This window comes from Methylomonas koyamae (assembly GCF_019669905.1).
GTDB lineage: Bacteria > Pseudomonadota > Gammaproteobacteria > Methylococcales > Methylomonadaceae > Methylomonas > Methylomonas koyamae.
On record NZ_AP019777.1, the window covers coordinates 511,199 to 565,793 of the forward strand.

The window sequence follows — 54,595 nt, forward strand, 5'->3', positions numbered from 1 at the left end:
GATCAATTTCTTCTTCCTGCGGCTGTTCGGTGAAGTCCAGCGGGAAACGCCGCACCAGTTGCTCGCTGGTGCATCGGGCTTCGCCGGTTTTCAGGTTGCGTTCGCCGTAAACTTCGTAAGCCACGGCCTTGCTTATCCAGGGCAATTCTTCCAGTAAATGCAAAAAGCGATAGGTCAGGCCTTGGTAGTCGGGTTGTTCGCTTAATGAGATCGCCCAATTCGAGATGTGCCGGTAGTCGGGATGCGCGTTCAATGCAGTGGGCCGTTGGTCAGCAGGGTTAAAGGTACAGCTATATTCTGCTTTAATCGCCAACAGTTTCGAAACATTTTTTTTCGGCGCCGGTGGCTAATGGCCGCTAGGCCGGGACTGGGGGAGGCGACGACCTGGAAGGTTAGTCGGAGCCGGCGTAAAACTATAGGCAGCGGATCGCCATGCAGGAGATGTCGTCGTGGGCGTCGCCGGTTGCCAGATGCCGCTCCAGCGCCGCTTTGACGGCATCGATGCGCCGGCCGGTCGGGTTGGCGGACAGCGCCGCGATCACGCCGTGTGGGCCGAAACGGGCGTGCTCGGCATTTTGGGCGTCGGTCAGGCCGTCGGAGTAAACAAACAGCTCGCAAGCCGCTTGCCATTGCCAGAGTTCGCAGCGGTCGTCGAATTCCGCGTCGGGCAGAATGCCGGCGAAGGTGTGGCGGGATTGGAAGGCGTGCATCACCTCGCCGGCGGCATTCAGCGCCATGGCGGCCGGCAAGCCGCCATTCCAGATCTCTATCGATTTGCGCGCGCTGTCTATCATGCCGATGGCTAGCGCCACGAAGCGGTCCGGCGGCATTTGCGTATACAGCAAGCGGTTTATTTCCCTAACGATGATGGCAATTGCCAGGCCTTTTCGGGTCATGGCCTGAAACGCCTGGTTGACGATGACGGTCGGAATCGCCGCCGCCAGCCCGTGGCCGGTCGAATCGGCCAGCATGAAATAAATTTGCTGTTGGCTGATGCGCCGGGCGCTAATCAGATCGCCGCTGAAGCGGTGGGCCGGTTTCAACCAGAATTGCAGATGGTCGTCTTTCAGGTCGTTTTGCCGGATCAAACGGGCGAAAATGTTTTGCAGGAACAATTGCTCGGTTTCGTTCCGGTCGCGGTAAATTTTCAATTGCGCGGTGTCGGCGGCGATGACCTGCTGCATGTCCAAAAAACGCTGCACCGAATTCAGCTTGGCCTGCAAAATGGCCTGGTTAAACGGCTTCGGTAAATAATCGTCGGCCCCGGCTTCCAGGCCGGCGACGATGTCTTCGGTTTCGCTCAAGGCGCTGACGACAAAGATTGGCGTCCATTTGTCGCGGCCTATCGCGCGGATGGCTTTGATCGCCTGTAGGCCGTCCATGGCCGGCATCATGATGTCCATCAACACCAGATCGGGATCGGTGGCGGCGAACAGGGCGACGGCTTCGCCGCCGTTGGCGGCCAGAACGACTTGATGTCGCATCCGGGTCAATAATTTATCGAGCAGCGCTCTGTTTTCCGGCAAATCGTCGGCGACCAATATTTTCATTAGGAATCGTACCGTTATTGGCTGTGCCGGCAGTCTACCTTAACTAAACAGCGAATCCCACATCGCATCGACTTTTTCGATCACATCCCGCCGCATCACGATCGGCCTGCCCCATTCCCGCATTGTCTCGCCCGGCCACTTGTTGGTGGCGTCGAAGCCCACTTTGGAGCCCAAACCCGACACCGGCGAGGCGAAGTCCAGGTAATCGATAGGCGTGTTCTCCAGTATCGTCAGGTCGCGGGCCGGGTCCATGCGGGTGGTGATGGCCCAAATCACGTCCTGCCAGTTGCGCACATCGACATCATCGTCGACCACGATGACGAACTTGGTGTACATGAACTGGCGCAAATACGACCAGGTGCCAAGCATCACTCGTTTGGCGTGGCCGGCGTATTGCTTCTTCATGCTGATAACCGCCATCCGGTAAGAGCAGCCTTCCGGCGGCAAGTAGAAATCGACGATTTCCGGAAACTGCTTTTGCAGAATAGGCACGAACACTTCGTTCAACGCCACGCCCAGAATCGCCGGCTCGTCCGGCGGCCGGCCGGTATATGTACTGTGGTAAATCGGTACTTGGCGCTGGGTGATGCGCTCGATGGTGAACACCGGGAATTCGTCGACTTCGTTGTAATAACCGGTGTGGTCGCCATAGGGGCCTTCCGGCGCGGTTTCGCCGGGATAGATAAAGCCTTCCAGCACGATCTCGGCGCTGGCCGGCACTTGCAAATCGTTGCTCAGGCATTTGGCGACTTCGGTCTTGCTGCCGCGCAGCAGGCCGGCGAAGGCGTACTCCGACAACGGGTCGGGCACTGGCGTCACCGCCGCCAGAATCGTGGCCGGATCGGCGCCCAAGGCTACCGCGACCGGAAACGGCTGGCCCGGCCGTTGCTGCTGCCATTCCCGAAAATCCAACGCGCCGCCGCGATGCGCCAGCCAACGCATGATGACTTTGTTTTTGCCTATCACCTGTTGCCGGTAAATACCCAGATTTTGCCGCTCTTTGTTGGGGCCGCGGGTAATCACCAGCGGCCAGGTAATCAGTGGCGCCGCATCTTCCGGCCAGCAGGTCTGAATCGGGTAATCGGCCAAGTCGACCTCGTCGCCTATCCTGATCACTTCCTGGCAGGGCGGGTTGTTGACCAGTTTCGGCGCCATGTTCAGCACTTGCTTGAACACCGGCAGTTTATCCAGCGCATCTTTCATGCCCTTGGGCGGTTCCGGCTCTTTCAGGTAAGCCAGCAACTCGCCGATACCGCGCAGTTCGGAAATGTCTTTGGCGCCCATGCCCATCGCCACCCGTTTGGTGGTGCCGAACAAATTGCCTAGCACGGCGATATTCGAGCCTTTCGGGTTCTCGAACAGCAGTGCCGGACCGCCTTGTTTCAACACCCGGTCGCAAATCACCGTCATTTCCAGAACCGGATCGATTTCCCGGCGGATACGTTTCAATTCGCCTTGCTTTTCCAGTTGCTGGATGAAGTCGCGCAGATCTCTATATTTCATGCTAAATCGGAATGGTTGGTTACGGATAGGGGCAGCATTAAAACGCAGGCCTTTGTCGCGCTCGCGGCCGGTTACGGCGGCCTTAAGGGCCGGTGCGGTTTTCCCGACTTTGGATTCGAGTGCCGAATAGGTAATCGAACCAGGGCCAGGTCACGCACCAGTTGCCGTTGCCGGCTCGCAAATGGTGTTGGTAATGCCAGGGTAGATGCCGCTTGGCCCATTCCGGATCGAGATGGGCGCGGCGGTGTTTGTAATAGTACAAGGCCAGCGCCGCATACAGGGCCATTACGAAGAATGGCAGATAAAACAGCAACGGCAGATGTAGCGTGACGATGCCGGCCAACACCGCCAGTTCTTTGCTTTGCGCGTTCCAGGCCCATTTCAAACTGCGGTAGCCCGGATCGAGCATGCCGTGTTCCGCGCAAACCCGATGGTGTTCGTACCAGTGGTAGGCCCAGATACTGCCGGGATTTTTGCCGAGGCCGTGCAGCAGGTATTTGTGCATCAGCCATTCGCCGAGATTGGCGTAGAGCAGGGCGCAGGCGATTTGCAAAGCGGCGGCGGCCATCGGCGCGAGGCGGTCAAATCACCGGCACGATCAGCACGAACAGAAACGCGACGACGGTCCACAGCACGATTTTGGTCCGCAACGGCGTCTTGCGCCAAACTGCGGCCAATTCCCGTTTCAGCGCTTGTTTCCGGTCCGTCGCCGCGCGGATGCGTTTCACCGCGCCCGTCAGCGTATCGCGCTCCAGGCGTTGTTGTTCCTCGAACAACAATTCGTCCAACTGCGAATAAAACACGTCGCAGTGCGGGCATTTGAATTCCTCGCCGATACGGACCTGGCCGCACTGGGGGCAATTTTTCATGGCTACTCCTGGTCTTGGCAAATCAGGCGGTCCGGCAACGCCGCCGAACAGCCGTTACGCCGCTAGGCGGCGATGCCGTTATGGCGCAATAACGCGTCGATGTTCGGTTCGCGGCCGCGGAAGTTTTTGAACAAGGTCATCGCATCGGCGCTGCCGCCCTGCTCCAGAATGTTGTGCAGGAAGGACTCGCCGGTGGCCCGGTCGAAGATGCCGTTTTCCTCGAACAGCGAGAAGGCATCGGCCGATAATACTTCTGCCCATTTATAGCTGTAATACCCCGCGGCGTAACCACCGGCGAAGATATGGGAAAAGCTGTGGGCGAAGCGGTTGAATTCGGGCGGCTTGACCACCGCGACCTGGTCGCGCACCTGTTGCAGGGTCGAATAAATCCGGCCGCCTTTGCTCGGGTCGTAATGCTGGTGGATTTTGAAATCGAACAGGCTGAATTCCAGTTGCCGTACCATCATCATGCCGGCCTGGAAGTTTTTCGCGGCCAGCATTTTGGCATACAACGTGTCCGGTAGCGGCGCGTCGGTCTGATAGTGGCCGGAGATCAAGCTCAGCGCTTCCCGGTCCCAACACCAGTTTTCCAGAAACTGGCTGGGCAGTTCGACCGCGTCCCATTCGACGCCGTTAATGCCCGACACGCCGAGGTGGTCGATTTGGGTCAGCATGTGGTGCAGGCCGTGGCCGAATTCGTGGAACAGGGTTTCCACTTCGTCGTGGGTTAGCAATGCCGGGTCGTTGCCGGCAGGCGGCGTGAAATTGCAGGTCAGGTAGGCCACCGGGGTTTGCAGGCCTTCCGCGGTTTTCTTGCGGCAGACGCAATCGTCCATCCAGGCGCCGCCGCGTTTCTTGGCGCGGGCATACAGGTCCAGATAAAAGCGGCCGCGCAATTGGCCGTCCCGGTCCAGAATTTGGTAAAAGCGGACGTCCGGGTGCCAAGTGTCGAAGTCTTTGATTTCCGAGATTTGCAGGCCGAACAGCTTTTCGACGATGGCAAACAGGCCGGGTACCACTTTGCTGTCCGGGAAATAGGCTTTAACCTCCTCTTGCGACAACTGGTAGTAATGCTGGCGCATTTTTTCCGAGTAATAGCCGATGTCCCAGGCTTGCAAATCTTGCAGGCCGTGTTCCTTCGCGGCGTATTCTTTCAGTTCGGTCAGGTCGCGGCGGGCCTGACGCCAGGATTTGTCGGCCAGATCTTCCAGGAATTGGACGACGTCGTCGGTGGACTTGGCCATTTTGGTCGCCAGCGAATATTCGGCGTAATTGCCGAAGCCTAGCAATTGGGCTTTTTCGTGGCGTAGGGCCAGGATTTGTTCCATGATTTCCGAATTGTCCCAACGTCCGGCGTGCGGCCCCCGGTCGGAGGCGCGGGTACAAAAGGCTTCGTAATGTTCGCGGCGCAAGTCGCGGTTATCGGCGTAGGTCATGATCGCCAGATAGGACGGGAATTGCAGATTGATCAGCCAGCCGTCCTTGCCCTCGGCTTCGGCCGCCTGCTTGGCTTGCGCTAAGGCCGATTCCGGCAGGCCGGCCAGATCGTCGGCGTGGGTGATTTGTTTGTGCCAGGCGTTGGTGGCGTCGAGCAGGTTTTCCTCGAACTGGCTGGCGAGTTTGGACAATTGCTGGCTGATTTCCTTGAAACGGGCTTGCTTATCCGTCGGCAGGTCGACGCCGGATAAATGAAAATCTCGCAGCGCGTTGTCGACGATTTTTTGCTGGGCCCGGTCCAGCTCGGCGAATTCGGCACTGTCGCGGATGGCTTTGTAGGCTTGTTGCAGAGCTTTATTTTGGCCGACTTCGGTCGAATATTCGCTGAGCTTGCCTAGGCAAGCGTTATAGGCGTCGCGCATCGCTTCGCTATTGACCACTGAATTCATGTGGCTGACCGGCGACCAGGCTTTGTTCAGGCGGTCTTCGGCCGCTTCGATCGGTTCGATCAGGTTTTGCCAGGAGTAAGGCCCGCCGCCGGCGAGTTGGGTTTCGATCGTGGCTCGCGCCTCGGCCAGCAAGCGGTCGATGGCCGGTTCCACGTGTTCCGGCAGGATTTTGGAAAATTGCGGCAATTCGGTCTGTTCGAGTAAAGGATTGGTCATGTCGGTGCCAGTCGGGTAAAAAATGGATAACGGTGTCAGGACAGCAGGTGCATCGCCGCATTGACGCGGGCTTGGGCCTTGTGCAGCACCATCAACGAAAAATCCGGGTTCAGCTTGCCGTGGCTCAGCTTGCTGTAGGCCGGTATCGAGTTGATGTAGGGCAGGCCGCGGGCCTTGCCCGAGCCGAAATAGCTATGCAACTTGGCTAGAATGACGATATCGGTGACCGTCAGTTCCGTGCCGCTGTCGTACAACCAGTTTTCCGCATGATGCGGAATATTGCCAATATGTTCCGGAAATCCGAGCGTATGCAGAACCAAGCCGCCCACCGGCCCGCGCAAATGCGGCAGCAGATCTTGCAATTCGCTGAAACTGGGGCCGCCGTCGGGGAATTGTTCGGCGAAATGCAGCAGCGGGATCGCGCCGATATCGGCAATCAAGCCGCCCAGCAAGGCGTCGTCCGGCGAAATCCGGCTGCACTCCTGGGCCAGTACGAAACTCAAGCTGGAAATGTATAGGCTGTTTTTCCAAAGGCTGTGCATGCCTTTCATCAGTTCCGGGTCGGTGCAACTGAACAATTGCTTCAAGCCGACGCTGAGCACCAGGTTGCGGGTGGCGTTCAGGCCGATGCGGGCTACCGCGTCGTGGCAATTGTTAATCGGCGTGCCGGTCGAATACAGCGCACTGTTGGCGACCTGGATCAATTTGGCGACCATCGGCGGATCGAGTTGAATGATTTCGGCGGCCTGATGCACGCCGATTTCCTGCTGCATCGCTTCTTTCAGTTTCAGCGCCACGTCCGGCAACGACGGCAGTTTCAGCTTGTTTTCCCGGTAAGCCCGGGCGAAGCTGGTGAAGAAGCGGCTGTTGTTGAGCGGCCCCGGCAATTGGATGTCGACCAGTTCGACGCAACTCGCGCTTTCCCGGCTTTTGTCGGTCCACAACCGGTTCAGCGCGATCGGGATTTCCAGAATCATTACATCGCTCAGCGCCAATGCCGTGGCGCCGCAGCGGTTGCCGCTGTTCAGCGGTAGATTGGCCAGCGCGGAGCCGGCCTCGATACGGTAGCTGCTGTCGCTGTCCGGTTGCATGGAAATTTCGCCGGACAGCAGGTAGAAGACGCTGTCGCTGCGTTGTCCCAGGCCGAACACGGTAGCGCCTTTGCCGTAGCCGAGGGTTTGTTGCGGCAACGCCGTCAGGCTGGCATCGTCCAGATCGCGCAAAGGCGCGAACTTTTTCAGTTGGGCCGGACTAAGCGCCTGGCGTTGCAAGAGTACGGCTTGCGTGGCCGCATCCGCGCTATCGCTGCCGCGTTCGGCAGAACCGGGCTGGGGTAGGGCGCCGGCGCTCTTCTCGAACAGTTTAGTGAACCAGTTCATATCAGGTCCGGAAGAAATTCAACGCCTCGGCGATTTGCTGTTTGGCGTCCTGCAGCGCTTTCAAGGACATATCGGGCGTCAGCGTGCTGTCGCCCAGCTTGTGGAATGCCGGCAAGGTGTTCAGCGGCGGCAATTTGTGGCTCAGCGCGCCGCCGAGCCGACTGTGGAACTTCGCCAGCAGGACGATATCGTGGACTTGCAGCGGCTTGGCGTCGTCGAAATACCAGTTGTTGGTATTCAGCGGAATTTGTTGCAGGCTGTCCGGGAAATGCCATTTTTTTAAGATAAACGCGCCGACCATGCCCTGCAAATACTCGATGGCGGCGTGGAGTTCGGATTCGGTGTATTCGGCAACATCCAGCGTTTCGGCCAACGTGACGACCGGTAGCGCGCCGATGTTGTGGGTCAAGCCGGCCAATAAGGCTTCGTCGGCATTGATTTTGCCGCTGAGCCCGGCCAGGGTGTAACTGAGGCTGGCGACCTGTATGCTTTGTTTCCATAACGACTGAACCAGTTGGTTCAACTGTTTATTCCGGCTCTTGAATAACTGGTGCAGGCTGATGCTGGTGACCAGGTTTTGCGTGGTCTTGAAGCCGAGACGGTTGACGGCGTCGTGGCTGCTGGTGATCGGCCGGTTGCTGCGGTAAATCGGACTGTTGGCGACCTGGATCAGTTTCGAGGAAATGACCGGGTCCAGATTCAGGATTTTTACTGCGTCGCCGATGCTGATGTCTTTTTGCAGCGCGCTACGCAGCCGCAGCGCCACGTCGGGCAGGCTGGGGACGTGCAGATTGTCGGCCTTGAAGGCCTGGCAAAAACGCTCGAAAAAAACGGTGTTGCGCAAGGCTGGCGGGACTTGTTCCAGGTTCAGGCCGGTTTGGTCGGCCAGTTTGCTGCTGCGTTGCAACGCCGACAGCGGCAGGTAGACGGCTTGGGCCGCGGACTTGGCGATGGCGTTGAAATTCTGTTCGCCGTAGGTTGCCAGCGGGTAGCAAGCTTTAAAGGTTCCGGCTTCGACCAGGTATCCGGCGCCGTTGCCGGCTTCCATGAATACTTCGCCGCTGTAGAGGTAGGCGATCTCTTCCGCTTGCTCGCCGCGGTTGAACAACAAATCTCCAGGATTGAAATTGCGCAATCTGATCGGCAGGGTTTTCAGTTCCGCTACCGGCAAGTCGCCGATCGGAATCAGTTGTTGTAAAAACTGCAGTGGCAGTTGCGCCGTCGCCGCTTCGCGCGTTTTCTCCGCAGGCTTGTCCGCTTCCGTGGTTTTTTTCAGCCGTTTCCAGAACATGCGCTCAGTTCGAGAAAATACTCAGGGCTTCGTGAATTTTGGCTTTGGCGTCGTGCAGGATCGCCAGCGTGTTTTCCGGAGACAACGAGAAATTTTTCAATTTGCTGGCGGCCGGAATCGCGGTGATCGCCGGTAGTTCGGCCGAAGCGGTTTTACCGATTTGCGCGTGCAGGCGCGACAACACCACAATGTCGGTCAGCGTCAGCTTTTCGGCGCTGTTTTGGTACCAATCGCTGCTGGACAGCGCGACGTCGAGGAATTCTTCCGCGAAATCCCATTCTTTCAATACTACGGCGCCGACCGGGCCTTTGATGACCGGCATGGCTTGTTCGATTTCGCTTTCATTGTGGTATTCGCTGGGCAGGTTGGCGGCGAAGTTGAGGAACGGAATCACGCCGATATCGCAAACCAGGCCGGCCAACAAAGCGTTCTCCGGGTTTTGTTCCCGGGTATGGCTGGCCAGCACATGGCACAGGCCCGACAAATACAGGCTTTGTTTCCATAAGCTTTCCAGATGGCTTTTGATCTGCGGGGATTTACTCTTGAAAATCTGCTTCATGCTCAACGCCGTAACCAAATTGCGGGTGGCGTTCAAGCCGATGCGGACCACGGCCTCTTTGCAGTTTTTGGCACGCACCGTGGTCAGATAGAGCGGGCAATTGGCGACTTCGATCAGTTTGGCGGAGATGGCCGGGTCAAGCTGGATGATCTTGACCGCCTCGTCGATGTTGACGTCTCGCTGAATGGCCTTGCGCAGGTTGATGGCGACTTCCGGCAGGGACGGTATTTCGATTTCGTGGTCGGAGTTTTGGAAGTGTTCGGCAAACAAGGCCAGCAGCCGGTTGTCATGCAGTTCGGCGGGTATCTCCAGTTTGCCGTGGTCCAGCCGGCTGGGCGTCAGCATGATTTTCAGCGAGACCCGCAGGATGTCGACGTCGGTTTTGGCGGTTGCGGTGGCGGTGTGTTTGGTGCCGCTGCAAATCGGAAATTTGGCTTGCGCACTGCCGGCGACAATTTCGTAACTTTTGCCGTTGTGGTCGGCCAACGTAACGGTGCCCTTCAGCAGGTAAATCGCGCAGGTCGCCTGTTCGTTGACGTGATACAGGATGCTACCCGTGGGCAGGCTTTCCACATGGTTGTCGGTGGCAAAGGTTTGCAGGATCTCGTCGCTGAGGTTACGGATCGGAAATAGCTGTTTCAGGATCTCCGGCGTGATAGGTTGTCCGGGGTGTTGCTTGTGCAGCTTGGCCTGGGCTTTTTCGAAAAAAGATCTGATTCCACTCATGCTGTTCCAGTAACCGTATAAAAGTCGTTATGTCGGGTAATTGCCGGCGTTGGCCGGCACATTGCTTATGCGTCCGGATTTCGATCGGCCGATTGGCGTTCTGCGTCGAGCAGGCCGATCACCGGAGCGGTAGCGGGACGCCGTCCCCGCCAAATATAGAACGCCTCGGCGGCTTGTTCCACCAACATGCCCAAACCGTCGACGCTTTTTGCCGCGCCGTTGGCAAGGCCCCATCTGACGAAAGCGGTTGGCCGGTTGGCGTAAGCCAAATCGTAGCAAGTACCGTTTTCGGCGAGCAGGCCGGCGGGAAGCGGCGGAAGTTCGTCGCTGAGGCTGGCCGCGGTGGCGTTAATGATAAGGTTGAAACTTTGGCCGGGCAGTGCGCCGTATCCGCACGCTTCCACAGGGAACAGGGGCTTGAAATCGTCGGCGATGGCCTGGGCTCTGGCCGGGGTCCGGTTGGCGATGACCAGGCTGGCCGGTTTTTGTTTCAGTAACGGGGCGAGAATGCCGCGGCAAGCGCCGCCGGCGCCGAGGATCAGGATTGCGGCACCCGGCAGTTCGATCCGCAGGTTGGCGATCAAATCGTTCAACAGGCCGATACCGTCGGTGTTGTCGCCCAGAATGCTGCCGTCGGCAGCCAACGCCAGCGTGTTTACCGCTTTGGCCGCTGCGGCGGCTTCGCTGAGACTGTCGGCATAATTCCAAGCCAATTCCTTCAACGGTACGGTGCAGTTCAGGCCTTTGCCGCCGGCGGCAAAGAAAGCGTCGGCCGCGGCTTTAAAGGTATCCGCGGGTACCTCCTGGGCCGTATAAACTAGATTTTGCCCGGTTTGTTCGGCGAACAATTTGTGTATTCGCGGCGACTTACTGTGGCCGATCGGGTGGCCGAATACGGCGTATCGGTCAGCTTGACTCGAGGTTGCGGTGTCGACGAGGGTGGTGCGGTTTTCGTTCATGCCGGAGATTAGGCTTGGCTGAGCCACTGCGCGGCGGCTTTGGCGTAATAGGTCAGAATGGCGTCGCAGCCGGCGCGTTTGAATGCCAGCAGCGATTCGAGTACGGCTTGCCGTTCGTCCAGCCAGCCGTTGGCGCTAGCCGCCTTTAACATCGCGTATTCGCCGCTGACCTGGTAGGCGAAGGTCGGCACGCCGAAATGGTCTTTGGCGCGGCGGATGATGTCCAGATAAGGCATGCCGGGTTTGACCATGATCATGTCGGCGCCTTCCTGCAGGTCCAGTGCGATTTCGCGGAGGGCTTCGTCCGAATTGGCAGGGTCCATCTGATAGCTGTATTTGTTGCCGCCCGCCAAGTTGCCGGCCGAGCCGACCGCATCGCGGAACGGGCCGTAAAAACTGGAAGCGTATTTGGCCGAATAGGCCAGAATCCGCGTGTTGGTAAAGCCGTGGATTTCCAACGTGTTACGGATCGCACCGATCCGGCCGTCCATCATGTCCGACGGCGCGACGATATCGGCGCCGGCTTCGGCGTGGGACAAGGCCTGTTTGCACAGTACGTCCACGGTCTCGTCGTTGACTACGTAGCCGTGCTCATTCAACAGGCCGTCTTGGCCGTGGGACGTGAACGGATCCAGGGCAACGTCGGTAATCACGCCGAGTTCGGGTAGCTCCGCTTTCAGCGCTTTAACGCAACGTTGCGCCAAACCGTCGGGGTTGAACGCTTCTTCTGCCGCCAAGGTTTTTTGGGCCGGATCGATCACCGGAAACAAGGCTACCGCCGGTATGCCCAGCTTCAACAAGGTTTCCGCTTCCTTTACCAGCAAGTCTAGCGACAGCCGGTCGACGCCGGGCATCGAGGCTACCGATTGGCGTTGGTTGTGGCCTTCGATGGCAAACAGCGGGCAAATCAAATCGTCGCTGCTTAGGCTATTCTCCCGCATCAGCCGCCGCGAAAACGCTTGAAAGCGCATGCGCCGCATCCGGGTCGCCGGGAAAAACTCTTTAGGGTGTGGCATCTGTTCCATAGTAATATAATAGGGCATTGGTCGATCCACGGAGGGCGGACCGAAGTCTTTCGTTTGACCGGCTTAGGCCTTTATTCTAGCAGTGTATCGAATCGGGGCGCTCGAATTTAGCCGGCAATTCCTTTTGAGATGAATTTATGAGTATCCGAACTTATATGCGTTTTATGTATGTATTGCTTTTTAGCGCGTTTGCAGTTTTGTCTACGATGGCTCCGGTCGCCGCCGCCGATCTGAGCGAGCCGCAAATGGCGATTGAGGACGCTTCCAACAAGCTGAAACAACGTTTGCAGGATCCCAATTTCCCGCACGATTTCCAAAAGATCAATGCTTTCGTCCAGGAAGTGATCTATCCGCATGTCGATTTCGATCTGATTTCGTCGTTGGTACTGGGTAAGCTGTGGAAGGATGCGTCCCCTTCCGAGAAAGAAAATTTTAAAAGGGAATTTCAAACTTTGTTGATCAGAACCTATTCCAGGGCGTTTTTCGAATTTAAAGATTGGTCGATTCGCTTTTTGCCCGTGACTCCGGAAGAGGACGAGCGCAAGGTGTTGATTAAAACCGAAGTGTTGCAACCGGGATTACAGCCGATAGCGGTCAATTACCGGATGTTGAACGTCAAAGGCCAGTGGAAAGCGTACGACATCATGATTGAAGGCGTCAGCTTGGTGACCAACTATCGGACCAGCTTCAAAAACGAAGTCGAACGTACCGGTTCGCTACAGGAAGTGATCAATCAACTGGCGAAACGCAACACCGAAGCGCTAAGCGCTAAAAACAACTCCTAAGTTTTTCAGCCGCATGTCGGACAGGCCTGAGGGTCGGTCCGGCATGTGGCTTTTCCGCTTTATGCCATCCCTAAAAGATTCTCTCTACGCCAATCCGCTTGGCGAAGTCGGTGCATTCAAATTCGACGAAGCCGTGGTCAAGGTATTCCCGGATATGATCCGGCGTTCGGTGCCGGGCTATGCGGCGATTATCTCGGCTATCGGTTTGTTGGCCGGCCGCTTTGCCACGGAAGGCAGCGTGTGTTTCGACCTGGGTTGTTCACTGGGGGCTGCGAGTCTGGCTATGCGGCAGCAGATCGCCGCGAGGGATTGCCGGGTGGTGGCCGTCGATTGTTCGCCGGCGATGGTCGAGCAGTGCCGGAAAAATCTGGCGGACTCCGGAGTGGCGGGCGTGGATGTGGTGTGTGCCGACATTCGCGACATGCCGATCGAAAATGCATCAGTGGTGGTGTTGAATTTCACGTTGCAATTCATTCCGTTGGCCGATCGGGAGGCTTTTTTGGCCAAGCTGTACCGCGGTTTGCTGCCGGGCGGAATTTTGATTTTGTCGGAAAAGTTGGCTTTCGCCGATCCGCAGCAACAGGACTTGCAAACGGAGATGCACCACTTGTTCAAAAAGGCGCAGGGCTATAGCGAGCTGGAAATCAGCCAGAAGCGTAGCGCGCTGGAGAACGTGTTGATTCCGGAAACGTTTGCGGTACATAAGCGGCGTTTGACGTCGGTGGGGTTTGCCAGTGTCGAGGTTTGGTTCCAGTACTTTAATTTTGCCTCGATGATTGCGCTGAAATGCTAGGTTACGACGACCTGTATGCGTCGTTGCGGGAAGCGGGCGACCGGGTTTGGGTTGAGAGTTTGCCTGGACAATTAGCTAAAGCGTTTGCCGATAGCTCGCACGGCGATTTACAGCGTTGGCGGCGAGTAGTCGAAGAGTTGCCGCGTTACCCGGCCTCCAGTGTCGATTTGATCGATGCGGTTCGGATCGGCGCCGATTCGGATATCGCCGATGTCGCCAGGCAGAATTTGCGCGAGCAGTTAATGAAATTGCATCCTTGGCGTAAAGGGCCGTACCGGATATTCGGCATCGATATCGATACCGAGTGGCGTTCCGATTGGAAATGGGAGCGGCTGAAAAACGGGATTACGCCGTTAGCTAACCGGTCCGTTCTCGACGTCGGTTGCGGTAACGGTTACCACTGTTGGCGAATGTTGGGAGCGGGCGCGCGGTTGGTGGTCGGCATCGATCCGACGTTGCTCAGCGTGATGCAGTTTCAGGCGATACGTAAGCTTTACGGTTCGGCGCCGGTTTACGTGTTGCCGCTGGGTATCGAAGACGTACCGGGCAATTTGGGATGGTTCGATACCGTATTTTCGATGGGGGTGTTATACCACAGGCGCTCGCCGATCGATCACCTGCTGGAATTGAAAGGTTGTTTGCGGCCGGGCGGAGAATTGGTTCTGGAAACGCTGGTAGTCGAGGGCGACGACCGCCACGTCTTGCTACCGGCAGGGCGCTATGCGCAAATGCGCAACGTCTGGTTTTTGCCTAGTTGCCAAGCATTGGCATTATGGTTGCAGCGCTGCGGCTATAAGGATATTCAGTTGCTGCATGTCGGCAAAACCACAGTCGAGGAACAGCGCAGTACGGAATGGATGCGGTTTCATTCGTTGGCCGATTTTCTCGATCCGGGTTCTCCGGATTTGACCTGCGAAGGTCTGCCGGCGCCGATGAGGGCAATTATCAAGGCTAGCGTTTAAATGTAGGTTGGCAGTTCTAAATTATTGTAATTCAGTAATAACATTCTAGAATTGCCTAGCTTGAAAAATACGCCGACCTGTTTCGGGTTTTTTCTGGCAGCCAATCATTCAACCGGGAGTCGAAGATGAAAAATTTATTCGCAATTCTGATGTTATGTTCTTTTGCTGTGTTTGCCGAGCCGATTGACATCAATCGAGCGGATGCCGAAACCATCGCCAAGGAGTTGACGGGAATCGGACCGAAGAAAGCCGAAGCAATTTTGCAGTACCGAAAGGAGCACGGGGATTTTAAAACTCCAAAGGACTTAGAAAATGTTCCGGGTATCGGCGCAAAAACGGTGCAGCAAAACGAGAAGAACATCGTTTTCGGAGATTCTGCGTCAGCGGAAAAGCCTGCGAAGCCCGAAAAGCCGGAAGAGCCGAAAAAAGCCAAATAAGCGCCTGAATCCAGGCGCTTGATTAGATCGATTTGCGCTGATGCGGCAATCGATTGTCCGCCCCCCTGGTCACGATAGTCCGCTGATAAGGGGGGGCGGAATTTAACCGAAAGTCCCGCCGTTCCAGCCCCAAAATTCCGCCGGACAATTGCTGAACTCGATATAAATGCGATCTTGCTCGATTTCCAGTTTGGTCGACAAGAGTTGGCACAGCGCTGCGGCAAGGTTTTGCGCTTGGTTTTTTGTCAAGCCGATGCTTTTGCATTCCAAATATGCCAGAGGCTGGTCGTTGCCGCCGAAAAGCATTGAATCGTCGCTGGAGAGCTGGGTCATCACGTAGCGTTCGGGTTTGCCGGTCTCGGCCGCGATAAGTTTGGATAGTTCGCCGAGTAATTTCTGCGATTGCTCGGAGTTTATCGAGCGGTTGGTGTTTAGCTTCAGGTAGGGCATAGCGGATCTCCTTTGCGAGTTTATGCGTCGATATCGTGCCACCGTTCCAGGATTTTGTATTCTACGCCCGAAGGGGTCGATAGCGATTCCGCCAGGCAAAATCCGTTCGATTGCCATATGACAGGCTTTACGCTCAAGTCGGGTTTGTAGCGGGCTTTTTTTGCTAGGGTCGCATGTGGCCGGTAAGGTCGGCTGTCGGTAATGACGCCGCTTTGGTCAGCAATCCTGGTCAGTTCGGTATGGAAGTGCAAGAAATTCGGGTCGAAGGCGCCGGGTGTCAGGCACAGGACTTTCGGTTTTTGCCAGAACTCCAGTCGATCCAACACCAGCTTGGTCGGGATATTTCTGAGTTTGGCTGCGCCAAGTGTCAGTTCTGTCTGTTGTTGGGCGTTGATGTTGCCTAGGAACAGTAACGTGACGTGCAGGTTGTTTGTGGCAACCGGTTTGCCGCAGTCGGCCAGTTGCTTACAAATGGCGGTGCATGCTGAAAGAGTGTTATGGTCGGGCCATAGTGCAAAAAACAGGCGTTTCAATCAGATATCCTCGGCCGGCTGTGTCGGAAATGTAGAGCAGTAGTGTGCGGTTTGGTGCCGAGTTTTGCAATTTCGGTTGGTATGGCGCATTTAGTTTGCGGCGGAGATGTCGAGAATTGGCGAGGAGGGATGTTGCGGTGGGCGGGCGGTCCGTTGCGCAAATGCTGCATCGCAATGTCCTCGCCAACCTACATGGTGCTTACGCTTGCTAAGGATTGACATACCTGCTGTTTCTATCTTACAGTTACAGATGCATCACACGTACGTGACAAGCCTAGCGGGTTGTGGCAATTTGCAAGAATCGGCTATTACTAAAAATTAAAAACTTTCGGAGCACATCACATGGCAAGACCATTAATTCAAATGGCGTTGGACTCATTGGACTTCAACCAAACCGTGGCATTGGCTGACCAAGTCGCCCCTTATGTCGATATCTTTGAAATCGGTACGCCTTGCATTAAATATAACGGTGTCAACTTGGTGAAAGAGCTGAGAAACCGTTACCCAGACAAGCTGTTGTTGGTCGACCTGAAAACCATGGACGCCGGCGAATACGAAGCAGGCGCGTTCTACGCGGCCGGCGCAGACATCTGCACCGTACTGGGCGTATCCGGCCTGGCCACCATTGGCGGCGTAATCAAAGCAGCGAAAAAACACGCTGCCGAAGTCCAAGTCGACCTGATCAACGTGCCTAATAAAGCCGAGTGCGCACGCGAATCCGCTAAATTGGGCGCGCAAATCATGGGCGTTCACACCGGTCTGGACGCGCAAGCGGCTGGCCAAACTCCGTTCGGCGATTTGAACGAAGTTACTTCTTTGGGTCTGAACGTTCGCGTTTCCGTTGCCGGCGGTATCAAACCTGCCACGATTGACCAAACCGTCAAAGCCGGTGCGAACATCATCGTCGTCGGTGCGGCTATTTACGGTGCGCCATCACCTGCCGAAGCGGCTCGTGAAATCCGTGAACTGGTTGATGCGGCGGCGGTGTAAGCCATGCATCAAGAGTTAATCATAAACAAAATTTCCAGCATTCTGGAAGCTACCCCCGATTCGCACGACAAAGCTTTAGTCGATATGTTGGATCAAGCCAAGAGAATTTTTGTCTCTGGCGCCGGTCGCTCAAAGCTTGTTGGTAATTTCTTCGCCATGCGCTTGATGCACGGCGGTTATGACGTCAGTGTTGTTGGGGAAATCGTCACGCCGAGCATCAAAAACGGTGATTTATTGATCATCATTTCCGGTTCGGGCGAGACAGAGCAGTTGATCGCGTTCACTAAGAAAGCCAAAGAAGTCGGCGCTAAAATCGTATTGATTTCGGCGAAAGACGACTCGACGATTGGTGATATGGCGGATATCACGCTGCAAATCGGCCGTTCCGAGCAATACGGCAAAGTTAAAGGCATGCCGATGGGTACTGTCTTCGAATTGTCGACATTGCTATTCCTGGAAGCCACCATTTCTCATGTAATTCACGAGAAGGGTATTCCGGAAGAGGAAATGAGATCGAGACACGCCAATTTGGAATAATTGCGTACAGCCTGCGGCAGGGCAACACCTGTCGTAGGCCCAACAGATAACATGTGGGCGTCAAGGTGATTCCGATTCCAGCAGTCTAAAAGCAAGAATGTGGTAATTGGTCTTCCTTGAAATTTACCAAGCCTCAGCCAGAGCGGCGTTTGACACCACAAACGTACACTTAAAATAACAAAATTAAAGGAGACCAACATGCCTTCGCGTCGAGACTTAGCGAACGCCATCCGCGCACTTAGCATGGACGCGGTACAGAAAGCCAATTCAGGACACCCTGGAGCCCCGATGGGGATGGCCGATATCGCCGAAGTACTGTGGAACGATTTTCTGAACCACAACCCGAACAACCCGAAATGGGCCAACCGCGACCGCTTCGTGCTGTCCAACGGCCACGGCTCCATGCTGATTTACTCGTTGTTGCACCTGTCGGGCTACAACCTGCCGATCGACGAACTGAAACAGTTCCGTCAACTGCACTCGAAAACCCCGGGCCATCCTGAATACGGCTACACCGACGGCGTCGAAACCACCACCGGCCCGCTGGGCCAAGGCATCACCAATGCCGTCGGTTTCGCCATTGCCGAACGTGCCCTGGCCGGCCAATTCAACCGCCCAGGCCACGACATCGTCGACCACCACACCTACGTATTCCTGGGTGACGGCTGCTTGATGGAAGGTATCTCCCACGAAGCCTGCTCGCTGGCTGGCTCCATGAAACTGGGCAAACTGATCGCCTTCTACGACGACAACAACATCTCCATCGACGGCGAAGTCCGCGGTCACGGCAACGTTACCGGCTGGTTCCTGGACGATACCCCGAAACGCTTTGAAGCCTACGGCTGGCACGTCATCCCCAAAGTCGACGGCCACAACGCCGACGCGGTGAAAAAAGCCATCGAAGAAGCCAAAAAAGTCACCGACAGACCGAGCATCATCTGCTGCCAAACCACCATCGGTTTCGGCTCGCCGAACAAACAAGGCAAAGAAGAATGCCACGGCGCTGCCCTGGGTGAAGCCGAAGTCGCCGCCACCCGCGAAAACTTGGGCTGGTCGCATGCGCCATTCGAAATTCCGGCCGACATCTACGCCGGTTGGGACGCCAAAGCCAAAGGCGACCGTTTGGAAAGCGCCTGGAACGACAAATTCGCCGCTTATAAAGCCGCGCATCCGGAACTGGCTGCCGAATTCGAACGCCGCATGGCCGGTAAACTGCCTGCCGACTGGGCCGAAAAAGCCAACGCCTTCATCGCCGACGTCAACGCCAAAGCCGAAACCATTGCCAGCCGCAAAGCCTCGCAAAACACCCTGAACGGTTTCGGCCCGTTGCTGCCGGAACTGATGGGCGGCTCCGCCGACCTGGCCGGCTCCAACCTGACCCTGTGGAAAGGCTGCAAAGACATCAACGCGACCGGCCACGACGGCAACTATGTCTACTACGGCGTCCGCGAATTCGGCATGAGCGCCATCATGAACGGCATCACCCTGCACGGCGGCTTCAAAGCCTACGGCGCCACCTTCCTGATGTTCTCGGAATACGCCCGTAACGCCCTGCGCATGGCCGCCCTGATGAAGGCGCCGACCATCTTCGTCTACACCCACGACTCCATCGGCCTGGGCGAAGACGGCCCGACCCACCAACCGGTCGAACAAACCGCCACCCTGCGCATGATACCCAACATGCACGTCTGGCGCCCATGCGACGCGGTCGAGTCTGCCGTCAGCTGGAAAGCCGCGATCGAACGCACCGACGGCCCGAGCACCCTGATCTTCTCCCGGCAAAACCTGCCGCACATGGCGCGCAGCCAAGCCCAGATCGACGCCATCGGCAAAGGCGGCTACGTTCTGAGCGGCGAAGGCAACCCGGACGCCATCATCATCGCTACCGGCTCCGAAGTCGAACTGGCGGTGAAAGCGGCCGAAGCGTTGAAAGCCAAAGGCAAAAACATCCGTGTAGTGTCCATGCCGTCGACCAACGTGTTCGAAGCGCAGGATCAAGCCTACAAAGACAGCGTCCTGCCGCCGAACGTGACCAAACGCGTCGTCGTCGAAGCCGGCGTCACCGACAGTTGGTGGAAATATGCCGGCAGCCAAGGCCGCGTCGTGGGCTTGGACCGTTTCGGCGAATCGGCCCCGGCCGGCCAGCTCTTCAAAGAGTTCGGCTTCACCGTGGACAATGTCGTCGCTAACGTCGAAGCCGTTCTTTAATTTTGATAATCAGTAGGCGAAGCTTCGATTTTTGAATTATCGAATGTCGAGGCTTCTCTTTTCCAACAGCTATAGGTGATAGACGTGAAAATGAATGAATTAACAAAAGGCGTGATGGCGGCTTTAGTGCTGACCAGTTCCGTAGCAATGGCGGAGTCGGATTATCCGGCGGCTGATTATCAGCCAAAAGTTCTGTACACCAACCCGGATTACAAGCCGGAGGCAGCTGCCCCGGCGGCAAAATCCGCCGCACCGGCTGCAGCAACGAAAGCCAAAGAAGTTGAAGTCGTTGAAAACGATCCTAATTTTCCCGCGACCAATTTCCAGCCCAAAGTAATCTTCAGCGATTCCGCTTATAAACACGATAAGACTGCTCCTCAAGCCTCTGGCGCCCGTTCTTCTTCTGCTGCTACGACATCGGCAGCGGCAGCGGTCAGCGATGCTAGCGAAGAAGTTGCATCCAGCGTCGGCGAAAAAAGCTCGTCCAATAGCAGCTTGCTGGGTTTGGTTGCGTTGGCTGCCGTTGGCTTTTTCTTGTTTAACAAGAAAGGCGGTTCCGGTTCGAGCGCTACCGGCGGTTCAAGTGCTGCGTATGGCGACGAGAGCGGGTCTACTGGCGTTGAAAAATATATCGACAGATTGGGTATCAACAAAACCGGTGTCGCTAAGTACTTGGAAAAACAAGACTCCACTCCTGCGACTGGCGTTGCCAAATATATGGCGAAGCAAATTATCAAAGACAGAGAGAGCGCTGCCGCAAAAGCCACAGGCGTGGAAAAATATTTGCGCGATAAAGGATGATTTATCGGTAGTAATTTATTAGGTGAAATTCGGTGGGACTTTCCCACTGTGTTACCTGCGGAATCGCCACTTAGCGTGTTTTGGAGAGCGTGATGGCTTCAAAATATGTCAAGTGGCGATTCAGTCTGTTATACCCGCATTTTGGAAAAATTCCCCGCCAAGCATAAATCGTACCGGTCGATAGCTGAAATTTCGAATATCGGTAACGGTTCTATACCAGTTCAAAGGGGATACATTAACCGAGGATATTTTTATGGCAAAAAATTTATTAGAACAACTCCGCGAAATGACTGTTGTGGTGGCGGACACCGGCGACATTCAAGCAATCGAAACTTTCAAACCGCGCGACGCGACCACCAACCCGTCTTTGATTACCGCTGCGGCACAAATGCCGCAATATCAAGGCATCGTCGACGATACCTTGAAATCGGCTCGCGCAACTCTGGGCGCTAGCGCCTCTCCTGCGGAAGTCGCGTCTTTGGCGTTCGACCGCTTGGCGGTTTCATTCGGCCTGAAAATTCTGGAAATCATCGAAGGTCGTGTGTCAACCGAAGTTGACGCCCGTTTGTCCTACGACACCGAAGGTACGCTGGCCAAAGCTCGCGATATCATCGCGCAGTATAAAGCCGCCGGTATCGACACCGAAAAGCGTATTCTGATCAAAATCGCAGCGACCTGGGAAGGTATCCAAGCCGCAGCGGTGTTGGAGAAGGAAAACATCCACACCAATCTGACTTTGTTGTTCGGCATGCACCAAGCAATCGCTTGCGCGGAAAACGGCATCCAACTGATCTCTCCGTTCGTTGGCCGTATTCTGGACTGGTACAAAAAAGATACCGGCCGCGATTCATATGCACCGCACGAAGATCCGGGTGTTTTGTCGGTGACTGAGGTTTACAACTACTATAAAAAATTCGGCTACAAAACCGAAGTCATGGGTGCCAGCTTCCGTAACATCGGTGAAATCACCGAATTGGCCGGTTGCGATCTGTTGACTATCGCGCCTTCTCTTTTGGCCGAATTGCAATCCGTTGAAGGTGACCTGCCGCGTAAACTGGATCCGGCTAAAGCCGCAAGCGCCGACATCGAAAAAATCAGCGTCGATAAAGCAACATTCGACCGTATGCACGAAGAAAACCGGATGGCAAACGAGAAGCTGAAAGAAGGCATCGACGGTTTTGCTAAGGCATTGGAAACATTGGAAAAGCTGCTGGCCGACCGTTTGGCCGCTCTGGAAGCTTAACGGCTTCAGTCGCGCGCAACCTGGTTTGCGCGCGATCTCATTTGATATGCAAGGCCGCCGAATCGAGTACGCGGCCTTTGTTCTTTAGTTAATAGGTAAATTTCATGGCAAAAATCTTAGATGTAGTAAAACCTGGTGTCGTAACCGGTGAAGATGTGCAAAAAGTATTCGCAATCTGCAAGGAAAACAAATTTGCATTGCCGGCAGTTAACGTCATCAGCACCGATACCATTAACGCGGTGTTGGAAGCGGCCGCCAAAGCCAAGTCGCCGGTTATCGTGCAATTTTCAAACGGCGGCGCGGCGTTTGTCGCAGGTAAAGGTTTGAAACTTGAGGCGCAAGGCTGTTCGATCCACGGAGCGATTTCAGGTGCTCATCACGTTCACCGCATGGCGGAACTGTACGGTGTGCCGGTAATTTTGCATACCGACCATGCAGCAAAAAAATTGCTGCCTTGGGTTGACGGCATGCTGGACGAAGGCGAAAAATATTTTGCCGCGACCGGTAAACCGTTGTTCAGCTCGCACATGTTGGATCTGTCCGAAGAAAGCCTGGAAGAAAACATCGAAATCTGCGGTAAATACCTGGAGCGGATGTCGAAAATGGGTATGACCTTGGAAATCGAATTGGGCTGCACCGGCGGCGAGGAAGACGGCGTCGACAATAGTGGTATGGACCACTCGGCGCTGTATACCCAACCGGAAGACGTGGCTTACGCTTATGAACACTTGAGCAAAATCAGCCACCGTTTCACCATCGCAGCGTCATTCGGTAACGTCCACGGCGTTTACTCGCCGGGCAACGTCAAACTGACGCCGAAAATCCTGGACAATTCGCAAAGATACGTTTCCGAGAAATTCGGGTTGCCGCAAAACGCATTGACTTTCGTGTTCCACGGCGGCTCGGGTTCGTCAGCGCAAGAAATCAAAGAATCCATCAGCTACGGCGTCGTCAAAATGAATATCGACACCGATACCCAATGGGCGACTTGGGAAGGCGTGATGAATTACTACAAGAAAAACGAAGGTTATTTGCAAGGCCAAATCGGCAACCCGGACGGCGCCGACAAGCCAAACAAAAAATACTACGATCCTCGGGTATGGCAACGTGCCGGCCAAGAAGGCATGGTGGTTCGTTTGCAGCAAGCGTTCCAAGAATTGAACGCCGTTAATTCTTTATAACATACGCCATCGAGCTGCAAAAGCATGTATGCTTTTGCAGCTTCCCGTCCCCTTGCTGCAGTCAATTAGTCAAGTAATTGACTGCCCAGTCTTTAGTTTCGTGCTGCCGTTGTGTGCGAAATTGGGCTTTTCAGTGTCGCCGTATTCGTTCGGCCGGCTATACTATCTTTCTAAAACCATGATTTTTCTTGTATGATCGGAAAACAACGGGGGGAACGCCTCCGCGATTTTCGATTTTTCGGATTATCTGGCGTGTTTTCTGCTTATAGAACAATAAAGGTGATAAATGGCTGAAACTCAAGGAAAAGACGAAGGAAAAAAATCGTCCAAGAAACTGATAATTATCATTGCGTTGGTGGTTTTGGCTCTGGCTGGCGGCGGCGCGGCCTATTTTTTCTTGGCGAAACCGGCAGAGAACGGCAAAGAGGCCGAGGCTGAAAAACATGGAGAGGACAAGCACGCCGAATCGGCTCATGAGGCTGAGGCGGAGCACGATAAGCCGGTAGAGCCCGATGTCTATTACGAGTTGCCGACGCCGTTGCTGGTCGATTTTCCGAGCGGATCCAGTGCCAGGGTCATTAAAATTTCCCTGACCGTTTTGACTAAAGGCGAAGCCAGCATAGAGGCCATGAAAAAACACGAACCGATGATCCGGAACAATTTGCTGATGGCCATCAGTTCGTTAGGCGCCGATAAGGCAAAAACCCTGGAAGGCAAGCAGGAGTTGCGGGCCATGATGCAGCAAGAGATTGGCAAGGTTTTGGAAAAAATGGCCGGCAAAAACACCGTCAAAGAAGTCTATTTCACCGATTTCGTAATGCAATAGATGTCAACCGCCGATCTACTTTCCCAAGATGAAATCGATGCGCTGCTGCACGGCGTAGACGACGGCGATGTCGACACTGCGGCCGACGATGACGAATACAGCCGAGGCGCGGCGCGGCTCTACGATTTCAATAGCCAGGAGCGCATCGTTCGCGGCAGGATGCCGACCTTGGAAATGGTCAACGAGCGTTTCGCCCGCCATTTCCGAATCGCATTGTTCAATTTTTTGCGTCGGGCGGCCGAGATATCGGTGTCCGGGATTCAGGTACAGAAGTTCTCCGAATTCATTCAGGGCTTGTTCGTTCCGACCAATTTGAACGTGATCCGAATGGCGCCGTTGCGCGGACGGGCGCTGATTGTGATGGAGCCGCGTCTGGTATTCACCGCCGTGGATAACTTTTTCGGCGGCGGGGGCCAATTCTACAACAAGGTCGAGGGCCGCGAGTTCACACCCACCGAGATGCGTATCATCCGCTTGATTATCGACATGATTTTCAAGGACTTGGCCGAGGCTTGGAAGCCGGTCATGGATGTCGAATTCGAATACATTAACTCCGAGGTAAACCCGCAGTTTGCTAACATCGTCAGCCCCTCCGAGATTGTGGTCATTTCCACGATCCACGTCGAGCTGGAGGGCGGGGGCGGCGATATCAATATCGCGATGCCGTATTCGATGATCGAACCGATCCGGGAATTGCTTGATGCCGTCACCAGCGATAGGGGCGAGGTCGACGGCCGTTGGCAGGATTCGTTGCGGACCGAGATCATGCGTAGCGAAGTGACGTTGAATAGTAAATTGATCGAAAAAGAGATGTTTATCAGCGATGTGATTGAGCTTAAGAAAGGCGACGTGATTCCGATCGAAATGCCGGAAACCGTGTTGCTCGAGGTGGAAGGAGTGCCGGTGTTTCGCGGTAAATTAGGGTTGTCGGATGGCAATTACGCCATTGAAATCATAGACAAAATGACGCTGGACAATATTTAACGGGCAGGAAGGGATTGCGATGAGCGAAAACGACGAAATTGGCGACGATTGGGCGGCGGCGATGAACGAACAGGCCGCGGCCGAAGCAGATTGGGGCGATGCCTTAAAGGAGCAGGCGGCGGCTGCAAAAGGTTCGGGCGGTTATTCGGCGGCCGAGTTTCCGGATTTGGGCGAGCAAAGACCGAAGCCGACCGTCGGCGGCGAAGAGGTCAAGCTGGACGTGATTCTGGACGTGCCGGTTACCGTATCTTTGGAAATCGGTAGAACCAAGATCAACATCCGTAACCTGTTGCAACTTAACCAGGGCTCGGTGGTGGAACTGGACCGCTTCGCCGGCGAACCGATGGATGTGCTGGTCAACGGCACCTTGGTCGCTCACGGCGAGGTGGTTGTGGTCAACGATAAATTCGGTATCCGCTTAACCGATATTATCAGCCCTTCGGAGCGGGTTCGAAAGCTGGGTTGATAACCGTGCACGCTCTGGCAAGGCTAATTTTTGCGATGGGAATGGTGTCCGCCGCTTGGGCGGACGAAATTCCCGCCGCGCCTAAATCGAGTGCCAAGTTGGTAACCTCGGCCGACGTCGTGCAATGGTTGTTGGCCTTGCTATTGGTATTGGCTGTGTTCCTGCTCCTGGTCTGGGCGTTAAAAAAATCCGGCGGTCTGGCTATGGCGGGAAAAAGCAAGCTGGCGGTGCTGGCCGGGCTGTCGCTGGGAATGCGCGAAAAACTGATATTGGTCAGAGTGGGCGAAAAAGAATTGCTGTTAGGCGTTAGCAGTGGCCGTATCGACAAATTACTTGAGTTGGAAGGCGAGCAGCGCTTGTTCGCCAATCCGGCCGAGCCTCAGGATTTGGGCCCGTTTGCCAAGAAATTGTGGCAGGCCATGCAAGGTAAGGCGCATGAGCAGGTCTAGTACGCGGGTTTTGGCTCTGCTGGCAGGTTGCGCGTTACTGTGGGCGGCCGATGCCGCTGCGGTGCCCGGCGTGGACGCGATTACCGTGACCTCTAACCCGAAAGGTGGCGAAACCTATACGGTCACGATCCAGATTCTGGCCCTGATGACGATGCTGACGCTGTTGCCGGCATTGTTGTTGTCGATGACGGCGTTTACCCGAGTCATGATAGTGCTGGGTTTGTTGCGGCAGGCCATCGGTGCGGCGCAGGCGCCCAGCAACCAAGTATTGCTGGGTTTGTCGCTGTTTCTGACTATTTTCATCATGACGCCGGTGCTGGAAAAGGTCAACGATACCGCCGTGCAACCCTACCTGGAAGAGCAGATCGATGCCGTCACCGCGTTGCAAAAGGCTTCCGAACCGTTCAAACAGTTCATGCTGAAGCAGACGCGCGAGGCCGACTTGGATACGTTCGTGCGGATCTCCGGCAGAGAACAAATCAATAAACCTGAAGACGTGCCGTTTTCGCTGCTGGTACCGGCTTACGTCACCAGCGAATTGAAAACCGCGTTCCAGATCGGTTTCCTGATTTTTTTGCCGTTTCTGGTGATCGATTTGGTCGTGGCCAGCGTACTGATGTCGATGGGGATGATGATGCTGTCGCCGATGATCGTGTCCTTGCCATTTAAAATCATGTTGTTTGTGTTGGCCGACGGCTGGACCATGGTCATGGAAATGCTGGCCGCCAGTTTTTACGTCTAGGCCTCGATATGACCCCGGAAACGATCTCGAACGTAGCCCAGGACACGGTATTGATCGGCCTGAAACTGATGGGGCCGATACTGATCGCATCCCTGGTGGTGGGTTTGCTGGTTTCGATGTTTCAAGCGGCAACCTCGATCCAGGAACAGACCCTGACCTTCATCCCCAAGTTGGCGGCGATTATCGCCGTGTTAATGATTGCCGGTCCGGGCATGCTGCAAATGCTGATCGACTACTTCCAGGATTTGCTGCGCGATATTCCCAGCTTGATCGGATGAACCTTACCGAAAACGAGTTGCTGGGCTATCTTGCCGGTTTCATCTGGCCCTTCTTCCGCATCAGTTCGATGTTTATCACCATTCCGGTATTCAGCGTCAATGCCTTGCCGGCCAGAGTCAGGGTAATCGCCAGCCTGTTGATCACCTTGGTTATTTATCCGACGTTGCCGGCCATGCCTGCGATAGACATGTTCGGCTACCAAGGTTTTCTGGCCACCATTCAGCAAGTGGCCCTGGGCGCTACTGCCGGTTTCATCCTGCAAATGGTGTTTTCGATCATGCTGTTTGCCGGCCAAGCGATCGCCTACAGCATGGGGCTTGGTTTTGCCTCGATGGTCGACCCGGTCTCGGGCGTGCAAGTCCCGGTGGTGGCGCAATTATTCGTGATTAGCGGCAGCCTATTGTTTTTGGCGGTCGACGGCCATTTGCTATTGATCGAAATGTTGGCGCAAAGCTTCCATACTTTGCCGGTGGCCGCAGCCGGGATCGGAAAAGCCGACTTGTGGCGGGTGGTGTTATGGGGCAGTACGATATTCGCCGATGGCTTGTTGTTGGCGATGCCGGTAATGGCGGCCCTGCTGTTCGTCAACATCAGTTTCGGCGTGGCTTCCAAAGCGGCGCCGCAATTGCAGATTTTCGGCGTCGGTTTTCCGGCGACGATCATGTTGGGCATGGTCTTGATCTGGGTGGGGTTGCCAACCTTGCTTGACGTATTTGCCGATATGCTGCACCAGGGCTTCGCATTGGTGAGCGAATTGTTGAGGTTGTCGTAAATGGCGGAAGAATCCGGTCAGGACAAAACCGAAGACCCCACCGGTAAGCGGGTCACCGACTCGCGTAAAAAAGGCCAGGTTCCCCGTTCCAAAGAATTGAATACCTTCGTTACCTTGATGGTCAGTTCGGCGCTGTTTTTTTATGTCGGCCATGGCATGTGGCAGGGTTTGTTGGAGGTGATGAAACGTCCGTTGCGCGTCTCGCGCGAGCAAATCTTCGATCCGGTGACGTTGACGACCTACCTAAAAACGGCGTTCGCCGACGGCGTGTGGATTATCCTGCCGTTTTTAGCAGTATTGGCGGTTTTCGATTTGGTGGCGGCGACGCTATTGGGCGGCTGGAACTTTACCAGCGAAGGTTTTGCGTTCAATTTCGCCAAAATGAATCCTTTGGCCGGCATCAAGAAAATATTCGGCGTGCATGGCGTGGTCGAATTGGTCAAGGCGGTATTGAAGACGGTGTTGGTAGCCTTGGTGGCCTGGAATTTGTTCAAATGGAATTTCGACGAATTCATGGCCTTGAGCCGGTTGCCGATTGATCAGTCGGTGCAACAGGCCGGCGAAATGATATCCGTCTCCCTGCTGATTTTAAGCGCTACCTTCGTGTTGCTGGTTATGCTGGATGCACCTTACCAGCTATGGAATTACCAACGCCAACTGAAAATGACCAAGCAGGAAGTTCGCGACGAATCCAAGGAGCAGGAGGGCAGTCCGGAGGTCAAAGGCCGGCAGCGGCGCCTGCAAATGGAGGCGGCGCAACGGCGGATGATGGACGCGGTGCCCAGTGCGGATGTCATCGTCACCAACCCGACCCATTTCGCTGTGGCGTTGAAATACGACCAGAGCGGCAACGGTGCGCCGGTATTGGTCGCCAAAGGCGTCGATTTGATCGCGGCACAGATCCGGCAATTGGCCATAGGCGCGAAAGTGCCGTTGGTGGCGGCGCCGTCACTGGCCCGCGCCTTGTACTACTCCACCGATTTGAACCGGGAAATACCGCGCGGCCTGTTTTTGGCGGTTGCGCAAGTGTTGGCCTATGTTTACCAATTACGCGCTTCCACACAATACGGCTGGATCAAACCGGTGCCGCCGGGCGACGTGCCGGTGCCGGACGACTTCAAACAATAGCGCGACACCGAGCCCGTTATGGATTTCAGTAAATTAACCAATGCTTTGAAAATGGTCACCGGCCTCGGCCTGGGCGCGCCGCTGCTGATCATCATGCTGCTGTCGCTGCTGATTCTGCCGCTGCCGCCGTTCGTGTTGGACCTGTTTTTCACGTTTAACATCGCGTTTTCGTTGATCATCCTGTTGGTGGTGGTTTACACGCTGAAGCCGTTGGAATTCGCATCGTTTCCGACCGTGATCCTGATCGCCACGCTGCTGCGGCTGGCGTTGAACGTGGCCTCGACCCGGGTCGTGCTGATTCGTGGCCACGAGGGCGGCGATGCGGCCGGTAAAGTGATCGAGGCCTTCGGCTCGTTCGTGATCGGCGGCAATTTTGCGGTCGGTATCGTCGTGTTCATGATCCTGATCGTGATCAATTTCATGGTGGTGACCAAGGGTGCCGGGCGGGTGGCCGAAGTCAGCGCGCGGTTTACCCTGGACGCGATGCCCGGCAAACAGATGGCGATCGACGCCGACTTGAATTCCGGACTGATCAACCAGGACGAGGCAAGAGCCCGGCGGGAAGAGGTAGCCGCCGAAGCCGATTTCTACGGTTCCATGGACGGTGCCAGCAAGTTCGTGCGCGGCGACGCGGTGGCCGGCATCATCATCATGTTCGTCAATATGATCGGCGGTTTGGCGATCGGCGTCGGCCAGCACGGCATGAGTTTTGCCGATGCCGCCAACGTCTATGTGCTGTTGACGATCGGCGACGGCCTGGTGGCTCAGATTCCGTCGCTGCTGCTGTCGGTGGCCGCGGCGATGGTCGTGACACGGGTGCGCGGCGCCAAACAGGACATCGGTAAGCAATTGACCTCGCAGATGTTCGAGGACCCGAAAACCCTGTTGGTCACCGCCGCGGTGATGGGGCTGCTGGGCATCATTCCCGGCATGCCGAACTTGGTATTTATTCTGCTGGCGTCGACTTTGGCCGGCGGCGCCTATTTGATCGACCGCCGCCGCAAATTGGAAGAGGAAAAAGCCCTAGCGGCGGTGAATATCGCTTCGCCGCAAGCGGCTAAAACCGAGATCAAGGAGTTGGGCTGGGACGATGTAATGCCGGTCGATGCCATCGGTTTGGAGGTCGGCTACCGGCTGATTCCGTTGGTGGACCGCAACCAGGGCGGCCAGTTGATGATGCGCATCAAAGGCGTACGCAAGAAATTGTCTCAAGAGCTCGGATTCTTAATCCCGTCGGTACATATTCGCGACAACCTGGATCTGGCGCCCACCGAATACCGGATTTCGCTGATGGGCGTCAGCGTCGGCGAGGCCAATATCATGCCGGAAAAAGAGATGGCGATTAACCCCGGCCGGGTGTTCGGCAATTTGCCCGGTACTCCGTGCAGGGACCCGGCTTTCGGGTTGGATGCGGTTTGGATCGAGGCCAGCCAAAAAGACCAGGCGCAGACTTTGGGCTATACCGTGGTCGATCCGAGCACGGTCGTCGCCACTCATCTCAGCCATATTTTGCAGACCAACGCCCACGAGCTGTTCGGCTACGAAGAGGCGCAGCAGTTATTGGATAACCTGGCCAAACTGGCGCCGAAGCTGGTCGAGGATTTGGTGCCGAAAACCCTGCCGTTGGGCGTGTTGGTGAAAGTGTTGCAAAACCTGCTGCAAGAGCGGGTCTCGATCCGCGACATGCGGACCATCGCCGAAACTTTGGCGGAGTACGGGGTCAAGAGTCAAGATCCGGACATCTTGACGTCGGCAGTGCGGGCCGCACTCGGCCGGTCAATTGTGCATGAAATCAATGGGGTACAGGTGGAAATTCCTGTGATTACTCTCGATCCTGGGTTGGAACAGATATTGCATAAATCGCTGCAGACGGCGGGCGAAAGCGGTGCCGGTTTGGAGCCGGGTCTGGCCGAGCAGATGCACAAATCCCTAGAGGACAGTGCACAGAGGATGGAAATGGAAGGGCAAGCGCCGGTGTTACTGGTGTCTTCCTACATCCGCCCTTGGCTGGCTCGCTTCGTTCGCCATTCGATACCGGGGCTACATGTGCTGGCCTATAACGAAATCCCCCAGGATCGGCAGATCAGGGTGGTTTCCACAGTGGGCCAGCGTTAAAAAAACAGGGGTTGCGCAATGAAAATCAAACGCTTTTTTGCAGCAGACATACGGCAGGCCATGCGTATGGTCAAAGAAGAATTGGGCGCCGACGCGGTGATCATGTCTAACCGTTCGGTTGACGGCGGCGTCGAAATTGTGGCGGCCCGCGATTTCGACGAGCAGGTGATTCACCGGAATTTGAAGCAGCGCGAGGAAGAAAAGGCCCCGGCGCCGCTACGCGAGCCGAAAAAGGTCGATTTGCCCGATTTCGACGGCGACAAAAAACCGTTGCACGTGTTGAGCAGTGCCAGGAAACGCGGTGCCGACGGTTCGGTAGCGGAAAATCCGATCAGGCGCCACCTTGACCAATACATCGGTTACGCCGAAAAACTGCAGGTTGGCAATGCCAACGCTCAGAAAATTGCCGAAAAAGTGCGTCCGGCGGAGAAACCGGCCTGGGCCGCCGCCGATCCCAAATTGAAACCGGCGGTTGCCGAAACGCGGCCGGTGCAAGCCAATGCTTCCGACAAATTCATCGACGAAATGCGCCAGGAAATGAAAGAGCTGCGCAGTATGTTGGACGCCAAGCTGTCCGGTATCGTCATGCAAATGCCGCAGCACGGCCAGACCATGCACGACGAATTGCGCGAGCGGCTGGCTGACTTCGGCTTTTCCAAAAATTTGTCCGGCAAAATCGCCAACCGTCTGGGTAGCCATAAAAGCTTCGATTTGGCCATGGATAAGGCTAGAGAAATGCTGGCCGGGCTGGTGCCGATAGCCGACGATAGATTGCTGGAACAAGGCGGTATAGCGGCGTTGGTCGGATCGACCGGAGTCGGTAAAACCACGACCGTCGCCAAATTGGCGGCACAATTCATTCTGAAGCACGGCTCCCGCCAAATCGCCTTGATTACCACCGATAACTATCGGATCGGCGCCCACGAGCAAATCAATACGTACGGCAGAATTCTGGACGTACCGGTGCGAGTGGCCGGCGATGCCGACGAACTGCGCCGTCACATCGACAGTTTTGCCGACAAACGCCTGATCTTGATCGATACGGCAGGCATGAGCCAGCGCGATATGCGCTTGGCCGAGCAATTGAAAACCCTGCAACACGGCGATTTGCCGATCCGTTCCTACTTGGTGATGTCGGCCACGACTCAATATAAGGCAATGCTGGAAATTATGGATGCGTTCCGAATACTGGAGCCACAAGCGACTATACTTACCAAGATGGACGAGGCTGTCAGCAAAGGCACCGCGCTGTCGGCGGTCATCGAGCAGCGCCTGCCGTTGTCGTTTATCACCGACGGCCAGCAAGTGCCGGAGGATATTTACCAGCCGGAAGCCGATAGCTTGATTCGGCAATGCATGAGCGGCAGCGAAGGCGACAGTCCGTATGGCGGCGATTTGAATTACGGCGAGTGGGCGGCGGAAAGCCATGCATAAGCCATTCGATCAAGCAGCTGGAATTAGACAGATGAGACATATGAAACCGGTACGAGTGATCGCCGTGACCAGCGGCAAAGGTGGCGTGGGTAAAACCAATCTTTCCGTGAACATCGGCGTGGCGCTGGCCAAAATCGGCCGGCGGGTGGCGATACTCGACGCCGATATGGGTTTGGCCAACGTCGACATCTTGTTGGGCTTGTTTCCTGAGTTCAACTTGTCGCACGTGCTGAACGGCGAGAAATCCCTGAAAGAGATCATGATGACCGGTCCGGCCGGGCTGAAAATTATTCCGGCGTCTTCCGGCGTGCAACGCATGTCCGATCTGTCCAGCGTGGAGCAGGCCGGCGTGATTCGGGCCTTCAGCGAGATCGACAGAGAGCTGGATGTCTTGATCGTCGATACCGCGGCCGGGATTTCGGCCAGCGTGGTCAACTTCGCCCGCGCCTGCCAGGAGATCATCGTCGTGGTTTGCGACGAACCGACGTCATTGGCCGATGCCTATGCTTACATCAAATTATTGAACCGAGATTACGGTTTAAACAGTTTTCACATCATTACCAACATGGTGCAGTCGGCCGAGCACGGCCAAGCCTTGTTTAACAAGTTGAGTAAGGTGACCGACCGCTACCTGGACGTGGCTTTGCAATTTGTCGGTGCGGTGCCGCAAGACGAATATTTGAAAAAATCGGTGCAAAAACAAGTGCCGGTGGTGGAAGCGTTTCCGCAAAGCAAAGCCGCATTGGCCATCAAAAATTTGGCCAGAAAAATCGACCATTGGCCGATCAAGCCGAAAGCCGGCGGCTACCTGGAGTTTTTTGTCGAGCGTATGATCCAGTACAGCGTTAAAGAGGACGTTGCATGAGCGGAGCGGCAATGTATGCGGCCGTGCAGGCCGCAAATGTTGACGCTTTGGTGGTGCAACACACGCCGCTGGTAAAACGCATTGCCTACCACTTAATGGGCCGCTTGCCGGACACGGTGCAGCTCGACGATTTGATCCAATCCGGCATGTTGGGATTGCTGGAAGCCTTAAAACACTACGACGCCGGCCAGGGGGCCAGCTTCGAAACTTATGCCGGCATACGGATTCGCGGCGCGATGTTGGACGAACTGAGGCGTTCGGATTGGACGCCGCGCTCGGTGCATAAAAAGGCGCGAATGGTGGCCGACGCGATCCGCGAGGTCGAGAACCGTTTGGGGCGGGATGCCAAAGACGCCGAAGTTGCCAAGCACATGGGCATAGACTTGGGCGAGTACCATCAGATTTTGCAGGATGCGGTGTCTTGCAAAACCTTTAGCGTCGAAGAATTGATTCAGGGTGAAGACAGCATCATCGACGATGTGCAAGGCCATCATCAACCCGACGAATTGCTGCTGCAGCAGAATTTTCATAAGGCTCTGGCAAATGCGATTGCGGAACTGCCGGAGCGCGAGCGGTTGGTGATCTCGCTTTATTACGACGAAGAGCTAAATTTACGCGAGATCGGCAAGGTGCTCGAGGTCAGCGAATCGAGAGTCAGCCAAATCTGCAGCCAAGCCATGTTGCGCCTGCGTGCCAGGCTTGCGGATTGGGTGGAACGGAAAGATAATGAAAAGTGCAGCTAAATTGCGGTTATTTCAGGGTTTTTTTGCGATTTTCGGCAATTGCAAGCTTGTTTCTTAATAAATTATGTGACCTGGGTGGAGATTTTCCTTGGATAAAAATATGCGCATTCTGATTGTCGACGACTTTTCGACAATGCGGAGAATAGTAAAAAACTTGTTAAAAGATCTTGGCTTTACCAATACGGTGGAAGCGGACGACGGTAAAACCGCACTACCGATATTGGAAAAAGGCGGCATCGATTTTCTAATCACGGATTGGAACATGCCCGGCATGACCGGCATCGATTTGCTGAAGGCGGTGAGGTCGACGCCGAGTCTGGCCAACCTGCCGGTGCTGATGGTAACGGCCGAAGCCAAGCGCGAACAGATCATCATGGCCGCGCAAGCCGGCGTAAACGGTTATGTGATCAAGCCGTTTACCGCTGCGACGTTGAAAGAAAAGATCGAAAAGATCTTCGAACGTATCGACGGTTAACTGCCAGGAAGCGCACTATGAATAATGACCTGTTGAGTTTGGCCCGGGAATTGGTTACGGCTTTGGAAAAAGGCGACGAAGCGGTTGCCGATGAGATACTCGATCAAGTTGCCGGAGTCAGGGAGACGCAGTTGTTCAAGGAAGTCGGTCGGTTGACTCGGCAACTGCACGACACTATGGTGAGTTTCTCGGTGGATTCGAAAATTACCGCGATGGCCGAGCACGAGATACCGGATGCCAAGGAACGCTTGCATTACGTGATTGCGATGACCGAACAGGCCGCCAACCAGACCTTGACCGCGGTGGAAGATTTACTGCCGGTTTCCGACGAGTTGAGCGCCCAAGTCAATCAATTGGCGGGGCAATGGAACCGGTTTCTGGACCGGGAAATGCCGTTCGACGAGTTCAAAGCCATGAGCGCCGATTTAAGCCAGTATTTCAACCAGTCGCGGCAAGCGATGGACAAAATCCAGGCGGGCTTGAACGATATTTTGATGGCGCAAGGCTTTCAAGACATCACCGGGCAAATCATTCGCCGCGTCATCGATTTGGTTCAGGATCTGGAAACCAGCATGGTCAATCTGATCAAAATCTCCAGCCGTAAAGTCGGGCCCAGTACGCAAACCGCCGACGCCCACCACGAGTTGCCGGGGCCGGTGGTGCCCGGAGTCGACGATAGGGAGGGCGATGTCGCGACGAGCCAGGTCGATGTCGACGATTTATTGTCTAGTCTAGGTTTTTGAGGAAAAGCGTCATGGCGATCGATCTGGACGATGAAATTTTGCAGGATTTTCTGGTTGAGGCCGGAGAAATTCTGGATTCGCTGGGCGAGCAGTTGGTCGAGCTGGAGCAGTCGCCTGGCGATCTGGATTTACTGAATGCGATTTTTCGCGGCTTCCACACGATTAAAGGCGGTGCCGGATTTTTAGCGATCAGCGAACTGGTCGACGTCTGCCACAGTGCCGAAGACGTGTTCAACGTGTTACGCCAAGGCGATCGCCAAGTCACGCCGGATCTGATGGACGTGATTCTGCAAGTAGTCGATATCGTTAACGAAATGTTCGGCCAGGTTCGCTCCGGAAACGCACCCAGGCCAGCCGACAAAGGCCTGCTGACCCGTTTGAAAGCTTACGCCGAACCCGCCGGAGCCGCGGTTGAAGTCGAGGCGGCTGAAGTCGAAAACACCGAAATACCTGCTGAACCCGTGCAACCGATTGCCGCACAAAGTTCGGCGATGCAGGATTTCGACGCCATGCTCGACCCGGAAGAGCTGCTGGCCGGCGACGAGTCGGCGGCGGATTCCGACGAAATCACCGAACAGGAATTTGAGGATTTGTTGGATGCTCTGCACGGCAAAGGCGGGGCGCCAACGGCGAAAAGCCAAGCGCCAGCATCCGCTCCAGCCCCAGCCGACGACGAGATAACCGAGGAGGAATTCGAAAACCTGCTCGACGAATTGCACGGCAAGGGTAAGTTCAAGGCGCCGGCTGTAGCACCCGCGCAGGGCGAACCAGCGGCGGTCCCGGCCGATTCCGGCGACATCAGCGAAGAAGAATTCGACCAGATTCTCGATGCGTTGCACGGCAAGGGCAAATTCGATGCGACCAACCTGCAAAACATCGATCCATCCTCGATCCCGGAACTGCAAATCGATAAGCCCAAAGTCGAGCCGCCGCCGGAACCGGTTGTGGCCAAGCCGGTGGTTCGCGCCAAGCCCGAGCCGGTTGCCGCCGCTATGTCTGCCGACGACTCAGAAAAGGCCGCGAACAAGGCTACTGCGATGGATCCGGGTCTGGACAAATCGAAGGCGGCACCGCAAGCGGATACCACCGTGCGGGTCGATACCCAGATTTTGGACGACATCATGAACATGGTCGGCGAGTTGGTGCTGGTGCGTAATCGGTTCCAGACGCTGAAGGCCAATGCCGAGGCCGGCGAGCAGTTGTCCAAAGCCATCTCCAATCTCGACGTAGTCACGGCCGATTTGCAATTGGCGGTGATGAAAACCCGGATGCAGCCGATCAAAAAAGTCTTCGGCCGGTTTCCGCGCGTCGTGCGCGACCTAGCACGCAGCCTGAAAAAAGAGATTCGGTTGGAACTAGTCGGAGAAGAAACCGATTTGGACAAAAACTTGGTCGAAGCCTTGGCCGACCCCTTGGTGCATTTGGTCAGGAACGCTGTCGACCACGGCATCGAGTCGCCGGACGAGCGCGAGGCCAAAGGCAAGCCGCGCGAAGGCGTCGTGGTTTTGAAAGCCTCGCAGGAAGGCGACCATATCCAGTTGTCGATTAAGGACGACGGCAAGGGTATGAATCCGGACCTGCTGCGAGCGAAAGTCGTCGAAAAAGGCCTAATGGATGAAGAAAGCGCCGCGCGTTTGGACGATAAGGAGTGTTACAACCTGATTTTTTTACCCGGCTTTTCCACCAAGAGCGAAATATCGGATGTGTCCGGCCGCGGCGTCGGCATGGATGTGGTCAAAACCCGGATTGCGCAAATGAACGGCGTCGTCGAAATCGATTCGGTGGAAGGCAAGGGCAGTACCATTATCATTAAGGTGCCGTTGACGTTGGCGATTATGCCGACCTTGATGGTTAAGCTGCGCGGCCAGGCTTTCGCTTTGCCTTTGGCCAGCGTGCTGGAAATTCTCGATTTGGATTTGAGCAAAACCAACAAGGTCGATGGCCAGTTGGTGGTTATGGTCAGGAATAAAGCTTTGCCTTTGTTCTATCTCAGCGAATGGTTGGTCAAGGATTATTACTCCAGCAGCGACACCCAGGCTACCAGCCATGTCGTGGTGGTCAATGCCGGTGGCCGCCATGTCGGGTTCGTGGTCGATCAGTTGATTGGCCAGGAAGAGGTGGTGATCAAGGCATTGGGTGCGAAATTGCACGGTTTGGAAGGCCTGGCCGGGGCAACGATCACCGGCGACGGTAAAATCGCGCTGATTTTGGATGTGCCGGGCTTGATGAAGAAGTACGCGGTTTGATCTGGCGATATGACCATTCGGGTATTGGTAGTCGATGATTCCCATTTCATCTGCCACAGAGTTACCGAAATTCTGGAAGAAGACCAAGAGTTCAAAGTAGTCGGCGTGGCCCATGACGGGCGGCAGGCGGTTGAAATGGCTGCGGCGCTGCAGCCGGACGTGATCACGATGGATGTGGAGATGCCGGTGATGGACGGTATCTCCGCCGTCAAACGCATCATGAGTACCCGGCCGGTGCCGATTTTGATGTTTTCGGCCATGACCCAGGTTGGTGCCCGCGCCACGTTCGATGCGTTGAGTGCAGGCGCCATCGATTTTCTGCCGAAGCAAATGGAAGATATCGATGCCAATCGGGAAACCGCCCGTTACCTGTTGCGTTACCGGGTCAGAATGGTGGCGGGACAGGCGGCAAAAGTGGCCGCGGCCGGAACGCTTGGCGATGCCGGCCTGAGGCGTAGCGGCGGATTTGCAGCCCATATCGGCGCAGCGGCGGTTGCCAAGGAGCGGGTGTTGCCGGCCAAGCCGAGTCAAGCCGATCCGGGCAAAATCGATCTGTTGGCTGTGGCGGCTTCCACCGGCGGGCCGGTAGCCATGCAATATGTGTTGAGCCGAGTTCCGGCTGGTTGTTCGATGCCGATATTGCTGATACAGCACATGCCGCCGAATTTCACCAAAAGCTTTGCCGAGCGGCTGAATTCGCTGTGCAGTATCGAAGTCCGGGAAGCGCAGGACGGCGATATCCTGCAACCCGGTGTGGCACTGTTAAGTCCGGGAGCCGTGCAAATGCAGCTCAAACAAACGCCGGGTTCCCGCCAAATCGCGTTACGCCCCAAACAAGCCGGCGAAATCTATAGTCCCAGCGTCGATATCACATTCAGTTCGTTGGCCGACAATTTCAACGGCCGGGTACTTGCTGTGGTGCTGACCGGCATGGGGGCGGACGGTAAGCTCGGCGCGATGAAATTGCGCCAGCGCGGCGCGCAGATTTGGGCGCAGGACGAAGCCAGCAGCACGATTTACGGCATGCCGAAAGCGATTGCCGAGGCCGGCTTGGCCGATCATGTTTATTCTCTGGACGAGATTGCGAACCAATTTAACAAACTGCACTGATGGATATTCTTAGCGTTCTGGGGGTTTTGATCGGGTTTGCCGCAATTATCGGCGGTAACCTGATGGGCGGCGGCGAGATCGGTGCTCTGGTCAATTTTCACGCCTTCGTCATCGTGGTGGGCGGTACTTTGGGCGCAACCTTGCTGCAATTTCCGCCTAAAGTGTTTCTGCGCAGCATGCGTATTTTGGCTTGGATTTTTATGCCGCAAAACCTGCAGTTGAAAAAACAGATCGATAAGATCGTACGTTGGAGCACGCTGGCCCGCAAAGAAGGTTTGCTCGGTTTGGAAACCGTCATCGATAGCGAAAAAGACACGTTCGCCAAAAAGGGTTTGCAACTTCTGGTGGACGGCAACGAGCCGGAAGTGATTCGGGATTGTTTGGAAGTGGAGTTGACCACCAAGGAGCACTTGGATAACCAGGCGGCCCGCGTGTTCGAGGCCATGGGCGGTTACGCGCCGACCATCGGCATCATCGGCGCGGTGATCGGTTTGATACATGTGATGCAGAATTTGGCCAAACCCGAGCTATTGGGCAGCGGCATCGCTACCGCATTTGTGGCGACGATCTACGGCGTCGGCCTGGCCAATTTGCTGTTCATCCCAATCGCCAATAAACTGAAAAGCCTGATTTTCGAAGTCTCGCAGGCGCGGGAGATGGTGATCGAGGGGATTTCTTCGATTGCCGAAGGTGAAAACCCGCGTAACATCGAGCTGAAATTATCCGGCTTTTTGATAGAAAAGTAGGGAATTGGCAATGAGCCGACGCAAACGCGTTAAATCGCCGCTACCGACTGACAACCATGACCGTTGGATGGTGTCGTATGCCGATTTTGTCACGTTGTTGTTCGCGTTTTTCGTCGTGATGTATTCGATTTCGTCGGTGAATAAAGGCAAATACGAGACTTTTTCCGAATCGCTGGATCAGGCGCTGTTTCACAACGAAAAAGTGGAGAAGGAGGCGGAGCCGATCCAAATCGGTACCATTCCTACCGCAATACAGCCAATCGAGTTGCCGAATCTGGCGACGGCCGAAGAACGGGAGCTCAGCGAAGAAATTCTGCAGGAAAAACAGCGGTTGAGCGAGGTTTCCGAACAATTTCAGGGCGCGTTGCAGCCCTTCGTCGAGAGCAAACTGGTCGGTATTAAAAAGCACGATTTTTGGGTCGAACTGGAGATGAACAGCGAATTGCTGTTCGCCAGCGGCAAGGCGGAACTGTCGAGTAAAGCGCTCCCGGTGCTGGCAAAAGTCGCGGAAGTGGTGCGCGACGTGCCGAATGTGATTAATGTCGAGGGCTATACCGACAATGTGCCGATTTCCAGCGGCATGTACCCGTCGAATTGGGATTTGTCTTCCGCACGCGCAACGAGTGTGGTCAAGGAATTGGTGAAGAACAATATTCCGGCCACGCGTTTATCGGCGGTGGGCTATGGAGAATTCCATCCAGTTGCCGATAACAAAGACGAAGAAGGGCGCTTCAAAAACCGGCGGGTGGTACTGGTTTTGATGTCGCAAGCATTTGCCAGGTACGGCATGACCGACGATGAACGAGCCAAGGCGTTGAATTTGGCGCCAAAATCCGAACCCTCGCCGAACCCCGAGCCCATTACCGAAAACGCGCCGGCAGCACCGGCACAGTGATTATGAAGATCTGGTCTGTTTCCAATCAAAAAGGCGGCGTCGGAAAAACCACTACCGTGGTGACTCTGGGAGGTTTGCTGTCCTCTTGGGGGTTCAGAACCTTATTGGTAGATTTGGACCCCCACGGTTCGTTGAGCAGTTATTTCGGCATCAACCCCGAGGAAGTCGAGTTGGGGGTTTACAATCTGTTTCTCGACGCCAGCGAAAAGAAGAAGAATATCGATCCGCAGGTCTATGTCGCCAAGACCCGCTTCGACGGTATCGACGTGTTACCGGCTGCTACCGCGATTGCCACGCTGGATCGGCAAGTGGCGGCAATCGGCGGGATGGGCCTGGTCATTTCGACCGCGCTGCACAAGATGGCGGACCGCTACGATTACGTGATTATCGATAGCCCGCCAATGTTGGGGGTGCTGATGATCAATGCTTTGGCGGCCTGCGACCATCTGCTGATTCCGGTGCTGGCTGAATTTCTGGCGCTCAAAGGTTTGGACCGGATGGTGCATACCATCAAGATGGTGTTTCATTCGCGCAAGACGCCGCCCAAATTCACCATAGTGCCGACCATGTTCGACAAGCGGACCAAGGCCGCGCGCGATAGCCTGGCAGCTTTGTACCAGCAGTATCCGGACAATGCCTGGCGTTCGGTGATTCCGGTCGATACCAAAGTCAGGGATGCCAGCCAAGCCGGCGCGCCGCTGCCGCTGTTCGATAAAAATGCCCGGGCTAGCGAAGCCTATACCGAATTGTTGGAATTGTTATTGCTTGAGAAAAGCGGAGACAAAACCTTGGCGCCGCGTTCATGAAGCAAAAATCCCCTCCCGGTATCGTCAAACAACAACTGGCACTCGACGCATACCTGCAAACCTTGCTCGACGACGTACCCGATGCCGACGCGAGCGTCGAGGCGAAAGCGCCTTCATCCCCTGAAGCAAAGCCGGTAACTTTAGTTGCGCGGCAACCGGCCCCGATCGTTGCCGAGGTGTCGCCGCCGGTTTTGGAAGCAGAGTCGAAAGCTAGAAAAGCCCGAATCTCCAGTCCGGATACGGTGCTTGCCGCCGTTGAAAATCCGGCTAAACTTCAGGCATTGTCGGTGATGCCGGATTGGTCGCAATACGAGTTTCAAGCTTTATTTTTCAAAGTCGATCAATTGATCCTGGCAACGCCGTTGGTCGAACTGTCGCGAACCATCAAAATGGACCGCAAACCCAGCCAAATTCCCGGCCAGCCTTCATGGTTCCTGGGGTTGGTAGACGAACACGACAGCCGTATCGGCGTGCTGGATACCAGTCAGTTGATTTTCGGCAAAAGCCGTGTCCGGCAGGGTAAGTTCGAAGATTCGCCAGCCAGCCGTATTTTGATTACCCAGGATAAAAGATGGGGCTTGGTCTGCGACGAAATACTCTCCATCGGCAAAATCAAGCCGGACGGCGTGCGCTGGCGCACTGCCCGACAGAAAAAGCCGTGGTTGATCGGTACCGTAATAGACGAACTGACAGCAATTGTCGATGTAAAACAATTGGTGCCGCATCGAAAATAATTTATTAGCCTTTGGATAAGACGACATGAGTGAAGATAGAAAACAAGGCGATCCCGTCATGCAGTGGGTGACTTTTTGTCTGGGCGACGAAAAGTACGGTATCAACGTGATGCAGGTGCAGGAGGTGCTGCGGATTACCGAGATCGCGCCGGTGCCGGGAGCTCCGTCCTACGTGTTGGGAATTATCAATCTGCGCGGCAACGTGGTCACCGTCATCGATACCCGCAACCGTTTCGGTTTGCCGTCGAAAGAAACCGACGACGCGTCACGGGTGGTGATTATCGAAACCGACCGGCATATCATCGGCATTTTGGTGGACAGCGTCGCCGAAGTCGTGGAAATGCGCGCTTCGGAAATCGAAACCGCACCCAACGTCGGTAACGAGGAAAGCTCCAAATATATTCAAGGCGTGACCAGCCGCGATAACCAGTTGCTGATTCTGGTGGATTTGAATAAATTTCTCAGCGACGACGAAAAAGCTGAATTGGATATGTTTTAACACGAAGCAGCCGGCAGAAGGCGCGGCGGGCGGGAGGGCATATGATAGAAATCACGCCGATCACACCTTACCAGCCGGTCAATGCGCCTTTGAAAGTGGAACGGGAACAGCGCGACAAACGCAATCCGGAACAACGGCGGCCGCACGCGAAGCAGGACCGTAATCCAAATAATGCCAACCCGCAGCCGGCCGAACATATCGACGAAATAGTGTAATGACCGATTACTTAATTTGGGGTTTGGCGCTAGGCGAACTGTTCATATTGGCGGTTTTGCTGCGCCTGGTCGGTAGCAAAAAACGGCTGGAACGGGAACTCAAGGTGTTGGAAGAGCGCTTGCAGCGCAGCAACGAGGATTTGGCGGGTTTGTGTTCGGCGGCTGTCGCGGTGGACCGTCGGCTGGCGGCCAACGATAACCGGCTGAACACGATTGCCGACCGGGTCAACAGGCCGATTCAAGCCGCGGCGCCTCAGCCCCATCCAGTCCAGGACGACCCCGTTCCGGCCCAAGGTTACGAGGATGTCATCCAAAAAATTCGCCGCGGGGCCGATATAGACGAATTGGTCAGAGACTGCGGTTTGACCCGAGACGAAGCGCTATTGCTGATGCGTTTGCACGGTGGCGGCAAGCGCTGATATCTATACGTCGGGAGCCGACTCAGCGATGTACTGGCTAACTCCGCGTTGCGCAACCACAATCCGCGGATCGGCAACCCGTTCCAACAAGCGCCGGTAATTCTCGTCGTGTTGGCTTCTATCGTTATACGGGTGCCAAAGATGCAGTACCGGCGCGGCAAACCGGCCCTCCTTGCGTTTGCAACCGGAGTGGATCAAGCGAATTACCAGATCGGAATCTTCGTATCCCCAGCCTTCGAATAACTCGTCGAAGCCGTTCACGGCCAAAAAATCGGCTTGCCACAGCGCCAAGTTGCAAGTCATGGCGTTTTGCCACCGGCGCGGATTGAAGTAGCGCCATCTTTGCAGCGGCAAATAGATCAGCGGCAGCAAACGGTTCAGTTTCCGTTGTAGCCACAATCGCATAAAAAAACCAACAGATTGCCGGTGCAACGCAATGCCGCTGCTCAATACTTGTTCGGTGCCGCCCGCATTGAGCAGTAGGCGGTTGCCGGGCACGAAATAACCGGTTTCGGCCAGCAGCCTGTGGCGGGCGATAAAGCCCGGAAACGCGATGCAGTCGCCGTCCATGAACAGCAGATAGCCGCCGGCCGCCGCCGCAGCAGCCTTATTCCGAATGGTGCCGGCGCGAAAGCCTTTGTCTTCGTGCCAGATGTGCCGGATCGGTATCGGACTGGTTTTAATCTCTTGCTCGATTAGCCGGCGGGTGGCTTGCTCAGAGCCGTCGTCTGCAACGAGGATTTCGAAGTTTCGATCCAACTGGTCCTGCAGGCTACGCAAGCAGGCGAGCAGCGCCGGAGGCCGATTATAGGTAGTGACGATTACCGAAATCAGGTCAATGGTTTGCGGCATGGCCTTGCTTAATGCTGGTCGGGCGTCCATTTCAGGTTGGCGGTGGCGGCTTTTGCGTAGCGGTAAAATGTGCCTTCGAAGTTGCCCAGCGCCAGCACAAACCCGGCCCAGCCGTCGAGAAAGCCGAGTTTGAGAACGTAAATTCTAAAGAATGCCCAGACGCCGTGTAGCAGAGCGGTCGCCATGGTGGGGCGTTTGCCGGCGCGTTCCAGTTTGCGCGCGCCCAATGTCGAATAACGCTGCATTTTGTGCAGCAGTTGTTCCAGATTCAGAAACGGCACCTGGATGATGGCGGAATCGAAATAGCCAATTTTGCCGTTGACCGTAAACCCTTCGTGAACTTCGGCTTGGTCGTCGAACACCATGGCCTGCTTACGAAACAGTTGCGGTTGCCGGTAATCCGGATACCAGCCGCAATGTTCGATCCAGCGGCCCATGAACCAATTGCGGCGCGGCACATAATAAACATCTGCGTCGGGCGCTGACAAAATGCGTTCGATTTCGGCTTTGGCGTCGGGCGTGCAGCGTTCGTCGGCGTCCAGGCTAAACACCCAGTCGTGGCTACATGCGGCAATTGCATCGTTACGCAATTTACCGAAGGTGGTGAATGGAATTTGTCTTACTGTCGCCCCCAATTCGGCGGCGATTGTCGCGGTGCCGTCGCTGCTATTCGAGTCGAGCACCAACACTTCGTCCGCCCACAGCACGCTCTCGACTGCGGCGGCAATTTTGTCGGCCTCGTTATAGGCGATGATGTAGACGCTCAATTTCGGGCGAGGCCCGGTTCGAACGCAAGCGGCGGATGTTTCTGTCATAGCGCGGCCGGAAAGTTTCTATGAATGGGAGCTGTATAAGCTGATGGTTAAGCACTGGGCTGGATTGTTGACGGACTCAGCGCTATTGCCAATTGAAATCGCCGTTTTGCCGAATACCGTGCAAAGTCATGCCGTATTGCGCCAGTTCGCTGTCGTGCCATTGGTTGGCTTGGCGTAACCGGGCCATTTTTCGTAATTTTCGTTCCAGCCAGCTTTGTTGTAACAGACGGTAATTGTAGCGGTTGCCCAAGCCTTGTTTATCGGATAAACCGCGTTCTTGTTTCATCGCGGTTTGGGTCACCGATCCGTAATGGTGAAGCCAAGATGCGCCGGTCATGGCACAAGCAATGCCGGCTTTTTCAGCCTCGTGAAAAAACAGCGTGTCTTCGTAGCCGAGTAATTTGGGTACCGGCTGAAAATAGCCGATTTCATGCCACACCGAGTCGTGGATGGCTAAACAAACGGCATGCTTTCCGCCCAAACGCAGTGCCGTGGCCATTTTTAGCGAAGCATTGCCGGCAAACTCGTCGAAGTCGTAATCCAGTTTGCCTTCCACCAATGCCGGCGAAATGATTTTCAGCTGGTTCTGTTCAGCGGTTTCGATCAAATTTTCCAACCAATTGGCGCTGACCAGCACATCGTTGTTCATGACCACGGTCCATTCCGCCTGCAGCGCCAAAGCCCCCTGGTTCCAGGCGACGCCGCAGCCGAGGTTGGATTTGTTCAGAATTAAACCGCCGAGTCCCAAAGAGGCCAGATAGTCGCAAGTGCCGTCGCGGGAACCGTTATCCACCACAACCACCCGCTTTAAATCGACGCCGTGTCTGACCATGCTGTCGATGCATTGGCGCGTGTAATTGATTTGGTTGTAGCAGGCAAAAGTGATGGCGTATTGGTCTGATTTCATGTGTTTGGCCGGCAGGATATCAATCCCGCGATAGTTGGGTTTGGGCTGAAATGATCTGTGCTGAAATTCCGGCGATGACCAGTCCGTAAAATGAGCTTGTGTACTTAAATGTCAATACTTCGCTGCTGAGACTGCATAAAACCAGGCTGGTGATGTAGGCAAGGCCTAAACGGCAGGCATACTTCGACTTTTCCACGTCTCTGTTGCGCCAGCACACGGTTAGCGGAACCATGAACAAACCTATCACGGAGATGCCGCCCATGACGCCGGAGCGCAGCAAATTCGCCAATAGCTCATTGTGCGGGCCGTTATGCAGGATAGTTTCTCGGGCTTCGATACTGGCAAACGAACTTATCCAAGGGGCATCGAGGTAGAGCTTAAAATTGTGGTCGCCATATCCCTGTAATGGATTGTGTTTGAAAAGCTCCCAGCTAATTTGCCACATGGTCAGGCGTAAGCCCGCGGAGGTCTCGGTGTTACTGCCGTTAAGCCAAGAGCTGAGTTCGTAGATGCCGCTGAATACTCGGTCGAGCGTATAAGGCCTTACCAGGCAAATTAAAACGATGCCGGCCAAAATCAGCAAACCCAGATGTTTCAAAATTTTCGGCGGCAAATTTTTTCGGTTTAAAACTGCCCATAAAACCAGTAGCGGCGGGATCGCTATCCAGCTACCGCGCGTTCCGGAGCCGAGGATCAAGTAAATTCCGGCCAGGAATCCCGAAATCTGGTAAGCCAAGAATTTTAAATTGAGTTTGTCCGGTTCGGTTTCTATGCCGAACAAACAAAAAGCCGTCAAAACCAAGCTATAGGTGCCGAACTCTGTCGGGTCTACCGCCGGCGTGGCGAAACGGCCGATCCAACGTTCCAGTGTTTCCGGGTGCGAATAAACGACCGGAATTAAAATGAGTAACGCGATTGGTGCGGAAAACGCAACGATTTTAGAGAAGTTAAGTTTTATCTGAAGAAAATAAAATAATACCGGGATGCAAAGCAAGATCCGGGAAGGGCCGTCGTAGGGCTTAAAGGACCATTCCTGCCTTACGATTTGGCTAACGAGTATTGCTAACACCGGCAAGGCCATTGTGATAATCAGCGGCAAAGCCGAGGTTATCTGCTTTTGGGCGCGGGCACGAAGCCATGCGCATTTGAAAACCGTGAGCGCGGGAAGTAGCAGCAGGAAAACCGTAATATTGGTCCAACTTCGGACCGATAAATAACCGATGATACTGCTGGCCGTAACGAGAATAACCGGCCAGTCGAGCCAGGAAGTTTGGTCATTTTCGATAAATTGGTTTCGGGATATAGCCATTTTTCGCATCGGTCTTTGCGTTATGCGGTCAAGAACATTGCACGCTCGGAGCATCGTTACCGCTTCGATCGGGCATGTTGAGTGGGCTCTCTTCGCTGTAACGCATTTTTATAGGATGAAATTCAGTGGCTGAAATATTGAGCGGCCTGAGCATTACGCTTGCGTTTGTAAAAAATAGTCGGAGATCTGTTGTCGAAAAATTTTCGGTTCGTTTTTCAAATAATCCCGATAGTTGTCGAAAGCGCGGTAATGAGCGGCAAAATTGGCCAGTATGTCCGTGGCTAGCTGCGAAAATTCCGCTACAAACTCGGGCGCCGAGCTGTCCAATTTATAGCGCTTGAGAATAGGCAGGTCGATCTCGTTACCTGCGGAACCCAGAACGCCGGTGATTAGGCAGCAGCCGTGCATCGCCGCTTCCCTGGGCATTCGGTCGCGGCCGGGATGGTGGCCGAAGTCGATGTAGAGTTTCGCCGCATAGAGCTGTTGCGATAGTTGTTCGCGGTTTAGGCCCTTCAGCGGGACGAATTGCCACTGCGGATTCGCGGCAATCAGCTTTTCCGTCACCTTTTTGCCTTTGTTGGGGTTATACAGGATTATGTCTTGCTTGGTATTGGCGAATTCCAGGTGGTTATCGTTCAGAAAATCTTCGTTGATGGAGTCGATCAGCGGAACCGGTTCGATACCGCACTGCTTAAGATAATCGGTCGCGTGTTGGGTCTGCGAGAAATGGATCATATGCTTCAAGGATCTGGCGCCTCTTAATGGCCGTTTTCCCTGAATCACTCGTTTTATATAACGCACCTTATCGTGCAGCGGCCAGATATGGCGCCGTTCCAGAAAGTTTTCCAAAGACAGCCACCAGATGGCGGCTTTGGCATGGCGGACTTTATTGGCCAATTGCGGATACACCTCCGGAAAAATAATCAGATTCCCGGCCGCATCTTCGTAATCCGCTATCGGAGCCGTATACCGCAGGTAGGGCTCCGGGGTGTTTGCCGATTTACCGAACGGCAAATAGGTAATGTAGGCCGGCAATCCGAGCTTATTCATATGATCGACCAACTGGTGCAAGGCTTCCGGTCCGCCGGTCACCGCTCCCGCCGGGCATACGACTAATATTTTTTTAAATTTGGGCACTGTATTTTTTGTAGAGTCGAATTTTTAAGGGCAAATGTTACGCGGTCGGGCGGAAAGTTTATCTGATTGGTCGGCTAAATATAGCCAAGCCGGTAACGATACAGAATTGGCGTCTCGGAGCATAATTATCCCTGCCGTAAAACTTCGCCGATAGTCTCGATGACCAAGCTCGCCGGCAGCCGATCCAGGCATTCGCTGTGGCTATTCCGGTGCCGGTGGCAACCCTCCAATTGACAGGGGACGCAGTTGCGGTCCGAAAATCCCTGTAACAAATAAACGTTACCGATGCGTTTGCTGCCGACCGAAGCGAATGGGCTGGTTCGCCCGACATAGCGGCAAGGCCACGGCGCCCATTTTTTCGGATCGGTTGGCCCGTAAAGCGCGATGGTTTCGGTGCCGGTGGCGGCAGCGAGATGGGTAATTCCGGTATCCGGCCCGATAAATAAGGCCGCCTGTCCGATCACCGCCGCCAACTGAGCCAGGGACAGTTGGCCGGCCATGTTGGTTACGGGAAACGCCAACTGCCGTTCCAGCTCTCGTAAACTCTCCAGTTCGGCCGGCTGTCCGCTGCCGGTCAATACTAGTTGGTAACCCGACCGATTCAAAAATGACATCACACCAAGCCAGCCGTCGCGGTGCCACTGCTTATAGCGCCACTGCGGCATAATGTGCAGCACGACGTAGGGATTGGCCGGCATTTGCGCCGGCGGCGCTGCGCATTGCGGTGGCTTTAAGCGGTAACACGGTTCGATGTTCAATACGTCGCAGAAGCGTAAGTTTTCCAATACCGCATGATCGTAATCGACGCCGAAAACCAGTGACCGGTCCAATAGCCGATTTTTCCACCAGGCTTTGCCCGGATCGTCCGGCACAAAACCGATAGCCGTTTTGCCTGCGGTACGTGCGATCAAGGTGGGGCGGTCGCCGGCTTGGCTAGAGATCGCCAAATCGTAGCTGCGGCATATGCCGAATAGCAGTTTCAGAAATTGGCCCAAGCTGGGTTTGCTCGGCAACGGGATCAGTTTGCGGATGTCCGGGTTGCCTTCCAGCATGCCGGCGTTGGCGGCGGGCAGCAATACGTCGATTTCGGCATCGGCATAAGCTTGTTTCAAAGAGCTGATCAGCGGGGTTGCTAGCAAGGTGTCGCCCAAGTAACGCAAGGTGATTACTAAAATGCGTTTCGGATGTATATTGAGCGGCTTTTGGTTTTGCATTGAGCGCTGGTTGATCGGCATAAGCGCACATTTTAAAGGTAAATATATTGGACACGTTACAAAATTCGCAACGCACGATGACCGATGGTCAGGTTTACCGGCGCTTGCTGAAGTTCGTACTGCCGTACTGGCGCTTGTTTCTGCTGGTTGCGATCGGCTTTGCGATTTACGCCGGCACCGAACCGGCCGTGGTGATGATCATCCAGCGCATCATCGACAGTTTCGGCGCCCCGGACCGTTCGAGTATCCAATATCTGCCGCTGGCGTTTGTGGTGCTGTTTCTGGTGCGCGGCGTCGGTTCTTTTTTGGGTAACTACTATCTGGCAAGGATTTCCGGCAATCTGATTCATAAATTGCGCTGCGAAATTTTCAACCAATATACGCGCTTGTCGGTTCAGTATTTCGATAGCCACAATAGCGGCTATATGATTTCGCGGATTACCAATAACATAGGCGAAGTGACCCGGGCGACGTCCGATTCGATTCGCTCTTTCGTGCGCGAGGGCTTTACCGCGCTGGGCTTGTTGGCTTACCTGGCTTACACCAATTGGCAGTTGTCGCTGGTGTTTCTGGCGCTGGCACCGGTGGTAGCGACGATGGTGCGTTACGTCGGCAAGCGCTTGAAGCGCCTGAGCCGCAATATGCAGGACACCGTTGGCGATTTGACCCAGATTACGTCGGAAACCGTAGCGGGCAACCGCATCGTTAAAAGCTTTGTCGGCGAGGCCTACGAGCGCCAGCGCTTTAAAGCCGCCAGTCTGGAAAATCGGGCTCAGCACCGCAAGCTGATGATGACGATTTCGTTGAACAATCCGCTGATGCAATTGGTGATTTCCTTCGCGCTGGCCGGCATGATGTATCTGGCGCTGATCATGATGAAATCGTCCAGCCCCGGCGAATTCGTCGGCTTTTTCACTGCCGCGTTTTTGTTGCCGAAACCGATACGCCAATTAAGCGACGCCAACTCCGAAATATTGCGCGGCATCGCCGCAGCCGAGTCCTTGTTCGAGGTGTTGGACGAGCCGGCCGAGAAAGACGAGGGCGATTACCAAATCGACCGCTGCCGGGGCCGGATCGAGTTTCGCAATTTGAGTTTTTGGTATCCCGGTGCCGAAACGCCGGCATTGTGCGATATCAACTTAACGATAGAGCCCGGACAGACCGTGGCTTTGGTTGGCGCATCCGGCGGCGGCAAAAGCACCTTGATCAATTTGTTGCCGCGTTTCTACGATTATCTGGACGGCGAGATTTTGATCGACGGTGTCGAGCTGAAGCGTTACCGTCTGGAAAGTCTGCGCAGGCAGATTGCGTTGGTCACGCAACATGTGACGTTGTTCAACACCTCGGTCGCCAACAATATCGCCTATGGCGCATTGCTGGGCGCGGAGCGGAGCATGATCGAACAAGCGGCGGTCGATGCTTACGCGATGGATTTTATTGCCCGGATGCCGCAAGGTTTGGATACTGAGATCGGCGAGAACGGCGTCAAACTGTCCGGCGGCCAGCGCCAGCGATTGGCGCTGGCGCGGGCTTTATTGAAGGATGCGCCGATTCTGATTCTGGATGAAGCTACCTCGGCGCTGGATACCGAATCCGAGCGCTACATTCAGGCGGCGCTGAACCGGGTCATGCAGGGCCGGACCACGCTGGTAGTAGCGCACCGTTTGTCGACGATAGAGGGGGCCGATGTGATTTTGGTGATGGATAAGGGCCGCATCGTCGAGCAGGGTTCCCATGCCGAGTTGTTGGCGCGCGACGGCGCTTATGCAAAGCTGCATAAAATGCAGTTTCAGGATGTGAACCCCGTAGCACGCGGCGAAGGCTAGCAACTTAGGGGGCGCCGTAGCGATTCGGCGGCTCCGAATCGAGCCGTCAGAATTGCCGGGAATTTTTGCTATTGCGGAATACCAGCGGCTGTTCGTGATCGGCCATTGCCGTGGCACGGGCCGAGGCAATCGCCTCGTCTATTCGATGCCGTTCCGGTGACTTGCTGCAAACCGGATCGGTACTATACATGTCGCCGTTAAACAAATAGGCTTGGCAGCGGCAGCCGCCGAAATCCTTGTGTTTTTCGTCGCAGCTGCGGCAAGGTTCCTGCATCCACTCGGTGCCGCGGAAGAAATTGAAAGTTTTCGAGTCGTTCCAGATATCCTGAATGCTGTAATCCTTGACGTTGGGGCAATCCAGACCCGGCAATTCCCGCGCCGAATGACAAGGCAGCGCGGTGCCGTCCGGGGCGATGGTCAAAAAGGTGGTGCCCCAGCCGTTCATGCAGGCTTTCGGTCGGTCTTCGTAGTAATCCGGCACCACATAGTAAATCTTCATCTTGCCGGCCACTTTTTCCTTGTAGGCTTGGGCGATTTTCTCGGCTTCCTCGAATTGTTCCCGAGTAGGCAACAGCGCGTCGCGGTTGATGTGGGCCCAGCCGTAGTATTGGGTATTGGCCAATTCCAGATAGTCGGCGCCGAGGTTTTCGGCCATCTCCAGAATTTCCGGCATTTGATGGATGTTTTCGCGGTGGATCACCACGCACAACACCATCGGGTAGCCGTGTTTTTTGATTAATCTGGCAACTTCCTGTTTCTGTTGGTAAGTCTTGGTGCCGGCGATATGGTCGTTGAGTTCCTGGGTGCTGGCTTGGATGCTGATTTGGATGTGATCGAGGCCGGCTTGTTTTAATTCGATAATCTTCTCTTCCGTCAAGCCATATCCTGAGGTGATCAGATTCGAGTAATAACCCAGTTCGCGGGCATAGCGCACCAGTTCGACCAAGTCTTGCCGGGTCAGCGGTTCGCCGCCGGAAAAACCGAGCTGTACCGCGCCCATTTTACGCGCCTGGCTGAGTACCCGCTTCCAGTCGTCGGTGCTGAGTTCGTCCGGATATTTGGCGTAATCCAGCGGATTCGAGCAATACGGACATTGCAGCGGACACTTGTAGCTCAATTCCGCCAGCAACCAGCGCGGCGGCGTGATATTAGCCTTGTTTGATCCAGCCATTTTGCAAAGCGATGTTCAGGAAATTGTGGATGTCGTTGCTCAAGCCGGTGGCTGCGAATTTGGTTTCCAGTTCCTCGACGATTTGCGTCGAATTATGTTCACCGTCGCACAGCTTGAGGATTTCCGCCGAGCTTTGATTTAGCTCGACCATGCCCTCGGGATAGAGAATCACGTATTTTTGCTGGGCCTCTTCCCATTGCAGCCGGTGTAGTGGCGAGAATTGCAGGGTTTGATCGGGGTTAATGGTCATTGGGTTTTGCGTTTAGAAAAATTAGCGGTTCTACGCGGCTTCGATGTCTTCAAAAATTTCGGACATGGGTATTTGAATGCCCAGGCTAGTCAGTTTACAAGCCACTTCGCCGACATAGTCGTGCAGCAGCCAATCGTTGTCGGCGGTGCGGCGGAAGCATTCGACCCGGCGGGCTTCGATATCGACGATCAAATATTCCCTCAGCGATTCCAGCTTGCGGTAGGCGACGAACTTGCCGCCTCGGTCATAGTCTGCGGTTGAGTCGGATAACACTTCCAGGATCAAGCTTGGATTTGCAAGATATTGTTCTGCTTTACGATCATCGGGATGACAGGAAACCATGATGTCGGGATAAAAAAAAGCATCGGCACTTTCCACGCGCAATTTCATGTCGACCATGTAGGCTCTGCATGGAGTGCCCCGCAGACGTTGTTTCAAAGCGGAGTGAATGTTGCCGGACACCAGCACATGAGCTTGACGTGCCCCAGTCATGGCAAAAACTTCTCCAGCCACAAACTCGTGCTTCTCGGCTTGAGTTTCTTCCCAAGCCAGATAATCCTCGGCACTAAAACGAAGTCGCTCGGCGGTTTGCATGGTTATTGTTCGATGTTGAAATACGGCGGCATGTTGGCGACGTAAGCCAGATACATCGCATCGGCCATCGTCCACAGCACGTCGAGCTTGAATTTCAGGATGTCCAGCATGCGTTCCTGTTGTTCGCGGGTTTTGTACCAGTCCAGCGTCAGTTCCAACCCGTGCTCGACGTCGCGGCGGGCTTCGGTCAGGCGCTTTTTGAAATAGGCATAACCTTCTTTCTCGACCCAAGGATACACGTCCGGCCAGTTGTCCAGGCGCTGTTGATGGATTTTCGGCGCGAACAGTTCCGTCAGCGACGAGCTGGCGGCTTCGTGCCATTCGGCGCGACGGGCGAAGTTGACGTAGGCGTCCACGGCAAAACGCACGCCGGGCAGCACGTGTTTCAACGAAGTAATCTCTTCGCGGCTCAAGCCAACCGCGATACCCAGCTGTATCCACGCTTCGATGCCGCCAGTATCCCCCGGGTGGCCGTCGTGATCCAAAATGCGCTGCACCCACTTGGCGCGGGTCTCGCGGTCCGGACAATTGGCCATGATGTTGGCGTCCTTGATCGGAATCATGACTTGATAATAAAAGCGGTTGGCGACCCAGCCCTGCAATTGCTGCTTGGTCAACTTGCCTTCGTTCATCAGTACATGCATCGGATGATGGATGTGGTAGTACTTTTCCATGCCGCGCAATTTGGCTTCGAATTCTTCGCGGCTCCAGGGTTGGTTGTCAGCAGTCATGTAACACCTTTGTTATAAGTCGATTTCCAAACCGTCGTAAGCCACTTCGATACCGTTGGCATCCAGGGTCTTACGCTCCGGCGAATCTTCGTCGAGAATCGGGTTGGTGTTATTGATATGAATCAAAATCTTACGGGCCTTGGGCACGCCGTTTAGCACTTCTATCATGCCGCCGGGGCCGGATTGCGGCAAGTGGCCGATCTCGCGGGCGCGTTTGTGGCTGATGCCGCGCGTCACCATTTCATCGTCGGTCCAGAAGGTGCCGTCCACCATCAGGCAATCAACCGTTTGCATGGCCTTAAAAACATGCGGTTCGATCTCGCCCAGGCCTGGCGAGTAATACAGTTTTTTGCCGGTGGAAATTTGCTCGACGATGACGCCGATATTGTCGCCGTCGTGCGGATCGTGGCGGTGCGGCGAATAGGGCGGCGCCTTGCTTTTCAAGGCATGGGCGTAAATGCGAATGTCGTCTATGCCGGGAATCTCGAACGGCGTTTCGTCGCAGGCGATCGAATGGTGGTTGACCGTGCAGTAATCTTTCAGCATGGTGAACAGCGGGAAGCCGCTGCTCAGATCTTGCTTGACCATTTCGGTGCAATACACTTCCAAAGGCTTGCCTTCGCGCAGCATCAGCATGCCGGTGGTGTGATCGATTTGGCTGTCGATTAACAAAACAGCTTTGATGCCGGTGTCGCGGATGCCGGTTTTGGGCTGGATGGCCGGAAAGGCTTCCAATTGTGCGCGAATATCCGGCGAGGTGTTGAACAGCAACCAGTTGCGTCCGTCGCTGCTGACGGCAATCGACGATTGGGTGCGAGCCTTGCCGTTGAACTCGCCTCTACGGTAACGGCCGCAATTGTCGCAATTGCAGTTCCATTGCGGAAAGCCGCCGCCGGCGCCGGCGCCGAGAACTCTGATTTTCATATCTGAATTGGATTGGTGAACGAGCGCCGCATGATACGGGATTGAAAAACGCCAGGCAAAAAAAAGGGGCAGGAATTTGCCCCTTTTTTGTGTTCAACCGTAATTATTAACGGTTGTAGATGTACATGGTAACTTCAAAACCGAAACGCATGTCGTTATAAGCAGGTGTTTCCCATTTCATTTGTATACCCTCCAGAGGTTTTGTTGTTGTGTGCGATAGCTTGATCGAGAAAGCTGCGCCGAAGTATACGATGAAGTTTTTCTTTGCGCAACAGAGCGGATTCACGATCA

General features: G+C 55.1%; 59 protein-coding genes (1 of these 59 only partly in view). 34 read left to right on the forward strand and 25 right to left on the reverse strand.

Annotated features, from left to right (window positions below; genetic code table 11):
- From MKFW12EY_RS02385 to hemB, 11 genes are all read right to left on the reverse strand, one after another.
- Positions 1-313 carry the 5' end (the start) of a GGDEF domain-containing protein gene (locus MKFW12EY_RS02385; RefSeq protein WP_245006417.1) on the reverse strand. 755 nt of this gene lie to the left of the window's left edge, so the window shows 313 of its 1,068 coding nt (coding positions 1-313); its start codon is at positions 311-313; its stop codon lies beyond the left edge, outside the window.
- Between the two features lie 100 nt (positions 314-413).
- Positions 414-1,550 (reverse strand): PP2C family protein-serine/threonine phosphatase, encoded by a 1,137-nt coding sequence (locus MKFW12EY_RS02390; RefSeq protein ID WP_221053948.1) that lies wholly within the window; start codon positions 1,548-1,550, stop codon positions 414-416.
- Positions 1,551-1,589: 39 nt separating this feature from the next.
- On the reverse strand, positions 1,590-3,053 hold the full coding sequence (ubiD, locus tag MKFW12EY_RS02395) for a 4-hydroxy-3-polyprenylbenzoate decarboxylase (RefSeq protein ID WP_221053949.1): 1,464 nt from the start codon (positions 3,051-3,053) through the stop codon (positions 1,590-1,592).
- 82 nt (positions 3,054-3,135) lie between these two features.
- Entirely contained in the window at positions 3,136-3,621 is a 486-nt protein-coding gene (locus tag MKFW12EY_RS02400; protein ID WP_221053950.1) for a hypothetical protein, read from the reverse strand.
- 13 nt (positions 3,622-3,634) lie between these two features.
- Positions 3,635-3,922, reverse strand: a complete 288-nt coding sequence (locus MKFW12EY_RS02405) for a hypothetical protein (protein ID WP_054763076.1) — start codon at positions 3,920-3,922, stop codon at positions 3,635-3,637.
- 62 nt (positions 3,923-3,984) lie between these two features.
- Positions 3,985-6,024, reverse strand: coding sequence for an oligopeptidase A (gene prlC / locus MKFW12EY_RS02410; protein ID WP_054763077.1), 2,040 nt, complete (start codon positions 6,022-6,024; stop codon positions 3,985-3,987).
- A 35-nt stretch (positions 6,025-6,059) separates the two neighbouring features.
- On the reverse strand, positions 6,060-7,403 hold the full coding sequence (locus MKFW12EY_RS02415; protein ID WP_054763078.1) for an HDOD domain-containing protein: 1,344 nt from the start codon (positions 7,401-7,403) through the stop codon (positions 6,060-6,062).
- Position 7,404: 1 nt separating this feature from the next.
- Positions 7,405-8,694 (reverse strand): HDOD domain-containing protein, encoded by a 1,290-nt coding sequence (locus MKFW12EY_RS02420; protein WP_221053951.1) that lies wholly within the window; start codon positions 8,692-8,694, stop codon positions 7,405-7,407.
- A 4-nt stretch (positions 8,695-8,698) separates the two neighbouring features.
- Positions 8,699-9,979, reverse strand: coding sequence for an HDOD domain-containing protein (locus tag MKFW12EY_RS02425; protein WP_221053952.1), 1,281 nt, complete (start codon positions 9,977-9,979; stop codon positions 8,699-8,701).
- Between the two features lie 65 nt (positions 9,980-10,044).
- Positions 10,045-10,938, reverse strand: a complete 894-nt coding sequence (aroE, locus tag MKFW12EY_RS02430) for a shikimate dehydrogenase (RefSeq protein ID WP_054763079.1) — start codon at positions 10,936-10,938, stop codon at positions 10,045-10,047.
- Positions 10,939-10,946: 8 nt separating this feature from the next.
- A complete protein-coding gene (gene hemB, locus MKFW12EY_RS02435) occupies positions 10,947-11,963 on the reverse strand; it encodes a porphobilinogen synthase (RefSeq protein WP_221054559.1) in 1,017 nt (338 codons plus the stop codon).
- A gap of 137 nt (positions 11,964-12,100) precedes the next feature.
- Here hemB and MKFW12EY_RS02440 point away from each other — a divergent pair, with 137 nt between their 5' ends.
- The 4 genes from MKFW12EY_RS02440 (at position 12,101) to MKFW12EY_RS02455 (ending at position 14,940) form a co-directional block, all read left to right on the forward strand.
- Positions 12,101-12,748, forward strand: coding sequence for an MlaC/ttg2D family ABC transporter substrate-binding protein (locus MKFW12EY_RS02440; protein WP_342394029.1), 648 nt, complete (start codon positions 12,101-12,103; stop codon positions 12,746-12,748).
- A 61-nt stretch (positions 12,749-12,809) separates the two neighbouring features.
- Positions 12,810-13,541, forward strand: a complete 732-nt coding sequence (gene cmoA, locus MKFW12EY_RS02445) for a carboxy-S-adenosyl-L-methionine synthase CmoA (RefSeq protein WP_221053953.1) — start codon at positions 12,810-12,812, stop codon at positions 13,539-13,541.
- A complete protein-coding gene (gene cmoB, locus MKFW12EY_RS02450; protein ID WP_221053954.1) occupies positions 13,535-14,503 on the forward strand; it encodes a tRNA 5-methoxyuridine(34)/uridine 5-oxyacetic acid(34) synthase CmoB in 969 nt (322 codons plus the stop codon). The genes cmoA and cmoB overlap by 7 nt, the downstream gene beginning before the upstream one ends.
- Before the next feature lie 125 nt (positions 14,504-14,628).
- Entirely contained in the window at positions 14,629-14,940 is a 312-nt protein-coding gene (locus tag MKFW12EY_RS02455) for a ComEA family DNA-binding protein (RefSeq protein ID WP_054763080.1), read from the forward strand.
- 102 nt (positions 14,941-15,042) lie between these two features.
- Here the strand turns inward: MKFW12EY_RS02455 and MKFW12EY_RS02460 are convergent, their stop codons facing one another.
- Together MKFW12EY_RS02460 and thpR are read right to left on the reverse strand one after the other, a co-directional pair.
- Positions 15,043-15,390 carry a phenylpyruvate tautomerase MIF-related protein gene (locus tag MKFW12EY_RS02460; protein ID WP_054763081.1) on the reverse strand — a complete coding sequence of 116 codons (348 nt, stop codon included), beginning with the start codon at positions 15,388-15,390 and terminating at the stop codon, positions 15,043-15,045.
- Positions 15,391-15,410: 20 nt separating this feature from the next.
- Positions 15,411-15,923 carry an RNA 2',3'-cyclic phosphodiesterase gene (gene thpR, locus MKFW12EY_RS02465; RefSeq protein ID WP_221053955.1) on the reverse strand — a complete coding sequence of 171 codons (513 nt, stop codon included), beginning with the start codon at positions 15,921-15,923 and terminating at the stop codon, positions 15,411-15,413.
- A 342-nt stretch (positions 15,924-16,265) separates the two neighbouring features.
- Between thpR and hxlA the strand changes: the two genes are divergently transcribed.
- The 29 genes from hxlA to MKFW12EY_RS02610 all read left to right on the forward strand — a co-directional run bounded on the left by hxlA (position 16,266) and on the right by MKFW12EY_RS02610 (position 42,574).
- Positions 16,266-16,913, forward strand: a complete 648-nt coding sequence (hxlA, locus tag MKFW12EY_RS02470) for a 3-hexulose-6-phosphate synthase (RefSeq protein ID WP_064020374.1) — start codon at positions 16,266-16,268, stop codon at positions 16,911-16,913.
- Positions 16,914-16,916: 3 nt separating this feature from the next.
- On the forward strand, positions 16,917-17,450 hold the full coding sequence (gene hxlB / locus MKFW12EY_RS02475; RefSeq protein ID WP_054763862.1) for a 6-phospho-3-hexuloisomerase: 534 nt from the start codon (positions 16,917-16,919) through the stop codon (positions 17,448-17,450).
- 198 nt (positions 17,451-17,648) lie between these two features.
- Positions 17,649-19,658 (forward strand): transketolase, encoded by a 2,010-nt coding sequence (gene tkt, locus MKFW12EY_RS02480; RefSeq protein WP_221053956.1) that lies wholly within the window; start codon positions 17,649-17,651, stop codon positions 19,656-19,658.
- 90 nt (positions 19,659-19,748) lie between these two features.
- Positions 19,749-20,459, forward strand: coding sequence for an LPXTG cell wall anchor domain-containing protein (locus MKFW12EY_RS02485; RefSeq protein ID WP_245006497.1), 711 nt, complete (start codon positions 19,749-19,751; stop codon positions 20,457-20,459).
- Positions 20,460-20,712: 253 nt separating this feature from the next.
- Complete coding sequence (locus tag MKFW12EY_RS02490; protein ID WP_054760171.1) at positions 20,713-21,702, forward strand: transaldolase; 990 nt, start codon at positions 20,713-20,715, stop codon at positions 21,700-21,702.
- A gap of 104 nt (positions 21,703-21,806) precedes the next feature.
- Positions 21,807-22,883, forward strand: a complete 1,077-nt coding sequence (gene fbaA, locus MKFW12EY_RS02495) for a class II fructose-bisphosphate aldolase (protein WP_054760170.1) — start codon at positions 21,807-21,809, stop codon at positions 22,881-22,883.
- Positions 22,884-23,169: 286 nt separating this feature from the next.
- Entirely contained in the window at positions 23,170-23,709 is a 540-nt protein-coding gene (locus MKFW12EY_RS02500) for a flagellar basal body-associated FliL family protein (RefSeq protein WP_221053957.1), read from the forward strand.
- Positions 23,710-24,693, forward strand: coding sequence for a flagellar motor switch protein FliM (gene fliM, locus MKFW12EY_RS02505; RefSeq protein WP_054760163.1), 984 nt, complete (start codon positions 23,710-23,712; stop codon positions 24,691-24,693).
- 19 nt (positions 24,694-24,712) lie between these two features.
- The gene (gene fliN / locus MKFW12EY_RS02510) at positions 24,713-25,159 is read left to right on the forward strand and encodes a flagellar motor switch protein FliN (RefSeq protein ID WP_064020379.1); all 447 of its coding nucleotides are present in this window, start codon (positions 24,713-24,715) and stop codon (positions 25,157-25,159) included.
- Positions 25,160-25,194: 35 nt separating this feature from the next.
- Positions 25,195-25,608 carry a flagellar biosynthetic protein FliO gene (gene fliO / locus MKFW12EY_RS02515; RefSeq protein ID WP_245006418.1) on the forward strand — a complete coding sequence of 138 codons (414 nt, stop codon included), beginning with the start codon at positions 25,195-25,197 and terminating at the stop codon, positions 25,606-25,608.
- Positions 25,595-26,350 carry a flagellar type III secretion system pore protein FliP gene (fliP, locus tag MKFW12EY_RS02520; protein ID WP_221053958.1) on the forward strand — a complete coding sequence of 252 codons (756 nt, stop codon included), beginning with the start codon at positions 25,595-25,597 and terminating at the stop codon, positions 26,348-26,350. Before fliO ends, fliP begins: the two co-directional genes overlap by 14 nt.
- Positions 26,351-26,358: 8 nt before the next feature.
- Positions 26,359-26,628, forward strand: coding sequence for a flagellar biosynthesis protein FliQ (gene fliQ, locus MKFW12EY_RS02525; RefSeq protein WP_054760161.1), 270 nt, complete (start codon positions 26,359-26,361; stop codon positions 26,626-26,628).
- On the forward strand, positions 26,625-27,401 hold the full coding sequence (gene fliR / locus MKFW12EY_RS02530) for a flagellar biosynthetic protein FliR (protein WP_221053959.1): 777 nt from the start codon (positions 26,625-26,627) through the stop codon (positions 27,399-27,401). The genes fliQ and fliR overlap by 4 nt, the downstream gene beginning before the upstream one ends.
- Positions 27,402-28,529, forward strand: a complete 1,128-nt coding sequence (gene flhB, locus MKFW12EY_RS02535) for a flagellar biosynthesis protein FlhB (protein ID WP_054760159.1) — start codon at positions 27,402-27,404, stop codon at positions 28,527-28,529. It abuts the gene before it with no gap.
- Positions 28,530-28,547: 18 nt separating this feature from the next.
- Complete coding sequence (gene flhA / locus MKFW12EY_RS02540; protein WP_221053960.1) at positions 28,548-30,644, forward strand: flagellar biosynthesis protein FlhA; 2,097 nt, start codon at positions 28,548-28,550, stop codon at positions 30,642-30,644.
- A gap of 18 nt (positions 30,645-30,662) precedes the next feature.
- A complete protein-coding gene (flhF, locus tag MKFW12EY_RS02545) occupies positions 30,663-32,078 on the forward strand; it encodes a flagellar biosynthesis GTPase FlhF (protein WP_054760156.1) in 1,416 nt (471 codons plus the stop codon).
- Between the two features lie 31 nt (positions 32,079-32,109).
- Positions 32,110-32,943, forward strand: coding sequence for a MinD/ParA family protein (locus MKFW12EY_RS02550; protein WP_054760154.1), 834 nt, complete (start codon positions 32,110-32,112; stop codon positions 32,941-32,943).
- On the forward strand, positions 32,940-33,686 hold the full coding sequence (locus MKFW12EY_RS02555; protein ID WP_054760153.1) for an RNA polymerase sigma factor FliA: 747 nt from the start codon (positions 32,940-32,942) through the stop codon (positions 33,684-33,686). Before MKFW12EY_RS02550 ends, MKFW12EY_RS02555 begins: the two co-directional genes overlap by 4 nt.
- A gap of 100 nt (positions 33,687-33,786) precedes the next feature.
- Positions 33,787-34,161 (forward strand): chemotaxis response regulator CheY, encoded by a 375-nt coding sequence (locus tag MKFW12EY_RS02560; protein WP_064023334.1) that lies wholly within the window; start codon positions 33,787-33,789, stop codon positions 34,159-34,161.
- A gap of 17 nt (positions 34,162-34,178) precedes the next feature.
- Entirely contained in the window at positions 34,179-34,904 is a 726-nt protein-coding gene (locus MKFW12EY_RS02565) for a protein phosphatase CheZ (RefSeq protein WP_054760149.1), read from the forward strand.
- An 11-nt stretch (positions 34,905-34,915) separates the two neighbouring features.
- Positions 34,916-37,150, forward strand: coding sequence for a chemotaxis protein CheA (locus tag MKFW12EY_RS02570; RefSeq protein ID WP_221053961.1), 2,235 nt, complete (start codon positions 34,916-34,918; stop codon positions 37,148-37,150).
- Positions 37,151-37,159: 9 nt separating this feature from the next.
- A complete protein-coding gene (locus MKFW12EY_RS02575) occupies positions 37,160-38,260 on the forward strand; it encodes a protein-glutamate methylesterase/protein-glutamine glutaminase (protein ID WP_054760146.1) in 1,101 nt (366 codons plus the stop codon).
- Positions 38,260-39,006, forward strand: coding sequence for a flagellar motor protein (locus tag MKFW12EY_RS02580; RefSeq protein WP_054760144.1), 747 nt, complete (start codon positions 38,260-38,262; stop codon positions 39,004-39,006). The genes MKFW12EY_RS02575 and MKFW12EY_RS02580 overlap by 1 nt, the downstream gene beginning before the upstream one ends.
- A 10-nt stretch (positions 39,007-39,016) precedes the next feature.
- Entirely contained in the window at positions 39,017-39,901 is an 885-nt protein-coding gene (motD, locus tag MKFW12EY_RS02585) for a flagellar motor protein MotD (RefSeq protein WP_054760143.1), read from the forward strand.
- 2 nt (positions 39,902-39,903) lie between these two features.
- On the forward strand, positions 39,904-40,707 hold the full coding sequence (locus MKFW12EY_RS02590) for a ParA family protein (protein WP_054760141.1): 804 nt from the start codon (positions 39,904-39,906) through the stop codon (positions 40,705-40,707).
- The gene (locus MKFW12EY_RS02595; protein WP_054760139.1) at positions 40,704-41,441 is read left to right on the forward strand and encodes a chemotaxis protein CheW; all 738 of its coding nucleotides are present in this window, start codon (positions 40,704-40,706) and stop codon (positions 41,439-41,441) included. The genes MKFW12EY_RS02590 and MKFW12EY_RS02595 overlap by 4 nt, the downstream gene beginning before the upstream one ends.
- A gap of 25 nt (positions 41,442-41,466) precedes the next feature.
- Positions 41,467-41,940 (forward strand): chemotaxis protein CheW, encoded by a 474-nt coding sequence (locus MKFW12EY_RS02600; protein ID WP_054760137.1) that lies wholly within the window; start codon positions 41,467-41,469, stop codon positions 41,938-41,940.
- Between the two features lie 41 nt (positions 41,941-41,981).
- Positions 41,982-42,155: a hypothetical protein gene (locus tag MKFW12EY_RS02605; protein ID WP_157199257.1), complete on the forward strand. Its 174-nt coding sequence runs from the start codon at positions 41,982-41,984 to the stop codon at positions 42,153-42,155.
- Positions 42,155-42,574 carry a DUF2802 domain-containing protein gene (locus MKFW12EY_RS02610; RefSeq protein ID WP_054760136.1) on the forward strand — a complete coding sequence of 140 codons (420 nt, stop codon included), beginning with the start codon at positions 42,155-42,157 and terminating at the stop codon, positions 42,572-42,574. Before MKFW12EY_RS02605 ends, MKFW12EY_RS02610 begins: the two co-directional genes overlap by 1 nt.
- A 3-nt stretch (positions 42,575-42,577) precedes the next feature.
- On the opposite strand, the gene MKFW12EY_RS02615 is transcribed toward MKFW12EY_RS02610, so the two are convergent.
- The 6 genes from MKFW12EY_RS02615 to MKFW12EY_RS02640 all read right to left on the reverse strand — a co-directional run bounded on the left by MKFW12EY_RS02615 (position 42,578) and on the right by MKFW12EY_RS02640 (position 48,808).
- Positions 42,578-43,426 carry a glycosyltransferase family 2 protein gene (locus MKFW12EY_RS02615; protein WP_082409715.1) on the reverse strand — a complete coding sequence of 283 codons (849 nt, stop codon included), beginning with the start codon at positions 43,424-43,426 and terminating at the stop codon, positions 42,578-42,580.
- Positions 43,427-43,434: 8 nt separating this feature from the next.
- Complete coding sequence (locus tag MKFW12EY_RS02620) at positions 43,435-44,241, reverse strand: glycosyltransferase family 2 protein (protein WP_054760134.1); 807 nt, start codon at positions 44,239-44,241, stop codon at positions 43,435-43,437.
- 82 nt (positions 44,242-44,323) lie between these two features.
- Positions 44,324-45,148 carry a glycosyltransferase family 2 protein gene (locus MKFW12EY_RS02625; RefSeq protein ID WP_054760132.1) on the reverse strand — a complete coding sequence of 275 codons (825 nt, stop codon included), beginning with the start codon at positions 45,146-45,148 and terminating at the stop codon, positions 44,324-44,326.
- Between the two features lie 19 nt (positions 45,149-45,167).
- Positions 45,168-46,457, reverse strand: coding sequence for an O-antigen ligase family protein (locus MKFW12EY_RS02630; protein WP_221053962.1), 1,290 nt, complete (start codon positions 46,455-46,457; stop codon positions 45,168-45,170).
- 153 nt (positions 46,458-46,610) lie between these two features.
- Entirely contained in the window at positions 46,611-47,549 is a 939-nt protein-coding gene (locus tag MKFW12EY_RS02635; RefSeq protein ID WP_082409714.1) for a hypothetical protein, read from the reverse strand.
- Positions 47,550-47,719: 170 nt separating this feature from the next.
- Positions 47,720-48,808, reverse strand: a complete 1,089-nt coding sequence (locus MKFW12EY_RS02640) for a glycosyltransferase family 9 protein (RefSeq protein ID WP_245006419.1) — start codon at positions 48,806-48,808, stop codon at positions 47,720-47,722.
- A gap of 77 nt (positions 48,809-48,885) precedes the next feature.
- On the opposite strand from MKFW12EY_RS02640, the gene msbA reads away from it, so the two are divergent.
- Entirely contained in the window at positions 48,886-50,634 is a 1,749-nt protein-coding gene (gene msbA, locus MKFW12EY_RS02645; RefSeq protein WP_054760178.1) for a lipid A export permease/ATP-binding protein MsbA, read from the forward strand.
- 46 nt (positions 50,635-50,680) lie between these two features.
- On the opposite strand, the gene pqqE is transcribed toward msbA, so the two are convergent.
- The 6 genes from pqqE to pqqA all read right to left on the reverse strand — a co-directional run bounded on the left by pqqE (position 50,681) and on the right by pqqA (position 54,485).
- Complete coding sequence (gene pqqE, locus MKFW12EY_RS02650; RefSeq protein ID WP_054760125.1) at positions 50,681-51,805, reverse strand: pyrroloquinoline quinone biosynthesis protein PqqE; 1,125 nt, start codon at positions 51,803-51,805, stop codon at positions 50,681-50,683.
- Positions 51,783-52,055, reverse strand: a complete 273-nt coding sequence (gene pqqD, locus MKFW12EY_RS02655; protein ID WP_221053964.1) for a pyrroloquinoline quinone biosynthesis peptide chaperone PqqD — start codon at positions 52,053-52,055, stop codon at positions 51,783-51,785. Before pqqD ends, pqqE begins: the two co-directional genes overlap by 23 nt.
- 30 nt (positions 52,056-52,085) lie before the next feature.
- A complete protein-coding gene (locus MKFW12EY_RS02660; RefSeq protein WP_221053965.1) occupies positions 52,086-52,649 on the reverse strand; it encodes a Uma2 family endonuclease in 564 nt (187 codons plus the stop codon).
- A gap of 2 nt (positions 52,650-52,651) precedes the next feature.
- Positions 52,652-53,380: a pyrroloquinoline-quinone synthase PqqC gene (pqqC, locus tag MKFW12EY_RS02665; protein WP_054760123.1), complete on the reverse strand. Its 729-nt coding sequence runs from the start codon at positions 53,378-53,380 to the stop codon at positions 52,652-52,654.
- A 12-nt stretch (positions 53,381-53,392) separates the two neighbouring features.
- Positions 53,393-54,304, reverse strand: coding sequence for a pyrroloquinoline quinone biosynthesis protein PqqB (gene pqqB, locus MKFW12EY_RS02670; protein ID WP_054760121.1), 912 nt, complete (start codon positions 54,302-54,304; stop codon positions 53,393-53,395).
- 106 nt (positions 54,305-54,410) lie between these two features.
- Positions 54,411-54,485 (reverse strand): pyrroloquinoline quinone precursor peptide PqqA, encoded by a 75-nt coding sequence (gene pqqA / locus MKFW12EY_RS02675; protein ID WP_054760176.1) that lies wholly within the window; start codon positions 54,483-54,485, stop codon positions 54,411-54,413.
- Positions 54,486-54,595 lie beyond the last annotated feature (110 nt).

What these genes read in the sequence shown, in the direction of transcription:
- fliO (WP_245006418.1), top strand. Translation starts at nt 25,195, where the DNA reads ATGGGAATGGTGTCCGCCGCTTGGGCGGACGAAATTCCCGCCGCGCCT.
- fliR (WP_221053959.1), top strand. Translation starts at nt 26,625, where the DNA reads ATGAACCTTACCGAAAACGAGTTGCTGGGCTATCTTGCCGGTTTCATC.
- prlC (WP_054763077.1), bottom strand. Translation starts at nt 6,024, where the DNA reads ATGACCAATCCTTTACTCGAACAGACCGAATTGCCGCAATTTTCCAAA.
- MKFW12EY_RS02550 (WP_054760154.1), top strand. Translation starts at nt 32,110, where the DNA reads ATGAGACATATGAAACCGGTACGAGTGATCGCCGTGACCAGCGGCAAA.
- motD (WP_054760143.1), top strand. Translation starts at nt 39,017, where the DNA reads ATGAGCCGACGCAAACGCGTTAAATCGCCGCTACCGACTGACAACCAT.
- msbA (WP_054760178.1), top strand. Translation starts at nt 48,886, where the DNA reads ATGACCGATGGTCAGGTTTACCGGCGCTTGCTGAAGTTCGTACTGCCG.
- pqqB (WP_054760121.1), bottom strand. Translation starts at nt 54,304, where the DNA reads ATGAAAATCAGAGTTCTCGGCGCCGGCGCCGGCGGCGGCTTTCCGCAA.
- MKFW12EY_RS02600 (WP_054760137.1), top strand. Translation starts at nt 41,467, where the DNA reads ATGAGTGAAGATAGAAAACAAGGCGATCCCGTCATGCAGTGGGTGACT.
- MKFW12EY_RS02615 (WP_082409715.1), bottom strand. Translation starts at nt 43,426, where the DNA reads ATGCCGCAAACCATTGACCTGATTTCGGTAATCGTCACTACCTATAAT.
- pqqD (WP_221053964.1), bottom strand. Translation starts at nt 52,055, where the DNA reads ATGACCATTAACCCCGATCAAACCCTGCAATTCTCGCCACTACACCGG.
- MKFW12EY_RS02630 (WP_221053962.1), bottom strand. Translation starts at nt 46,457, where the DNA reads ATGGCTATATCCCGAAACCAATTTATCGAAAATGACCAAACTTCCTGG.
- MKFW12EY_RS02400 (WP_221053950.1), bottom strand. Translation starts at nt 3,621, where the DNA reads ATGGCCGCCGCCGCTTTGCAAATCGCCTGCGCCCTGCTCTACGCCAAT.
- MKFW12EY_RS02390 (WP_221053948.1), bottom strand. Translation starts at nt 1,550, where the DNA reads ATGAAAATATTGGTCGCCGACGATTTGCCGGAAAACAGAGCGCTGCTC.
- ubiD (WP_221053949.1), bottom strand. Translation starts at nt 3,053, where the DNA reads ATGAAATATAGAGATCTGCGCGACTTCATCCAGCAACTGGAAAAGCAA.
- aroE (WP_054763079.1), bottom strand. Translation starts at nt 10,938, where the DNA reads ATGAACGAAAACCGCACCACCCTCGTCGACACCGCAACCTCGAGTCAA.
- MKFW12EY_RS02485 (WP_245006497.1), top strand. Translation starts at nt 19,749, where the DNA reads ATGAATGAATTAACAAAAGGCGTGATGGCGGCTTTAGTGCTGACCAGT.
- flhF (WP_054760156.1), top strand. Translation starts at nt 30,663, where the DNA reads ATGAAAATCAAACGCTTTTTTGCAGCAGACATACGGCAGGCCATGCGT.
- flhA (WP_221053960.1), top strand. Translation starts at nt 28,548, where the DNA reads ATGGATTTCAGTAAATTAACCAATGCTTTGAAAATGGTCACCGGCCTC.
- MKFW12EY_RS02580 (WP_054760144.1), top strand. Translation starts at nt 38,260, where the DNA reads ATGGATATTCTTAGCGTTCTGGGGGTTTTGATCGGGTTTGCCGCAATT.
- MKFW12EY_RS02575 (WP_054760146.1), top strand. Translation starts at nt 37,160, where the DNA reads ATGACCATTCGGGTATTGGTAGTCGATGATTCCCATTTCATCTGCCAC.
- MKFW12EY_RS02610 (WP_054760136.1), top strand. Translation starts at nt 42,155, where the DNA reads ATGACCGATTACTTAATTTGGGGTTTGGCGCTAGGCGAACTGTTCATA.
- hxlB (WP_054763862.1), top strand. Translation starts at nt 16,917, where the DNA reads ATGCATCAAGAGTTAATCATAAACAAAATTTCCAGCATTCTGGAAGCT.
- fliQ (WP_054760161.1), top strand. Translation starts at nt 26,359, where the DNA reads ATGACCCCGGAAACGATCTCGAACGTAGCCCAGGACACGGTATTGATC.
- MKFW12EY_RS02460 (WP_054763081.1), bottom strand. Translation starts at nt 15,390, where the DNA reads ATGCCCTACCTGAAGCTAAACACCAACCGCTCGATAAACTCCGAGCAA.
- MKFW12EY_RS02500 (WP_221053957.1), top strand. Translation starts at nt 23,170, where the DNA reads ATGGCTGAAACTCAAGGAAAAGACGAAGGAAAAAAATCGTCCAAGAAA.
- MKFW12EY_RS02660 (WP_221053965.1), bottom strand. Translation starts at nt 52,649, where the DNA reads ATGCAAACCGCCGAGCGACTTCGTTTTAGTGCCGAGGATTATCTGGCT.
- MKFW12EY_RS02415 (WP_054763078.1), bottom strand. Translation starts at nt 7,403, where the DNA reads ATGAACTGGTTCACTAAACTGTTCGAGAAGAGCGCCGGCGCCCTACCC.
- MKFW12EY_RS02405 (WP_054763076.1), bottom strand. Translation starts at nt 3,922, where the DNA reads ATGAAAAATTGCCCCCAGTGCGGCCAGGTCCGTATCGGCGAGGAATTC.
- pqqE (WP_054760125.1), bottom strand. Translation starts at nt 51,805, where the DNA reads ATGGCTGGATCAAACAAGGCTAATATCACGCCGCCGCGCTGGTTGCTG.
- MKFW12EY_RS02570 (WP_221053961.1), top strand. Translation starts at nt 34,916, where the DNA reads ATGGCGATCGATCTGGACGATGAAATTTTGCAGGATTTTCTGGTTGAG.
- cmoB (WP_221053954.1), top strand. Translation starts at nt 13,535, where the DNA reads ATGCTAGGTTACGACGACCTGTATGCGTCGTTGCGGGAAGCGGGCGAC.
- fliM (WP_054760163.1), top strand. Translation starts at nt 23,710, where the DNA reads ATGTCAACCGCCGATCTACTTTCCCAAGATGAAATCGATGCGCTGCTG.
- MKFW12EY_RS02440 (WP_342394029.1), top strand. Translation starts at nt 12,101, where the DNA reads ATGAGTATCCGAACTTATATGCGTTTTATGTATGTATTGCTTTTTAGC.
- MKFW12EY_RS02490 (WP_054760171.1), top strand. Translation starts at nt 20,713, where the DNA reads ATGGCAAAAAATTTATTAGAACAACTCCGCGAAATGACTGTTGTGGTG.
- MKFW12EY_RS02565 (WP_054760149.1), top strand. Translation starts at nt 34,179, where the DNA reads ATGAATAATGACCTGTTGAGTTTGGCCCGGGAATTGGTTACGGCTTTG.
- MKFW12EY_RS02620 (WP_054760134.1), bottom strand. Translation starts at nt 44,241, where the DNA reads ATGACAGAAACATCCGCCGCTTGCGTTCGAACCGGGCCTCGCCCGAAA.
- MKFW12EY_RS02555 (WP_054760153.1), top strand. Translation starts at nt 32,940, where the DNA reads ATGAGCGGAGCGGCAATGTATGCGGCCGTGCAGGCCGCAAATGTTGAC.
- hxlA (WP_064020374.1), top strand. Translation starts at nt 16,266, where the DNA reads ATGGCAAGACCATTAATTCAAATGGCGTTGGACTCATTGGACTTCAAC.
- fliN (WP_064020379.1), top strand. Translation starts at nt 24,713, where the DNA reads ATGAGCGAAAACGACGAAATTGGCGACGATTGGGCGGCGGCGATGAAC.
- MKFW12EY_RS02425 (WP_221053952.1), bottom strand. Translation starts at nt 9,979, where the DNA reads ATGAGTGGAATCAGATCTTTTTTCGAAAAAGCCCAGGCCAAGCTGCAC.
- flhB (WP_054760159.1), top strand. Translation starts at nt 27,402, where the DNA reads ATGGCGGAAGAATCCGGTCAGGACAAAACCGAAGACCCCACCGGTAAG.
- cmoA (WP_221053953.1), top strand. Translation starts at nt 12,810, where the DNA reads ATGCCATCCCTAAAAGATTCTCTCTACGCCAATCCGCTTGGCGAAGTC.
- pqqC (WP_054760123.1), bottom strand. Translation starts at nt 53,380, where the DNA reads ATGACTGCTGACAACCAACCCTGGAGCCGCGAAGAATTCGAAGCCAAA.
- fliP (WP_221053958.1), top strand. Translation starts at nt 25,595, where the DNA reads ATGAGCAGGTCTAGTACGCGGGTTTTGGCTCTGCTGGCAGGTTGCGCG.
- MKFW12EY_RS02605 (WP_157199257.1), top strand. Translation starts at nt 41,982, where the DNA reads ATGATAGAAATCACGCCGATCACACCTTACCAGCCGGTCAATGCGCCT.
- fbaA (WP_054760170.1), top strand. Translation starts at nt 21,807, where the DNA reads ATGGCAAAAATCTTAGATGTAGTAAAACCTGGTGTCGTAACCGGTGAA.
- MKFW12EY_RS02625 (WP_054760132.1), bottom strand. Translation starts at nt 45,148, where the DNA reads ATGAAATCAGACCAATACGCCATCACTTTTGCCTGCTACAACCAAATC.
- tkt (WP_221053956.1), top strand. Translation starts at nt 17,649, where the DNA reads ATGCCTTCGCGTCGAGACTTAGCGAACGCCATCCGCGCACTTAGCATG.
- hemB (WP_221054559.1), bottom strand. Translation starts at nt 11,963, where the DNA reads ATGGAACAGATGCCACACCCTAAAGAGTTTTTCCCGGCGACCCGGATG.
- MKFW12EY_RS02640 (WP_245006419.1), bottom strand. Translation starts at nt 48,808, where the DNA reads ATGCAAAACCAAAAGCCGCTCAATATACATCCGAAACGCATTTTAGTA.
- MKFW12EY_RS02420 (WP_221053951.1), bottom strand. Translation starts at nt 8,694, where the DNA reads ATGTTCTGGAAACGGCTGAAAAAAACCACGGAAGCGGACAAGCCTGCG.
- MKFW12EY_RS02595 (WP_054760139.1), top strand. Translation starts at nt 40,704, where the DNA reads ATGAAGCAAAAATCCCCTCCCGGTATCGTCAAACAACAACTGGCACTC.
- MKFW12EY_RS02455 (WP_054763080.1), top strand. Translation starts at nt 14,629, where the DNA reads ATGAAAAATTTATTCGCAATTCTGATGTTATGTTCTTTTGCTGTGTTT.
- MKFW12EY_RS02560 (WP_064023334.1), top strand. Translation starts at nt 33,787, where the DNA reads ATGCGCATTCTGATTGTCGACGACTTTTCGACAATGCGGAGAATAGTA.
- MKFW12EY_RS02590 (WP_054760141.1), top strand. Translation starts at nt 39,904, where the DNA reads ATGAAGATCTGGTCTGTTTCCAATCAAAAAGGCGGCGTCGGAAAAACC.